The organism is Nostoc sp. DedQUE09 (assembly GCF_034530915.1).
In the GTDB taxonomy this organism is placed as follows: Bacteria; Cyanobacteriota; Cyanobacteriia; order Cyanobacteriales; family Nostocaceae; genus Nostoc.
On sequence record NZ_JAVRCE010000063.1, the window covers coordinates 1 to 47,533 of the forward strand.

Here is a 47,533-nt window from a genome sequence, read left to right on the forward strand (position 1 = left end):
TATGACTTTATTCTTGAAGCTCTTTTCTATGCAGCTTCAATGTAAATTGATATTAGGTAACTTGGATGCGGATGCGATCGCCAAAGCATCAAAGTAGTCCATTAGCAAACAGTGGTAGCTATACAGTACTTTGCCAAAGAGTTTCTTCACACTCATCTGCAAATAATAGAAGAGAGAAGTTAATCAAATGAAAGCGATTCAGTTTCATGAGTACGGTGACGCAGATGTTCTGCGCTTGGAAAATCTCCCTGTTCCAGAGCTAAAACCAGGGGAAGTTTTAATCCGAGTCGAAGCCACGGGAATTAACTTCGCTGACATTTTACAGCGTCGCAACATCTACGTTTATACTCCTCAACTACCGTTTACACCCGGTTTTGAAGTGGCGGGCACAATTGAGAAACTGGGAGCAGAGGTTTCATCCTCTTTGCTAGGGCAGCGAGTAGTTGCTTTAGTACAGAATGGTGGCTACGCCGAATACGTGGTTGCACCTCACTATCTAACAAAGTTTCTGCCAAAGGACATTGACTTTGATCTAGGATCTGCAATTCTTTTACAGGGGTTAACAGCATTTCATATGCTAAAAACGGTAGCCCATATAAATTCAAAACAGATCGTACTAGTTCACTCAGGTGCTGGAGGTGTGGGAACTTTAGCCGTACAGTTAGCAAAACTCTTAGGTGCAAAGCATGTAATTGCGACAGCAGGTTCACTAGAAAAGTTAGAAATAGCCAAGTCTTTAGGGGCCGATTCACTCTTGAATTATCGAGATCCAGACTGGCAGGAGCAAGTATTGCGTGCAACCGATGGTAAAGGTGTTGACGTAATTCTCGAAGCGGTCGGAGGCGAGGTCTTTCACAAAAGCTTAGAGTGTCTTGCTACTGGTGGACAGTTAATTGTTTATGGTCGCTCAAGCGGTAGTACCGTTTTCGACCCCACTGTTTTGATCAATAAAAATCAGACCGTCACTGGCTTTTGGCTTAACTGGTTTCTGGAAAAGCCCCTACAGTACACCGAATCTTTAAACACACTGTTTGAATATATCAAACAAGGGCAACTGAAAGTGAATATAGGAGGCGTATTTCCACTTGAACAGGCGACAAAGGCGCATCAGTTGTTGGAAAGTCGCAGTACTCAAGGCAAATTAATTTTGAAGCCTTAAACAGATTCTCTTGGGTAATGCCAGCTAGAAAGCTTTACTTACACTGAAAACTTAAAAATTGAGCATTTTGGTTTTTAGAAAAATATAAAGATATACGAGTGATTGGAGATGAACTAACCCGACTTAAGCTTCGCTTATTAGAAGCCAAAAGTCGGGTTTTGTTATAGGTTAAAAAACAAATTGCATTCGTAAGTAACCCACGTAGATAGTCGGATTATCAGAAAAATTATTTGGGTTCCAGATTACATAAGCAGATGGGTTAATTGCGATATTGTTGGAGAGGGGTAGGAAGTAGGTGGCTTCTAACTCATATTGGTTTCCACCATCACCACCAGTAGAAACAAGGTATTCTCGACCTTCAGTAACAGAATAGGGAACTGTATAAGAAAGGACGCCTATTGCTCCTTCACTACCCAGGTCTGGGAAAGCAAGTCCTATTTGATAGGATTGAGCATTTACATTACCATTAGACACACCTGGAGTTGCTGGTTCTAAATCGATCCTAGAGTAAGAATAACGTCCAAAGACCCCAAATTTTTGATTTAACAACCAGTCAGCACTTACACTAAAGGCGTTAGAACTCCCTCCCCTGAGAGGACCACCACGCCCATCATCAGCTAGTCCTATAATAGGTCTTTCAAAAATTTGTCCTATTTGGTTAGTTCCTTGATTGCCCTTGACATAGGTAAACCTGATGTTGGCATTCCGGGTAGGAGAGTAAGTCAACATAGCTGTTAAGGAGTTAGTGCGGTTAGACCCAAACAACCCTCTAGCTGGGTCAGATGCAGCATTAGTAGGTAAAAATTCGTTACTCTCCGCTAAATATCCAGAAGATAATGTAAATTGGTCATTTAATTTCCATGACACGACTGCACCTGCACCCCGTACAGTAGTAATAAGTGTAGGACTATTTACGGCGTTGAAGCTTCCTGCTCCCCCTGCGTAAGGGTTGGTAAATCTATTAATGTCGAAGAGGGTTAGCCAATTAATGCGTGGACCAACTGTTACCTGAAATGATTCTGTAATAGGAAAGGAGTAGTATAAATCAAAGACTGTTAAGGTATCAAGTTGGGTACCAGCAAGAAAATCTCCTAAAGGCAATCCTAAAGTACTAATTCCACCAGAGCCGTACTCGGTAGTGACAGGGGTTCTAGAATTACCAGCAGCAAGTTGCAGTACTAGAGAGTCTTTACCAGTAAAAGATGTGTTAAGTCCCAGAACTGTTTGATAACTGAAAGTAATATTAGGTTTACTGTTAACTAGTTCTACCTCAGGTATGCCACCCACACGACGCCCAGTTTCTCTTTTCACAGAACCATTGGTGGTGGCTCCAACAATATTAAACGAAACCAAACCATTCAGTTTAGTTGTTGTGGAAAACTCATTTGCCTCTAGTTCAGCAGTATGAGCTTCTAAAGTATCAACTCGACCCCGTAGTGTAGTTAATTCAGCAGCAAACTCCTCTTGCAGTCTTCGCAGAGTTTCTAAATCTTCTGTTGTAATTTTGTCAGGTGTACCAGCAGCAATAAATTCCTTAATACGATCAAGCACTGTATTTAGACTAGCAGCAAATTCATAGCGTGTTAGCGCCTGATTACCTCTAAAGGTGTTATCGGAATATCCAGCGATTCCGCCGTAGCGTTCAATCAAAGACTGTAGGGCAGTGTATGCCCAGTCACTGGGTTGTACATCAGATAGTTCAGAGACGTCAGTTATCTGAGTCATTAAAGCATGAATATTTCCTTGCTGTTTGGATTGAATTGAACGCTCCAGACTCAAATCATAATCACCAATTTTAGATTTTGCTGCCGATGTTGTTGTCAGCTCTTGAGTATCTAGTTTTTCTGGAATTAGAGTCGTAGCGTTTGCTGATGATTTATTTACTTTTGGTGCTGCTAGAACAGAGGGAAAACCTCTTACAATCCAACTGAAATTACCAAAAAGCAAGGTTAAAAGTATTATCTGCTTAAAAGGCAAACGTGATTTCACTGCTCTCTCCTTGATCGCACCACTCATATAGCCAAAAACAGGTGTTTTACCCCAATTTACATACCTAAATTTTTGTCAAGATATATTAGTGGCTGGCTCTCTAGCAGCCCAGTACTCATTAGTAACAAAGCGAAAAATATATTTAGGTTCAACAAAGTTTTCCATATCCGGCATAACTTTATCTTGATACTCCGGCGACTTCATCATTTTTTCAATTGCCTCCGTATCGTCAAACCAAATTTGTTCAACACCGTCAAAACTTGATTCACCAATTACATAAAAATAATCTTGTACATGGCATTGAACATAACGTCGTATACCAGGTAGATTTAGTACAAAGGAACTATGAGTTTCCAGCCAGTATTGGCGAAAATCAGCCAATGACATACCAGGTTTGCGCTTTAACAGAATGAACATTTTGACTAAGCTAGATTCTTGTTTGAGCGCATCTTTTTCCTTTAAGACATAATCTTCTGTATCCAAAACGAAGATTTGCCAAAATGCAACAAAGTTAGGTTCATCGAGTCTAGCTCCTTGTATATACTCTTTAGACTGAATCGCCTCTAGCATTGCATTCTCATTTTCAAACCAACTTTCACTTACTCCACCACCAAAAAGATCATTTTCTTGATCTTGTAAAAAGGGAATTTTAAAAGAGATAAGGTAAGGCTTTAGGTGAGGCATTTTTATTGCTAGAGGTACATGATTTTCCTTCCAGTGACGTTGAAATTCTTCTTCGGTTATTCCTGGCTTAGGAGGAACAAAAATCATTCGATGAATCATAATATGGTTTCCTTATTAAGTAAATTGTTGCTATTTCAGAGAAATTGATGATGCCAGTAGATACTCATTTCAAGTCAAAAATGATGCATTTATGCGTCTTAATGCGGATTTTTGGCTTTTGGAATTTGTTTGATATTCTTTTAAAAGGATCAACAAAGATAAAAATGCTTAGACTTAAGTAAGGTTTGTATTTTTGTTATTAAAAATCACAAACAATCTTGATAATTCAATCTAAGTTAGTAAAAACACTTTAGTAATTTTTCTAAAATGACGCATAATTTTACTCTGAATGTTTTAAAGTTTAGAGAGCAAAAAGCACCGCTACAAGGGTAAATATTTAGGGTCAAGTTTGGATTTTTTCGATATTAAAATTCTATTGATTACACGCCGTAGTAAAAAAACTATAAAATATATTGAAGATATATTTGCTTGCAATACGTCTCATTGTGTTGTAATTAGCTTACCAGTGACAAAGGCTACTAGGAAAATTTAGATTAAGAGACTATTAGCAAAAGAATACAAACTATTTATGAAATATCCACCCTTGTTACAATGCAAGGCAATTCTTAAACTTATAGTGTTTCCTTCTTTTATCAAAGTGGGAAAACCCAATCGCTAAAAGCTTTTCGCAGCTTTACTTTTCACTTTTTGGCTATAAATTTTAATTTATATTAGAAAATAAAGCCTCAAACCTTTGTGAAAGAAAAGTTCCAGAGCCTGATTTAGATTATTGTTTTCCGAAAGTGACAGAAGCTGTTTACGAGCGATCGCCCGTAATGGATGTAAAGAAACAAAAATATTTATTAGGAGAAAAATATTCATCAATAATCGGTCTTTAGAGCTTTGTCTATCCTCAGAAAAGCTGCCAAAAAAGTTAGAAAATTAGTCAGTTGGAGGTAAATGCGTGAATATTGGCATTATCGGTTCAGGAAATGTGGGAGGCAGTCTAGGTAATATCTGGGCTAAGAAAGGTCACAAAGTTATGTTTAGTGGCTTGCGCGATCAGCAGAAACTGCAAGAGGCAGCCAAGTCTGCCGGTGAAAATGCCAGCATAGGTAGTGTGGCAGAAGCGGCACAGTTTGGCGAAGTAATTCTTCTTGCTGTACCCTGGCTCGCAGTCGAAGACGCTCTTGCTTGTGCCGGGACAATTGAAGGGAAAATCCTGATCGACAGCACGAACCCAATTAAGCCAGATTCTAGCGGTCTTTTAGTGGGATGGACAAATTCTGGTGGCGAAGAGGTTGCCAAGCACGTAAAAGGTGCTCAGGTTGTCAAAGCTTTCAACATTATTGCAGCCAGCATATTCCAGAGTGAATCACGACTGTTTGGCTCGGAGCGAGCAGTCCTTTTCTACTGCGGTGACGACAAAGTAGCTAAGATCGTAGTCGCTTCTTTGATTGAGGACGTTGGGTTTGAGCCGATGGATGTAGGACCACTGAGCAGTGCACGATTTTTAGAACCAATGGAACAATTGTATGAGCAAATTATAAAGTCAGGTATCACGAAGGAATTCGCGTTCACCTTAGCCCGTCGTTGAGCAGCAGAGAGCCGAGGCATTGGCGATCGCTAATTTCTAAAATTATATGAAATCTTTGGATCACAAGACTCCATTCAAACGAGGTTCGCCCAAAATTTGAACTTCTCTAAGCCTAAAACCTGGTTATGTTTTGGCGAACCTCAGCTTTGTATAAGGCTACAATCACATTAGTAAATTCTTGAACTTTATTAATTATTAAATGGTAAATTTCAGTTTGATAAAGCAGGTTTATAACACTCATTTTTTCCGATAAGGTGTGTATTGATTTGGGATTTTTAAAAAATATTATTACAACGCAATACTAAATTATACCGAAAAAATACAACCTTGTTCTAAAATAACCACCCTTGTGAATTTGCTTGATACATTTTAATATTAATCATGAAAAATAAACAAAAAATTTTTATTTTAGCTTGAAATTAATCTGTTACTAGCTGAGTAAGTATGGATAAATAATTTTCTTTCTTGAGTAGTTGAACTACAAATATGATTATTAGTCCAAATTCAGCATCTTGCTGATAGCACTCATTGACTCTATTTTGGAAAACTTCTCTAATCTGTGTAAATGAAAACAAGATTAAGATTTTTTCTTTTTCCTAGAGGCAATTTTTTGCGATTGGACAATTCTTAACTAGACCTCTTGCAAAAGTGCTTTTTGCAAGAGTGGGAAAAGGGTAAAGGTTAAAGGGAAAGGGGACAATACAGAACCTTTCCCCTTTCCCCCTTTCCCTTTTCCCGACAAATGCCAAGAAGTCTACTGTTAACATCGGTTTCACCACTTACTAGCAAGACAGCCTAAAAATACAAAATACTGACAGCATCTTGAAGGAGATAACTTATGAAGGCATATGTAATTAAAGATACGTTTGGCATAGATTCTCTTATCCTTACAGAGCGACCTGAGCCAATTCCTGGCCCTAATCAATTGCTCATCAAGTTGCGGGCAGTTTCGCTCAACGCCCGTGACCTCATGGTTGTGAAAGGCGTATACACTCCTATTAAACCCTTACCTCTAATTCCTGTCTCTGATGGCGTTGGAGAAGTGATTGCAGTTGGAGAAGGTGTTACGCGTGTGAAGGTCAAAGACCGGGTGGCTAGCATCTTCATGCAGAAATGGCTTGCTGGTAAACTGACAGCAGAAAAGGCTCAGTCGGACTTAGGCGGATCGCAAGATGGGATGCTAGTGGAGTATGCGGTACTGCATGAGGATGGTGTTGTGCATGTACCTGAACATCTGTCAGATGAGGAAGCTGCTACACTACCTTGTGCAGGAGTTACAGCTTGGCACGCCCTGATTACAGAGGGTGACGTGAAAGCAGGAGAAACTGTACTCTTGCAAGGCACAGGAGGCGTCTCTATGTTCGCCTTGCAGTTTGCCAAAATTGCAGGTGCACGTGTAATTGTGACATCAAGTAGCGACGAAAAGTTAGAGCGAGTACGTCAGTTGGGAGCTTCCGATGAGATTAACTACAAGCGGACACCGAACTGGGATGAAAAAGCACGGGAACTTACTGGAGGCATCGGTCTAGACCACATCATGGAAGTAGGCGGTGCTGGAACTTTAGCAAAGTCCCTGCGTGCAGTTCGTCTTGGCGGTCAGATTAGCTTGATCGGTGTTCTCACGGGTATGGCGGCAGATTTCAATATCGTCCCAATTGTTCAGCAGAACGTGCGAGTTCAGGGAATACACGTCGGTCATCGTGATATGTTCGAGGATATGAATCGGGCGATCGCACAGCATCAGTTACGACCGATAGTCGATCGGGTGTTTTCCTTTGATGAGACACCTGAAGCATTTGAGTATATGGAAAAAGGTGCACACTTCGGCAAAATTTGTATCCGCTTTTAATGTCTTTAAGGAGTGTCGTTGTAGCGGTGGGTGAGGGTGCAATGGCGGTTCCATCTATCTATTTTAGCAAGATTAAAGCATGATAGACTTACAAAGTTTACGCCAGGTGTCCCTCTTCGCCCAGTTAAACGATCGCGATCTCCACTGGTTAGCAGAACACGGTAGCGACCTATGGCTAGAACCAGGCAAGAAATTCCCAAAAGAAGGAGAGCGTGCTGATTATTTTTACGTGCTTTTAGAAGGCAAGCTTCGGATCACGAAAAATTTCGGCGGTCATGAGATGTATTTGGCTACTTACGAACCCGGAACCCCCTTTGGTGAGGTTCCTTTGTTTACAAACCAGCCTTATCTTGCTAGTGCTTGTGCTTTGAAGGAAAGCCATCTTTTTCGATTGAACAAAGACGCTTTCTGGGAAATGCTCACCAATCTTCCTTCGATTACCCGTAATCTTCTGAACATCATGGGGCAACGAATGCAAGTCCTAGAGTCAACCTCACAACAACGTGAAAAACTTGTTGCACTTGGCACTTTGGCAGCTGGTCTTGCCCATGAAATGAATAATCCTGCTGCTGCTAGTTGTCGAGCTGCCGAACAATTACAAGAAACCCTTGAAAGGTTGTTATCATTCGCACTCAAGCTCAGTCAACAGCCAATAACTAAAGAGCAAATGTCGTATATTGTTAATTTACAGCGCGACACGATCAAGCGCACTACACCAGCGCCTTACATCGATTCACTAATACAGAACGACCTAGAAAACGAGGTTGCAGACTGGCTAAAGATGCACAGTGTAGATGATGTATGGAAACTTACTCCAGCTTTAGTACAAGCTGGGCTAGACACTAAATGGCTAGACACTTTTGTAGAACATGTAACTGCCGACTTGTTAAGCGATGTCCTGAAATGGCTTGAAGCAACACTAACAGGAGTTGAACTTTTAAACGAAATCGAGCAAAGCACGACACGCATTTCCAAGCTAATCAAGGCGGTTAAGGATTACTCGTATATGGATCAGGCTCCACTACAGGAAGTGAATGTGCATCAAGGGCTGCAAAGTACGCTGGCAATTCTCGGTTACAAGCTCAAAGGCAGCGTGATTGTAACCCGCGAGTACGATCTAAGCTTGCCAAGCATTTATGCTTATGGCAGTCAACTCAACCAAGTATGGACTAACCTAATTGACAATGCCATCAATGCCATCAAAGGAAATGGGCAGATTTCGATACGCACATCAAGGGAAAATGACAACTTGCTAGTGGAGATTACCGATAATGGAACCGGAATTCCACCTGAGATTCATTCACGCATTTTCGAGCCATTTTTCACCACTAAGGGAGTAGGAGAAGGTACAGGTTTGGGTCTCCATATCGCCTACCGGATTGTTGTTGTACACCATGAAGGTGACATCAGCTTCATCTCCCAACCTGGATGTACTTGTTTTCAGGTTCGCCTACCCATAGAACAATCACACTAGTAGTCTGCCAACCCAAAAATGTGCTTGTGAGGACTGAGGAAAGGGAAAAGGGTAAGGGATTTAAACCCTTTCCCCCCGCCCCTTATCCCCAGAGGGGACCCCACCTTCCCCTTTACCCTTTACCCCGCCAAGTGAACTTGGCGAACTACTAGAACCACTGGCGCGATCGCTTATCAAATATCCAAAGTTTTATACTTCTGGAATAGCACAACAAAATACAACCTTGTCCCAAAAAATTGTCCCTTGTAACTATGTTTCATAACTTGTAGACTAAACCCATAGTCATTGCAAACGGATCTTAACTTAGAAACGTCCAATCATTAAGGATTGTATACCTCCAAATATTTATCCTCATCTACCAATGTTTGAAGGGAGCAGTCTGAGCATTGCGATGGTTACTGCCAGTTTCCAAATTTAAGGCCGTGTTCAATATGTCATAAACTTCCATCAAAAAAGAAGGGTTTGCCAGCAGGGTTGAACGCTTCTTTTTGGCTAATAACAGCATAAAGGAAGTTTTTGGTGGAAGCTTATAGCAGTTAGTATTCAGCCTTAAACAAGCTGTTTGTCAGGTTGGAATGTATTTTTTTGAACTACGAAGAAAATTTCTGACATACAAAAAGGAGCAAGTTGAAGATGAAAGCATACGAAGTTCAAAATGTCGCTGGAGTGAATCAATTTCAGCAGACTGAACTACCACAACCAAGCCCCGGTTTTAGACAAGTCCTAATTAAAGTAAAGGCAACTTCTATTAATGACCGAGATCGGATGATTGCCAAAGGTGTATATCCGTTCGCTTTAAGTTTGCCATTAATTCCTCTAAGCGATGGAGTGGGAGAAATCGTAGCCTTGGGCGATGGTGTGACACGGGTAAAACTAGGCGATCGCGTCTGTGGAAACTTTGTCCAAAAATGGGTTTCTGGAGAACTAAGCGAGTGGATGACTAAGTTTACCCTCGGTTCAATATTACCGGGCTTGTTGGCAGAATATGCTGTTTTAGATGAAGAATCACTAGTGCAAGTACCAGAACATCTCACCGACGAAGAAGCTGCTACGCTACCCTCTGCTGCTCTCACCGCGTGGCACTCACTCTTGACAGAAGGGGGTCTACAAGCTGGTGATACAGTTCTGTTGCAAGGCACATCTGCTGTTTCACTCTTTGCTTTGCAATTTGCCCATTTTGCAGGCGCACGAGTCATCATCACCTCCAGTAGTGACGCCAAACTGTCACGTGTCAAGGAGTTGGGCGCATCAGATGTAATCAACTACAAACAAACCCCTGATTGGGAGCAGGAGGTATTGCAGTTAACTCAAGGACGTGGTGTTGATTACGTAGTTGAAATGAGTGGTGGTGCTTCTTTAGCTAAGTCAATGCAAGTGGTACGTTTAGGTGGAACGATTCTCATGGTAGGAGCACAAGCGGTTTCAGATACCGGAATTAATGCATTACAATTTATCCTCGGCCGCATCCGATTACGTGGCATTTTGACTCCCGGACATCGTGAATCTTTTGAAGCTATGAACCGTGCTATTAGCATCGCTAAACTCCATCCTATCGTCGATCGCGTCTTTGAGTTTGAGCAAGCCCAAGAAGCGTTTGATTACATGAATCAAGGTAAGTACTTTGGCAAGATTAGCATTAGAGTGTAGCAAGTATAGTGGTTACTTCGGACTACTACAAAAAACTGGGATGCTTCTGTGTTACCTAACTTTTTCATAAAAACCAGATTGGCATTAAGTTGATAATAACCTCTGCACTGTTTTCTAATCATTTAATTGGTTATTGATATATTATTCTAGTCTAAAAAGCAGAAATAAACTCATGAATGCTTTCAAAAATTGGAAAACCCTTAACTGGTCTGAATATGGTGCAGAGTTAGTGGGAACTGCTTTTAATCTCTTGATTGGATTCAGTATCATCACCTTCAATTTTGGTAAAGGTTTGCCTATGGAGCATCTCATCCCGGCAGTAAGTCCTCGTTTATTAATTAATGGTCTGATCTTTGCTGGAAGTGGTGCATTATTTAGTATTTCACCTTTAGGTAAACTTAGTGGGGCGCACCTCAACCCATGTTTATCATTAGCATTTTGGTTGCAAGGCAAAATGCATAAACATGACTTAATTGGATATATTTTTGGTCAATTTTTTGGCGCTATTCTTGGCACATCTTTAGCATTAGCTCTGTGGAGAAATTATTTTGTCAGTGTCAATTATTGTATAACTTCACCTGGAATAGTTTATCCGTTGTGGTATGTATTTCTAGCTGAAGTTTTCATGACATTTCTGTTAGTGCTGTCTATCTTTATCTTCTTGAGTCATCATCATTTATTGCGCTGGACACCTTTAATGGTATGGCTTCTAGTGGCAACTATGGTGTGGCTGGGAGCGCCCATTTCTGGTACTAGTTTAAATACAGCACGCAGCATTGGCCCTGCTTTATTAGCATGGTCTTGGCAAAATCAATGGCTTTATTGTATTGCATCCCCATTAGGAGCATTAGTTGCCGTAAAAGTTTTTGACCTGATAGCTATGGGTGAACGCGAAGTCCTGACAGGGAAAATTTTTCATGTTCCCAACTATCGTTGTATTTTTAAAAATGTTAAAGTACCACATCTACCAAAGCATGGGTAAATTTAACCTAGAAACAACAATTGGTGTCAAGGCTTGACTAGCAAAAAATGTAGCAGATATCCCTCTTTTATTACCTTCAACAGAGAATAATCTATAAGCTTGATTCGTTTCTACTTTCGTAACAAATAAGTCAAAATTATGCGATGGTGCAAAGCAGCTACTGCGATCGCACAATTCCTCACTATATCTGATGTTCACTAAAAGTAGGTATTTTTTTATCCTTCAACTGACAAAAGAGGGATATAGAAGAATTCAGTAGTCAAAAGTCAAAATTTGTAAAGAGTCTAAAAAATATATTCATTCAGCAAATATTTTCTTGATTCTTGAACTATTTTGACTTTTGAATTCTGACAAATATTCTTTTAGTTGAAAGTCATTTATAAACCCTAGAAAACATCAAAATACTCTAGAAGGAGAAAGTCAATGAAGAAACTAGAAAGTAAGGTAGCTTTAGTAACAGGTAGTAGCGGAGGAATTGGTCAAGCTATTGCTGTACATCTTGCTCAACAAGGTGCAGATGTTGTGATTGATTACCGCTCTCATCCTGAAGGCGCTCAAGAAACTCTGTCGAAAGTAGAAGCAGCTGGTAGCAAAGGTTTAACTGTTAAAGCTGATTTAAGTGTAATTAGCGATATTCGTCAACTTATAGACCAGGGTATTCAATACTTTGGCAAGTTAGACATTCTTGTGAACAATGCTGGTATTGATGGTCGAAATGCTGATTTCTGGAACATCACCGAAGCCGACTATGATGCAGTCATCGATCTCAACCTCAAAGGTACATTTTTCGCCACTCAAGCGATAGTGCAGCACTTCATAGAAACCAAGCGAACTGGCAAAATCATCAATATTAGCTCCACTCATGAGGAAATAGCATTTCCCCACTTCACCGGCTACTGTGCCAGTAAGGGTGGTGTAAAAATGATGATGCGTAACCTAGCAGTTGAGCTTGGGCCTTTAGGAATTACAATTAACAACGTGGCTCCTGGAGCAATTGAGACACCAATCAATAGTAAGCTGTTAAATGACCCCGAAAAATTAGCAGCACTGTTAAAAAACATTCCCTTGGGTCGCTTAGGTAAGCCAGAAGATATCGCGCCTATAGTTAGCTTTTTAGCCTCAGCCGATGCTGATTACATCACAGGCGCAACCTTCTATGTAGATGGAGGATTGAGCCGGAACTATCATGAGCAATAGGTAAGCTAGAACACTAGCCTTTCAAGGTGACTCCTAAAATTTGTTTTTTTCTCTCTGCTCTCTCTGTACCTCTGCGGTTTAAAAATAATTTATTTAACCTCAGAGGCGCAGATAACACAGAGTAAAGAGATTAAATATGCAACCTTTATGTAGAACAGCTTAGTTTATGTTGGCTCTGCCGTTCTAGAGTTTTTGTGATTTGGAGTACAGAACGTACTATCACTTATGAGTATCAACTTTGGACGCGAAATTTGTGGTGTTCTCGATTTGGCAGCAGGGCGAGAATGGTTGGTAACTAATGGCATTGGTGGTTATGCTTCAGGCACAGTATCAGGTATACTTACACGTCGCTATCACGGATTACTTGTGGCAGCACTAAAGCCGCCACTGATGAGAACTCTGTTACTAGCTAAGTTAGATGAAACGGTTCTGTATGACGGACGCAATTATTTCCTTGGAGCCAACCGTTGGACTGGTGAAGCTGTCAATCCTGATGGCTATCGGCACATTGAATCCTTCGAGTTAGAAGGCACAATCCCAACGTGGCGATTTGCTTGTGCAGATGCTTTATTGGAAAAACGTATATGGATGCAACCCGGCAGCAATACCACTTATGTCCAATATTACCTGCATCGTGCTACTCAACCATTGGTGCTAAAGCTGAAAGCACTAGTGAATTATCGAGATTATCACGGTAGCACACATGCACAAGGCTGGCAGATGAACATTGATGCTATTGAACGTGGCATCCGTGTTACCGCTTTTGGGGAAGCAACGCCGTTTTATTTATTAAGCGATGGCGGTCATGCTTCACCCGCTCATGAGTGGTACTATGAATTTGACTTAGCCGGAGAACGCGATCGCGGACTGAGCGATCGCGAAGATCATCTGTATGCAGCAACCTTTGACGCTACCCTCCAGCCTGGTGAATCACTCACCTTTATTGCCAGCACCGAGATGCATCCAGAGTTAAATGGCAAGGCAGCCTTAGACTTACGTCGCTCTTATGACCAAAAGCTACTCGGACTCTGGAAAGAAAACTATATCAATGCTAAAGCAGCTCCAGAGTGGATACATCAGTTAGTTCTAGCTGCCGACCAATTTATCGTCAGTCGCCCAGTCCCAGATGAACCAAATGGTAAAACAATCATTGCTGGTTATCATTGGTTTGGTGACTGGGGGCGCGATACAATGATTAGCCTACCTGGTTTGACAATCTCGGTTGGTCGTCCAGAACTTGCACGCCCTATTTTGCGTACTTTTGCCCGCTACGTAGACCAAGGTATGTTGCCTAACCGCTTTCCAGATGCAGGTGAAGCACCAGAATATAATACAGTAGATGCAACCCTTTGGTATTTTGAAGCGATTCGCGCTTACTATGCGGCGACAAAAGACGACCAATTGCTAAGTGAATTATTTCCTGTACTAGCAGACATTATTGATTGGCACTGTCAAGGAACGCGCTACAACATCCACCTAGACCAGAATGATGGTCTACTTTATGCAGGTGAAACAGGCGTGCAACTCACCTGGATGGATGCCAAAATTGGTGATTGGGTAGTTACGCCACGCATTGGCAAACCCATAGAAGTCAATGCCCTGTGGTGTAATGCTCTGGGAACTATGGCCAACTTCGCACGCAAGCTAGGTAAGCCGCACCAAGAATATGAGCAACTGCAAGAGCGTGCAAATACAGGATTCCAGCGCTTTTGGAATGATGCAGTTGGTTACTGCTACGACGTTCTAGACGGCCCTGAGGGAGACGACGATTCATTGCGACCAAACCAAATATTCGCTGTATCCTTACCACAAAGCCCCCTAACTAAAGTTCAACAACGGGGTGTGGTTGAATCTTGTGGGCGATCGCTTCTCACCTCCCACGGTATACGCAGTCTTGACCCCAATCACCTACAATATCAAGGTCACTACGGTGGAGATCAACTTCAGCGAGATAGTGTTTATCACCAGGGAACGGTTTGGGGCTGGCTGATTGGGCCGTTTGTTTTAGCCCACCTACGTGTTTTCAACGATCCAGTACAAGCTCGGAGTCTACTTGAACCAATGGCTAATCATCTTGGCGCTCACGGCGTCGGTAGTCTCAGTGAGATTTTTGATGGCGATGAGCCACTCACTCCACGAGGTTGTATTGCTCAAGCCTGGACGGTGGCGGAAGTTCTTCGCGCGTGGATAGCAACAGAACCTACCACAGAGAATTTTGAGTTTTAAGTTTTGCATTCATAGAATCAGTATTATTTAAGACATTCAAAACATCCTTGTGCTAAAGATTTTTAATCCAAAATCCAAAATCCCTATGACTCAAGAAGAAGCAAGATTAGCAGCAGACCGCGATCGCACCGCTTATTGGAAACGATGGGGTTCCTACCTGAGTGAACGGCAGTGGGGAACAGTGCGCGAAGACTATAGCCCTGATGGTACCGCCTGGGAATTCTTTCCCCACGACCATGCCCGCTCCCGTGCCTATCGCTGGGGAGAAGATGGGATTGCAGGAATTTCCGATAATCATCAGCGACTATGTTTTGCGATCGCTCTCTGGAATGGTGAGGATGAAATTCTCAAAGAGAGGCTTTTCGGCCTGACAGGGAACCAGGGGAATCACGGGGAAGATGTTAAAGAATACTACTTCTACCTGGATAACACCCCTACTCACTCCTATATGAAATATCTTTATAAATATCCCCAAGCAGCTTTCCCATACAGTCAGCTCATAGAAGAAAATCAGCGCAGAGGTCGCCAAAACTCGGAGTTTGAATTAATTGACACAGGTATATTTGACCAAGACCGCTATTTTGATGTATTCGTTGAATACGCTAAGGCTTCACCCGACGACATTTTGATTCAAATCACTGCAATTAACCGAGGATCAGAAGCAAAAACGCTGCATTTATTACCAACGCTTTGGTTTCGCAACACCTGGTCTTGGACTGGTAATCAACAAGAGAAGCCGTGGTTAAAAATTAGCCAATCTAACTCTGACCTCAGCACCATCGAAGCTTATCACCCCTCTTTAAAAACCCGATGGCTGTATTGTAATGAAACTCCAGAACTATTATTTACAGAAAATGAGACTAATAATCAAAGATTATTTGGGGTCAACAATGCTTCACCATACGTTAAAGATGGAATAAATAATTATGTAGTGAATGGGCAAAAAACAGGGGTTAATCCCAATCGGATCGGTACTAAATTTGCAGCTCGTTACCAATTAGAAATCGGTGCAGGCGAAACCAAGACAGTGCGATTGCGATTAAGTGACGCGCAAAATTTAATTGCACCATTCGGGACGGAATTTGATACAGTTTGGCAAGAGCGCCAGCGCGAGGCGGATGAGTTTTATCAGCGAATTTGTCCGTTGCCGATGTTAGAAGACAGGCGGAATGTGCAGCGGCAAGCATTTGCTGGAATGTTATGGAGCAAACAATTTTACTACTATGTAGCCGACCAATGGCTAAAAGGCGATCCGGCTGGGCCGACGCCGCCAGCATCACGGCTCAATGGCAGAAACCATGAATGGTTTCATGTATTTAACGACGATGTACTTTCCATGCCCGACAAATGGGAATATCCTTGGTTTGCGGCTTGGGATTTAGCTTTTCATGTAATTCCGCTCTCGATGATTGATCCTGACTTTGCCAAGCTGCAACTGAGTCGCTTGACACGAGAGTGGTATATGCATCCTAACGGCCAGCTACCGGCCTATGAATGGGCTTTTGGTGATGTCAATCCGCCCGTTCATGCTTGGGCAGCATGGCAGGTTTATCAGATTGAGCAAAAAATCTATGGTCGTGCGGATAAAAAATTTCTGGAGAGTGTCTTCCAGAAATTACTGCTAAACTTTACTTGGTGGGTTAACCGGAAAGATTTTGAGGGCAAGAATATCTTTCAGGGTGGCTTTCTAGGCATGGATAATATTGGTGTCTTTGATCGCAGTGTTCAACTACCAACTGGTGGATATCTGCAACAAGCAGATGGTACAAGTTGGATGGCGATGTATTCTCTGAATATGCTAACGATCGCTTTAGAATTAGCAAAAGAAAATTCTACCTATGAAGATATCGCCAGCAAGTTTTTCGAGCATTTCTTGTACATTGCTGATGCTATGAACGGTGTTGGTGATGCCGAAATAGCGCTATGGGATGAAACTGATGGCTTTTACTACGATGCTCTACATTTACCAGATAGTCATCAATTCCCGATGAAAGTGCGATCGCTTGTGGGGTTAATTCCATTATGTGCCGTGAGCATTTTAGAATCAGAAACCTTAGATCAGCTCCCAGGCTTTAGAGAGCGAACGCAATGGTTTCTGAAAAATCGCCCCGATCTGACTCGAAATATTGCTTGTATGCAGAAAGAAGGTATCGGTGAGCGCCGACTGCTAGCGGTTGCCTATCCAGATAAACTCCGTCGCATCCTAGAAAAGATGTTAGATGCAACAGAATTTTTCGGGACTTATGGTATTCGCTCTGTGTCTAAAGTTCATGCATCCGATCCTTACGTTTTAAAGGTAGATGGTCGGGAGTATCGAGTCGATTATGAACCTGCGGAGTCTAGTACAGGGATGTTTGGCGGTAATTCCAACTGGCGTGGGCCAATTTGGTTTCCCATTAATTATTTACTCCTAGAATCACTACAAAAGTTCTATCGCTACTTTGGAGACGATTTCAAAGTTGAGTGTCCTATCGGTTCAGGTCAAATGATGACGCTCAAGGAAGTATCAATTGAATTAGCTCAAAGACTAATCCAAATTTTTCTTACAGATGCTTCTGGTAAACGACCTTTTTATGGTGGAACAGACAAATTTCAAACTGACCCAAATTGGCGCGATCTGATTCTGTTCAATGAATACTTTCATGGCGATAATGGCGCTGGTATTGGTGCTAGCCATCAAACTGGTTGGACAGGTTTAATCGCCAAATTAATCCAGCAATGTGCAGAACAGGTTTTGTCAGAATAAAACTTCGTTGTAACTCAATACAATTCAGATACAGCACTTTGCAACTAAATGAAGTACACCCCTCCCTAACCCTCTCCTTGCCAAGGGGAGGGTTAGGGAGCAATACAGTTCATATCATGTCCGCATAATTAGTTATGATTCCCACAGTCATTGCACCCCACACGCCAGTCGCTCATGGGGGAAACCCCCAAGACCGCGCTGGCTCCCCTTAATCCCCTCCCCGCTTGCGGGGAGGGGAGACGAAGCGTAGCTTTGGCGGGGTGGGGTTCTTCGGGTTTAGTAAGTAATCAAGCGGACATGATATCAGTTAAAAAAATAATCTGTTGAGGCAGGCAGGGGAAGCAGGGGGAGAGAAAAATGCTTAACTGAACCATATTGGGTTAGGGAGGGGTATTTTTGTACTGAAATCTGCTGTAAGCCTAAGACCCTGACGTAGAGGCACGATTTATCGTGTGAGGTTAAGCTGTACTTCACCCCGATAAAGCTGTGCTTTATCTCCCATCTCCGAACTCACGCAGAGGGTTGAGGGTAAGGTTTTGAGATGTATTTCATGCTTATTAGAAAACACTATAGACATCTATTAAATAATTAGAAATAATAGTCTTTATTACTTATTTATTATCAAAATAATACAAACATGTTCCGAAACTTAAACCCTTGTAACTATACTATATACTCATTAATATTAATTCTTATAAACTACTTAATAGGTAATTAAATTGCCGTAATTGGTAGATTGATATTTTCAATTTTTCTTGCGGTAGCTTGACTCAACAATTACTCAAAACTAATCAAAACAAAGATGGAAAAGTAGATACTACAAACAATAACCCTTGTTGAAGGCAATATTGTAATGAGAAACTCATGAGTAATTTAACATCAACCTAGCCATTAATAAATTGCTAAGAATATCCTTATAAAACCCCGTAAAGAATTTGTTAGTGGCTAAAAGAATGCTAAATGACTCACCAGTAAAATCCTGTCAGGACAGAAAGAAAAATGACTTTAACTACAGATAGATATCAGGTTGAACTAGCAATACCTGATTACCACTTAGAATCGGGATGTTCACATCCTTTCGGTGCAGTACCAGACAAAGATGGAGTAAACTTTTCCCTCTTTTCAGAACATGCTACCTCTGTGGAACTCTTATTGTTTGATCGGGATGATGCTCCGCAGCCAACAAAAGTTATTCAGTTAAACCCAAAGATCAATAAAACCTTCCACTTTTGGCATATCTATGTTAGAGGGTTAAAAGCAGGCGCTCACTACGCTTATCGAGTTAACGGTAATCCTGATTTACACCGAGCAGGACATCGCTTTAATAAGAATAAGGTACTGCTTGACCCTTATGCTAGAGGAAACACTAACACTCTTTGGCAGCGCAACGATGCTTTAGGGACAAAAGATAACGTGACTACATCTATGCGTAGTGTAGTTATTGATATATCTGATTATGACTGGGAAGGCGATCGCCCGCTCAATCGCTCAATGAGTGACACCATCATTTATGAGGTACATGTTGGCGGATTTACCAAATCATCCTCTTCCGGCTGCAAACACCCCGGCACTTTTTCTGGGATCATAGAGAAAATCCCTTACCTCAAAGAGTTAGGAATTACAGCCGTTGAACTCCTGCCAATATTTGACTTTGACGAAAAGAACATTCTTCGAGAAGTCAATGGTAAGGAACTAAAAGACTACTGGGGATACAACCCCCACAGTTACTTTGCTCCGGAAGCTTCATATTGTGCTTTTCCTGATGTTGGAAATCATATCAGAGAGTTTCGAGATTTGGTCAAAGCTTTACACAAAGAAGGAATTGAAGTCATTCTAGATGTAGTCTTTAACCACACCGACGAAGGTAACCATGAAGGCCCAACCATCAGTTTCAAAGGACTTTTTAATGATATCTTTTATCACCTAGTGCCTTGGGATAAGCAGTACTACATGGACTACTCCGGGTGTGGCAATACCGTCAATTGCAACCATCCCATAGTAGAAAAGTTAATTGTAGATTGCCTGGAATTTTGGGTGAAAGAAATGCATGTTGATGGTTTCCGCTTTGATGAAGCCTCCATCCTATCTCGCAGCCAAGACGGAGTACCAATGATCCATCCGCCAGTGATTTGGCACATTGAAACATCAGAAACACTAGCTGACACCAAAATTATTGCCGAGGCTTGGGATGCCGGTGGCCTTTATCAAATTGGCGACTTCCCTGGATATCGTTGGGCAGAATGGAACGGACGTTTTCGAGATGATATCCGGCGCTTTGTCAAAGGAGATCCTGGAATAGTTGGAGCAGTTGCTTGGCGGCTAGCTGGAAGTGCTGACTTATATCAATCAAGCAAACATTTACCCATTAACAGCATCAACTTTATTACTTGTCATGATGGGTTCACACTTAATGATTTAGTTTCGTACAACCACAAGCACAATGAAGCCAATGGTGAAAACAATCGGGATGGTGCCAATGACAATTTGAGTTGGAATTGTGGGGTTGAAGGAGAAACTGACAATCCAGAAATTGATGCATTACGTCGGCGACAGATTAAGAATTTTGCAGCCATTCTCATGCTCTCTCTAGGTGTACCCATGCTTGTGGCTGGTGATGAAGTCAGACGTACCCAAAAAGGTAACAATAACGCTTACTGTCAAGATAACGAAATTAGTTGGTTAGATTGGAATCTTGCTGAGAAGAATGCTGATATTTTCAGGTTCTTCAAAGGGATGATTAATTTACGCAAATCCTACTGCCATTCTGCCTTACGTCGGAGTTATTTTTTCACTGGTGAAGTTAACGAACGTGGGTTGGCAGACATTGCTTGGCATGGTTGTAAGTTGTTTGAACCAGGTTGGCACGACTCTCATGCTAGAGTTCTCGCATTGACTGTTGGCGGCTTTGAAGGAGAAGCAGATATTCATATCATGCTCAACATGTATTGGGAGGATCTCGACTTTGAAATTCCTTCTATTAAAGGAAGAAGATGGTGCAGAGTCGTAGATACTGCTCTTCCTTCTCCAATGGATATTGCAGAGCCAGGAGAAGAAACTGTAGTTTCAGGTAACGTCTATCGTGTTAAAGAGCGTAGCGTTGTTGTTTTGATTTCTAAATGGTTTCCAGTTAATGAATTTCCAATTCGGAGTGAATTCAATGACTAATATAGGCTTTTCGTTTTCGGATTTGATTGCTGGGTATGTTATCGGTTTTGATTCAGGTAAAGGAGATTTTGGCACTTTTGAACTTAAAACCTCAGATGGCAGGAAATTTAAAGTAGCATTGACATCAATGACCTATGCTGAACTAGTACGCAATTTAGATGAGCCTTTCTTTGATTGTACTAGCCAAATAAGTTCAATGCTCGTTCCAAATTGCTATCTTTTTGCCTACGGTATTTTTTATCCTGAAGCAGGTGAACATAAGTTTGAAGCTAAACACATAGTTTTTCTGGGTAGAACAGAAAATGAGTATCTTTTTGAAAGACCAGATTGGTGGGTCAAGCAGATACGAAGCCTTGGCGATTTTTACCTCAAAGCTCAGTTTGAAGATGGCGAAATTGATTATCGAAAATATCGCACAGGTATCGGTTTAGTTGGTTCCAAAGAAGATAGTAATCGTCAAGAAACTGACACCATTTCTCGCCTAGTTTACGGTTTTGCCACAGCCTACATGATGACTGGGGACGATCGCTATCTTGAAGCTGCGGAAAAAGGTACTGAATATCTGCGCCAACACATGCGTTTTCTCGATGAAGGCGAAGGAATTTGCTATTGGTATCATGCTGTTGATGTGAATCCAGGTGGTAGCGAACAGAAAATATTCTCCTCAGAATTTGGGGATGATTATGACGCTATTCCAGCTTATGAGCAAATTTATGCCCTGGCTGGCCCCACCCAAACCTATCGGATAACGGGCGATCCCCGCATCATTAAAGATATCGAGTTGACGATTAATCTGTTTGACAAGTATTTCTTGGACAAGACAGAGAAAGGAGGATTTTTCTCTCACATCGATCCGATTACTCTCAGCCCCCATTCTCAAACTCTAGGCCACAATCGTGCCAAGAAGAACTGGAACTCCGTAGGCGATCATGCTCCAGCTTATTTGATCAATCTTTGGCTAGCGACTGGCAAAGAAGAATACGCAAACTTCTTGGAGTACACCTTCGACACCATTGAAAAGCGGTTCCCAGATTATGACAATAGCCCATTTGTTCAAGAACGTTTTTATGAGGACTGGACTCACGATACAACTTGGGGATGGCAGCAGAATCGAGCAGTTGTAGGTCATAACCTGAAAATTGCTTGGAACCTAATGCGGATGAACCACCTGAAACCAAAAGAAAACTATGTGGCTCTGGCAGAAAAGATTGCAGAAATCATGCCAGCAGTCGGTAGCGACCAACAGCGTGGGGGATGGTACGATGTGGTGGAACGTACCTTAAAACCAGGGCAAGAGGAACACCGTTTTGTCTGGCATAATCGGAAAGCTTGGTGGCAACAGGAACAAGCTATCTTAGCCTACCTGATCTTGAATGGCTCACTTGATAAACCTGAGTATCAACGCCAAGCCCGTGAAGCGGCAGCTTTCTATAATGCTTGGTTCCTCGATTACGTGGCTGGGGGTATCTACTTCAATGTTCTGTCAAATGGGATTCCCTACTTGTTAGGAACGGAACGGGGCAAGGGGAGCCACTCAATGAGCGGTTATCACTCGTTTGAGTTGGCCTACTTAGCTTGCGTTTATACAAATTTGCTGATTAATAAACAGCCAATGGATTTGTACTTCAAACCAAAGCCAGGTGGCTTTAAGGACAACATTCTGCGAGTTGCACCAGATATCCTACCACCAGGCAGTGTGCGGATTGGCGATGTCTGGATCAATGGGCAAAGGTATGCCGATTTTGATGCTGCAAACCTGACGGTTAAACTGCCGATTACTCAAGACGATCTCAAAGTTAGAGTCAGGCTTCTCCCGACTCAAGTATCTTTCGACGCAACGCTGTTAGAAGTGAGTAATGGTACTGCCAAAATCGCCTTAACTGGGTTATTGGATGCTAATGGTGTGGTACATTTTCAGGAAGCGATCGCCAAAGCTACAGAACAGCCAATCAATCGTCTAGTCTTACTACTACAAGAATTGGAATGTATTACTACTGCTGGTCTGCGATCTTTGATTTTCACTAAGCAAAAACTGGGTTCTCATGTTGAACTCTATATAGTTGGCGCACCAGAGAACGTGAAACAATTCCTGATGATGAGTGCATTTTGCGACAGTGTAACTGTTTTGGATCGGTATGAAACTGCTGAGATGGCTAGTGTGTAGATTGCGTTGAAAGACCTTTTAGTAGCCCTAAAAATTGGATAGCAAATACATACTTTCAATCAGGAAAGTAGGGTTTATCCAAAGCTATTAGGACTAGGCTCAATACAGTTCGGTTAAGGAAAGTTATTTGTTAAAATGAGTAAAGGGAGCAGGGAGAGCGGGGGGCTGGGGAAGTTTTTTTTCCCTGCACTCCTAGCCTCCCTTACTTATTCAAAGAGTATTGGGACTATGCTTTATCTTTGACATCACTGCAACCAAATTCTGTATAAAAATACTAAATTTTTTAGTGGTATTCATCTCAAAGCCTTGTACAGAATGGATTTTGCATTTTAGGGAAAATTTAAAGGAAGGAGTAAAACTTAGACTTTCTTTTTTCGTGGCAAAGATATTGTCCATCAAAAGCGACTCAGGACTCTTGACTGTATTGTTGTTATATAACAACCGATTTTAAAGCCTGAACCCTAACAATAGTGTTAGTCAATAGTTGTAAATATAGTGATAAGACACTCAAGGCTTAGGACTAGGCAAATAATTACAAATATCATCCCCAGAAAGGAGCTATTTTGGTTAATCCTGTACTACTTACTGTTGACGATGACCCCGGAGTTCTACGAGTAATAGAGCGAGACCTCCGACATGAGTATGGCGATCGCTTTCGGGTACTACGAGCCGACTCAGGTGCAAATGCTTTAAGAGTATTGCAACAAGTAAAATTACGTAACGAAACAGTTGCGCTCTGTGTGGTAGACCAACGGATGCCACAAATGTCGGGTGTGCAGTTCCTTGAACAGGCTATGGAAATTTTCCCGTCTGCAAAACGAGTTTTACTAACAGCTTATGCGGACACTGATGCTGCTATCTCTGCGATAAATACAGCAAAGATTGATTATTATCTTCTCAAACCTTGGGAGCCGCCACAAGACCTTCTGTACCCAGTTCTGAGCGATTTATTAGACGATTGGATTTCGTCATACCGCCCACCCTTTGAAGGTATTCGCGTTATTGGCTCCCGTTGGTCGCCCAAGAGTCATCACATTAAGGACTTCTTGGCCCGCAATTATATGCCTTATCAGTGGTTGGACATTGAGGTAGAAGAAGAAGCGCGTCAGTGGGTTAGTTATGCTCAATGTAATACCGCGCATTTACCACTAGTAGTTTGCCCTGACGGTTCATATCTCACACAGCCAACGCACGCCGAAATTGCTAAAAAAATTGGGTTGAAGATGCAGGCCCAAATGCCCTTTTACGACTTGGCGATCGTGGGGGCTGGCCCATCTGGTTTAGCAGCAGCAGTCTATGGAGCTTCTGAAGGTCTACGCACAGTATTGATTGAAAAAGAGGCTCCAGGGGGTCAAGCAGGGACGAGTTCCCGGATCGAGAACTATTTAGGCTTTCCCCAAGGAATTGCTGGATCGGAATTAGCTCGCCGCGCCGTTACTCAAGCTAAACGATTCGGAGTAGAGATTCTCTCGCCTCAAGAGGTAATTGACATTCGCTTGCAAGATTGTTATCGGATCATCAAGCTGAAAGATGGGACAGAATTAAGCTGTTACGCATTGCTGATTGCGACAGGTGTCTCATATCGTAAGCTTAATGTGCCTGGGATTGAGAATGTGACTGGGGCTGGTGTATACTACGGTGCGGCAATGACCGAAGCACTCTCCTGCCAAAATGAAGATGTTTATGTAGTTGGCGGAGCTAACTCAGCTGGGCAGGCTGCGGTGTACATCTCTAAGTATGCTCGCCATGTGACTATATTGGTACGCGGCAACTCACTGGCTACAAGTATGTCAAAGTACTTGATAGACCAAATCTTAGCAACAGACAATATCACGGTAAGGTTTCACTCCCACATTGTCGAGGTTCATGGCCAGACTAACCTAGAGGCAATTACGATCGCTGACACTAAAACCCACGAAAAGGAAACTATTCCCACAAAGTTACTGTTCATTTTAATTGGCGCAAACCCACACACTGATTGGCTGGCTGGGATTGTGGACAGAGACGAACAAGGGTTTATCTTAACTGGGCCAAGCTTGATACCCGATAAACGATGTTCAAAGGCATGGAAACTAGAGCGCCAACCCTTCCTGCTGGAATCCAGTGTCCCAGGTATCTTTGTGGCTGGAGATGTGCGTAATGGGTCTGTTAAGCGAGTAGCTTCTGGCGTTGGAGAGGGTGCGATCGCTATTCAGTTCATCCATCAATACCTAAGTAAGGTGTAATTATGTTAGATGCTTTGCGTCAAGTGTCACTTTTTGCACAATTGACAGATGAGCAATTGCAATGGTTATCTGAACACGGCTGCGAACTATGTCTGGTTTCGGGAGAATACATAGCCATTGAGGGAGAACCACTAGACTATTTCTATGTGCTGATCGAAGGCGAAATTGAGTTTACCAAAAAGGTCGGCAATGCAGAAAAACACGTCATGAGTTTTGGTGCTGGAACATATACAGGTCATGAGTTGATTTTATTAGATGTTCCTCACTATCTCCTCAACGTGCGTGCCGTGAAACCGAGCTATATGTTGAAATGGCACACAGATACTTTCTGGGAAATGCTGACAACCTGTCCGTCGATTACACGTGACCTTTTAATCATCACGGCACAACGGGTGCAAATGTTGGAATCTATGTCACAACACCACCAAAAGCTAATTGCACTGGGTACTTTAGCTGCTGGATTGGCCCACGAGTTGAACAACCCAGCAACAGCCGTTGTTCGAGGTGGGAAGCACTTGCAGAAAATCTTTCAACAATTGCCATACCTTGGACTCCAACTCAATCACAGGCAGATGACAAAAGAACAACTGTTGTTTCTTGACAACTTGTTGCACTCAGTAATTGTACGTGCCAAAACCCCCTGCGACTTACAAGATTTACTAGCGCAAAGCGATCGCGAACAAGAAGTGACAGCCTGGCTGGATTTACACAACGTGCCTGATGGCTGGAAAATTGTTTCTTCCTTAGTCCGGGGAGGACTAGATACTCAATCCCTGGATACTATTGTGGAACATTTGCCCCCAGGCTCACTCGCTGAAGTTCTAGCTTGGCTCGAGGCCACACTCACAGGAATTGAGTTGTTGGACGAAATCGACCAAAGTTCGGGGCGCATTTCCGAACTGGTCAAAGCTATTAAAGAGTACTCCTATATGGATCAGGCTCCGATGCAGGAGGTGGATATACACCAGGGAGTTGAAAGTACGCTGACTATTCTCGGTCATAAGCTCAAGGGTGGCATTAGTCTAACGCGCGATTATGACCGGAGCCTACCACTAATCTTGGTGTATGGTAGCGAACTCAACCAGGTATGGACGAACTTGATTGACAATGCGATCGATGCAATGAGTGGACAAGGACAAATCAGGATTCGCACAGCACGAGAAAATAAGTGTGTGCTAGTAGAAATTGCCAACAACGGTCCAGCCATTCCGCCAGAGATTCAAGAGCGGATATTCGAGCCTTTCTTTACCACCAAGGGGGTGGGTCAGGGAACAGGTTTAGGTCTAGTAATTAGTTACCAAATTGTTGAAAAGCATAAAGGCGAGATCCGCTTGTTCTCCGAACCAGGAAACACCCGTTTTCAGGTTATTCTGCCCATATCTTTGGTTGAAACAACATCTGAATGCCATCAGTGCCAATTTATACCATCTGATGATACAAATATGCAATTTATACACAGTTGATTAAGGAGTGTGTGGGATGAATAAATGGTTGAAATCTCCTGAGTTACGTATTAGTGAAGATAAGGAAGAAGAACGGCACGCGACGTGGTTGGAACTCTTTTTTGATCTATTTTTCGTGGTTGCGATTTCGGAGCTTGCTCACAATCTCAATCGGGATGTATCACTATCGGGCTTTCTTGGCTTTCTGATGCTCTTTGTGCCGATTTGGTGGTCTTGGATTGGTGCTACATTCTACGCCAATCTATTTGATACTGATGATTTGGGACACCGACTCCTGACCGCTTTACAAATGCTTGCAGTGGCGGCACTAGCCGTGAACGTACACGATGGGTTGGGTAAAAGTTCAGTTGGTTTCGCCCTTTCCTACGGTGTTGCTCGGGTGTTGCTTGTCCTCGAGTTCTTACGTGCTGGAAAGCATATAGTTACAGCACGACCACTAACAACGCGAATCGTGAGCGGTTCTGGACTAGGGGCATTGCTTTGGCTGGTGTCGGCATTTGTACCGATGCCACTGCGATTTGGGTTTTGGATCTTAGCGCTGACAGTAGAATTTGGAATAGTATTGACAGCAGGAAAGGCTGTGCATGTGGAACTGGCTCCCCACGCTTCACACTTGCCTGAGCGTTTTGGCTTATTTACCTTAATTGTGCTAGGTGAGGCAGTCTTAGCGGTAGTTAATGGGGCCGCACAACAGCAGTGGAATTTCTCATCAGCATATACTGCCGTGTTTGGCTTGAGTATTGCTTTTAGTTTGTGGTGGCTGTATTTTGACAACCTTGGTGGTTCAGCAATCCAGGCTGCTCGTGCTTGCCGCCACATAAGAGCTTATCAGACTTGGGTCTATATGCACTTACCTTTGGTGATTGGTATTGCCGCTACCGGAGTTGGGGTGGAGCACGCCCTAGCAAGTGATACAGGCCTGGTACTGGCGTCTGCTGAACGCTGGCTTATTTGCGCTAGCTTGGCGCTGTGCTTCTTTACCCTTGGAATCATCTATCTTACAGGTGTAAGCACTGACACCAGACTACGCTGCAAAGTTCGGGCGGGGTATCGCTTTGCGGCAGCAACTGTTATTCTGATTCTCGCTGTAGCTGGCGCAGGTTTGTCAGCTATGGAGTTGATTGGGCTTATAGCTGTGGTTGGTGCTGTTCAAATTATCCTCGAACTGCGTCAGGTTACTAGTTCTTTATAGAACCCATTTGATATCTTTTTTCTAGGTAGTGGTTAGTCTTTTGAGCATCAATCTGATAAAACAAAGCTTGAGCTTGGCATTGGCACGAGCGAGTGTCCGGTCAAAATTTTTAACTAAACTTTTACATCGCTCCACCCAAGCGTTTGACCTCTCAATTACCCATCTAGCGGCAACAGGCACAAATCCAGATTTCCCACTAGCTTCTTTTTCGGCAATAGTAGGCTTGGCTGAAAGTTGAAATTGGATTTTGCTCATGATTTGAGGATAAATCTGCTCTAACGCTTGGGTAAGTTTCTCTTTCCTGATAGCCGTAATCTATTTGGATTTAAAATAATCAATGTTAATTGAGAGCATCTCAATTAACCCAAGGTGATCAGAGATGCTGGCTTTGGTGCAATGCGTAAAGAAGGGGAAGCCCAGTATATCAACTGCTAGATGTCTTTTGATGCCATTTGTTGCTTTGTAAAAACAAAACCCCTTGGACTTAACGCTGGCATAAAAGCGTGTTTTTTACCAGCAATTCTCATTTTGAAATAAATAGAGTCTTAACCCCCATCTAGAAATTCAAAATCTAGTACAAAATAACTATTTTTCTGGGAGAGGCGATGCGTGTAGCGAGGGAAGCGATCGCTAAAAAAACAATTTGACCGATCAATTAAGTATAAATACTCAGTTTATTTGCGGGAATTGGCTGACAACCAAAAGGGGCAATCCAGGAAAAAAGTTCTGTTTTGAGAAAAGAGAACTCAAGCAAAATAAAAATTTATAACTGTTGTCATCTCAGGTAAAATTAGGAAGTTAAAAATCCACTTCTCGCGTCAAATTAATCCAAGATGGCTCAAAAAGCGGCGACCCTAGAAATTCATGAATTAATGCAATTTTTACGGTCATTATTACATGACTTACCTGATGAAAGGAAACCCGGTAATAATACGAAATATCAGGTAGAAGATGCAGTGATGGCTGCGTTTTCAGTCTTTTTTACTCAGTCACCATCTTTTTTAGAGCATCAACGTTTAATGAACAGCAATAAGGGGAAAGATAACGCTGAAAGTTTATTTTCAATTAAGGCAATTCCTAGCGATAACCAAATAAGAAATTTATTAGATCCGGTTCCAGCGACTACTATTTTTATGGGCTTTCAAAAAGTCTATCAATGGTTAGAGTCAAAGGGAGTTTTGAAAAAGTTTCTTTATTTAGATGGAGAAATTTTAGTAGCTTTAGATGGCACAGAATATTTTTCATCTAAGAAAATTAATTGCCCTGACTGTAATTGTCGTAATCATCGAAACGGAACTACAACTTATTTTCATGGCTGTGTCACACCTGTGATAGTTTCTCCTAATCAAAAACAAGTGATTAATTTAGAACCAGAATTTATTAAAAAGCAAGATGGACATCAGAAACAAAATTGCGAAAATGCGGCTGTTAAAAGATGGTTAAATAAGAATCATCAAAATAAGTATGGTTATCCTGTAACTCTTTTGGGGGATGACTTATACGCTCACCAGCCTCTTTGTGAATTAGCTCTAAAAACAGGGTATAATTTTATTTTTGTTTGTCTAGAAAATTCTCATAAAACTTTATATGAATGGCTAGAATTTTTAGATAGAAGTGGAGAAGTTGCCACCGTTGAAAAGAAACAATGGGATGGACGAAAAAACCTAATTTATCGTTATCGTTATGTTTCTAGAGTTCCCTTACGAGATGGAGAATCAAGTCTCGAAGTTAATTGGTGTGAAGTGACTGTTGTTAATGAGAAAACACAAAAAATTATCTACAGGAATAATTGGATTACTAATCATAAAATTACTGAAAATAATGTTGAAGGGATTGTCAAAGCTGGACGCAGTAGATGGAAAGTTGAGAATGAAGGCAATAACGTTCTGAAAAATCACGGTTATAATTTGGAGCATAACTTTGGTCATGGTGAAAATCATTTGTGCGAGTTCTTATTATCTTTAAATCTCCTAGCTTTTTTATTTCATACTGTTTTAGATTTAGTTAATTCCACCTATCAAAATATTCGTGAGCTATTAGTAACTCGGACTTCTTTCTTTAATGATATTCGCACTCTGTTAAAATTTCTCTGGTTTAAAGATTGGTCGGATTTTTTCTCCTTTATACTTAGAGAATATGTTCCATTAAAAAAATTAAATTCTAGTTGATAGATGTCGCTCTCCTGAAGTAAAGAAAGGAAGAAAGTTATTTATCAATAAAAACGCAAACCTGGTGAGAATTTCAGCTAGATTTATGAGTTAAAATCTATTTTTCATGGACAGATTTTTAAAAAGAAAGTCTATCTCCAGCATCGGATGATTAATGTCTGTCAAAAAATGATGCTTCAGCACAAGCTCTCTATTTAAATCAGAGAATTTTGTCTAATTCTTTTCAAAATGAGAATTGCTGTACCCTTGGGACAAGAATCTGTCGCTAGAACCAGGAAAATAGTTCACGTAGACATGGATGCCTTTTACGCATCGGTGGAACAGCGAGACAACCCTAGCTACCGAGGTAAACCGTTAGTAGTCGGTGGCAGCCCGAATCAGCGAGGTGTGGTTGCAGCAGCCAGTTATGAAGCTCGTAAGTTTAGCATTCACTCTGCGATGGCCTCAGTAACAGCAATTGCCAAATGTCCCGCCCTTATCTTTGTCAGACCGACATTCGACGTTTACCGAGATATTTCCACTTCAATCCACGCTATCTTTAAACGCTACAGTGATTTAGTGGAAGGAGTTGCGCTAGATGAGGCATACCTTGATGTTACTGAGAACAAGCAAAACATCCCCTACGCTTCTACTATCGCAAGACACATTAAAACTGCGATTTTCCAGGAAACCCAGTTGACGGCAACCGCAGGTGTGTCGATTAACAAGTTTCTTGCAAAAAGGGCATCAGGGCAGAACAAGCCGAATGGACTAACGGTTATTTTACCGGAGGATGCGATGTCTACGACAAGCCGCAAGCGTCTACGCCTTTGTAGAACAGCTAGCGATTGAGAAGTTCCACGGCATTGGAGAAGTGACTAAGTTATGTTGAGGCGAATCGGGTTCGTAAGTCCATCGGTGCAGAAACTTCATTTGCTAGAGACTTAACTGACCATCGTGAAATGTTGCAGGAACTCGAACAGATTGCCCAGATTGTCGAGCAACGGTTAGACCAGTACGAAACGCGAGGCCGCACATCAACTCTGAAAGTCAAGTTATCTGACTATCATCAGATAACCTGCAGTAAGACAATGCTTGCTCCTATCAGTGAACTCTCTACGATTTTTGAGCGATTGATCTGGAAAAGCGCAGTATTAGGTTGCTGGGCATTTCCCTTTCCACTCTAATTGAGAGCTTCTTGTTTCACGCCAATCACAGAACCTCTACCACCAAATTTAGTCCCCGTCTCACCCCTATCCAAGCGACCACTGGCTGCTTCTAAAGCGATGCTGGGTAGGGGTACATCACCAACTTGGAGGATTAAATTGGCGTTCTGTGGTGAGAGATAGAAATTGCTGAAAGCTTTAACTTCAGGACGTTTTGCAGCCGATTTATTGACGTAAATAAATACGGGGCGAGCAAGTGGTTGGTAACGAGAATCAGCGATCGTTTGGGGACTGGGCTGTAGACAACCACTACCACTATCAACAGCCACAAGTTTCAGTTTGTCTCGATTTGCTAAGTAGTAGGCATAGCCAAAATAGCCTAATCCATTAGGATTAGCCGCAATTCCTTCCACCAAAGCTGTATCAGTTTTGCTCTTAGAATAGTCACTGCGGCTTTTTCCTTCCTCACCTACAACTGCAAGTGTGAAATAGTCATAAGTACCAGACTCAGTATCAGGCCCATAAAGACTTAAGGGTTGATTGGGAAAGTTAGAACGAATTTGGTTCCAATTCGTTACTTTGCCTTGGGCGGCTGGCTCCCACATCTTTTTCAATTCATCCAATTTCAAGCAGCTGGCAAAATTGTTTTGGGAGTTGACCACAACTGCCAGCCCATCAAAGGCAATGGGTAGCTCAACAAACTCTACATTATTTTGCTTACAAAGCTGCATTTCTTCAGCATTGATCGGGCGAGATGCGCCACTAATATCAGTTTCATTGGCACAGAATTTTTTAAATCCTCCGCCTGTTCCTGACACTCCTACTGTGAATTGCACACCAGGATTTGACTTCTGGAATGCTTCTGTCATCACCTTTGAAATCGGAAATACTGTACTAGAGCCGTCAATCTTAATCGACCCTGATAAATTTCCCGAAGGGCTTACTTCCTCTGCTTGAGTTACAGCTTGAGGAAAGGAAACTGTTGTATCCTCTGTTTGATTATTACCGCAAGCTGCCAATCCCAAAGTTGCCAACGAGATTAAAAATGCCAATCGAGTTTGAGAAACCATGATCGTTTTACCTACTTTAAGCATTAGCACCGACTTGTTCAGACGTTTTCTGCTTCTCTTGTTGGCGACGTTGCCGTTCTAAATCAGCTTGACTATCAGGAACGAGCCTTTCTAACAGGCGAACGACTATAGGCAGAAAGCCAATTAAAAGCACAACACCTAAGATGTTAAAGATCATCTGAGCATTAGCAACTTGTCGCCCTACGCCACCTCCACCAGAGATTGCTTGAGCTAGTTGGACGAGTTGAGGTGCAAAAATAATCCCCACAGTGGCACTGACCAGGTTAAACAGGAAATGAAAAACGCCTGTTCTTAGAGCCGCGCTACCCCGACCAATGGTAGACAATAGTGTATCAGCGCAAGTACCAACCTCTGCACCTAACATAATTGCGATTCCCGCAGGCAGAGCAATGATGCCAGAACTTGCCAAAGTAATCACGATCGCCACTGTTGCAGAAGAAGATTGAATGATCACGGTAAAAATGGCTCCGACTACAGCACCCAAGAAAGGATTACTACCTAAGGTTTCCATCCAAGTGATGAATGGTTTGTATGTGCGGAAGGGCTTCATCGCTTCGTCAATTGCTTCTAGCCCATAGAACATTAAGCCAAATCCCAGTATAATAATGCCGATGGTTTTCTGCCGTTCTGTTTTTCCCAGAAATAACAGCAATAACCCGGCAAACATTAATAGGGGAACATATAGTTTAATGTCGAGAGAGATGATCTGTGCCCCGACTGCTGTACCAATATTAGATCCGAGTACCACACCGAGGGATTGTACGAAGGTCAATACACCAGCACTCACCATTGCAATTACCATGATAATTGTCACTGAGGAGGACTCTAATAGCGTCGTTGCTACCGCTCCAGTGAGTACACCAGCAAAGCGATTGGTGGTACATTTACTTAAGAAATTTTTCATCCGCTCTGTCCCCAGGTTTTCTAGCCCTTCAGACAGACGGGTGACACCAAAGATAAACAGCACTAAACCTGCTAACGCACCCATCGCCATTTTGAAGAAGTCAAGGACAGGATCTTTCTTGTCGGCTTTTGCTTCTGAACCTTCAGATGCAAAAGCACCTTGACTAGTATCAAATTGAATGGTTGCTGGTGCATTTTCAGGAGCGATACTCCCTTGGAGTGGCTTTGCCAACGCCTGGATAATGCTAACTTCTGATGAAAGTGAGCTGACTAACGGTACACGTCCCAAAAGAGAAGGGTATAAAACTAACGTCAGCACGAAGAAAGCAACACTTATAAATTTCAGAAACTTCTTATTAAGTTTTTTCAAAAAAAACACAGCTACTCCTTGCAATTGCTACATTTTTCTTCATGAAAGTCATGTGTTCTGCTTAACAAAAATAGTTACACTCAAATATCTTATTGCTCTGGCTTGTACACGCATTTTTACTACAAATGCTGCTCCAAAAAAGTTAAAAATTGATTAATTTAAGGTTATAAGACTTACGCATTCATAAAAAGAGAAGTCCTAAGAATTCAGTGGTGGGGTATTGACAAAAGGGACATAAAGTTAAGGGCAAACGCATCATGTCAACAAAAGGATTGTATTATCAATAAGCTCAAAAATAGTCGCATTAGTAGCAGCTTATTGACATAGGTTTAGCGTAGGCGCAGCCCGTCGTAGACATCGCTTTGAGTTTGAGAAACTAAACTAAACGAGAAATGCTGATTTTTTCGTTGGTTTTTAAGCTTGGTTGTGATCAAGAGTAATTTAGATGCGTTTGTCCTGGCTGTTTCTCTCTAATATTTTTATTTCCAAAAACAATTATTGAATTTGCCTAACTTCAGGTATATCAATAAAAATTGATTTAATCTATAGTTATTCATGTGTCTGCTTTTGGCAGGGCTTTAACAACTGCTAAATCTTAATTCTCTTTTGTGACAGCAGTCTCAAGATTTTTGGTTATTTTTGCAGAAAGCACAAAACTCTAGCTTAAGAGTATTACATAACAAGCTTTTATATAAACCAAGGGACAACGCTTAAAAGTTCCGTATTTTATTTTTCGCAGTCGTAAGTTATAGCCGCTCCTGCGTTTTTGATACCTAGAAGACCGCTTTGAACATCCATGACATCAAAACCTTTTGCTTTGAGTTTTTGGATGTAAAGATCCCTTGTAACACGATCATCTTCAATAACCAAAATTCTTTTTAACGGTTTGATATCATTTTTAGCTAACATAACTTGTAGTGGAAAAAATTACTGAGATTTGTATCGGCTTTTCAGTAGTGACAAGAAAAAGTGCCTCTGCTTTAATAAAAGTTTTGAATAGAGGCGATCGCTAATAAGCTCTTACGTATGCGCTAAACATTTAATACAATGAACTGGGTAATATTTGTTAGAAGACACAACCTGTGCTAAAAACGAGGTTTCTGTACATTGTTGCGACTATAAAAAAGGTAAAATTTCCTTTCAAAAATAGTTTTGAAATAGGAAGTATCTACTTTTATGGAGAAAAACATATATGCAAATCTAAATTTTGCCGATTCATTATCAGATTTTAAAGAGGATGTGACGAAACTTTTGGATTTGAAAAATATCGAAGAATGGTCTGGAAGAATAGTTAAAGAAAGAGAAGAAACAATTAGACAGGCTGCGTTAGTTTTAGCGGGTCAATGTATCGCCATATTATTGCATAAGCTTTCTCAATCAGAGCTGGCTCATCAAACAGCAATTAATCAAACTCTCTTGATGGTGGCATACCGACACGCAAAGACATTCTATCTTTAATTCCTTTATTAAACCCCAAATTGCTTGATTAATTTTATACTTGAGTCGTCATCTTTAGCTACTGCTTGCTTTAATTGACACTAAGTATTAAAGGCTTAGTATAGATATTTTGGAAAATAATCGTCAAATGACTTACTAGCAATCTTTTTGAGATATATCATCAAGATAAATTCTCGTGCAAAGCAGTATTTAATTTGTAAATAAAATAACTCCGTACTTAAATATAATTTTTAGCGATCGCACTTTTTTTGTCCGACCTCACAAAATCGCATTGCTCCCTTTTTCTGAGCCTGAGCTTTTAGTCCAAACTCCAGGAATAAACAAGGACAAGGAAAGAATTTTGACCATCAAGACTTACGCGGAGTTAATCTTAAAGGAGCAAATCTAGTAGATGCCAGCTTCATCGGTACAGACCTTAGCGAAGCCAACTTACAAGACGCAGACTTAACCAGAGCCAAGTTAGCACTACTATGCGCCCTTATTAGTCAAAACCTTGATTGATAATTTATTATTTTTGTCTTCTGGTACTAATAGCTTTCCATCTTTAGTTAGGTTCAGTTGTTGTCCCCGCCACTCTATAGTGTTGCCAATAAAGCCAAAACACCAAATAAAAAAGCTTAACAAGTCACACCCAGGAACCAGCCACAGAAACTTTTTGACTATTGGATCTCTCAAACTGATAGTACCAACAACCCAAGCCATCATCAATCTTGCTACCCAACAAATACATAGTCCTAGCCATCCTAGTATTGAACCATTCGTGGCAATCAGCAGTAGCAAGCTAGTGACAACACCATAGGTAAAAATTAGACCTAGATAACCCCAAGGACGAGAAACTCGTTTACAAAATGCCCAACGAATCTGGCGCTTGATGACATCAATTAAGGTGTTGCTTTTATGTAGATGTTCAACTATGTAATCGGAAAGCACAACTTTGTAACCTGCTTGGACAGGTAGATAGCCAAGTTGGAAATCATCTGCCAGATAATCTGCAATTGCTTCAAATCCACCGATGGCTTCTAATACTTTTTTAGGGATGGCAATGGTGCAACCAAAGGCATATTTTATACCATTTTCCTTGATGTTGCTGACTAAAACCGCAGCATGAAACTCAGTAGTAGTATTAATAGCCTCTAATATCGACATCCATCCTTGAGTTAAGGATCGATACATACAAGTAACTACACCCACGCTTTCGTCTTGCAACGGCTGGATAACTCTTTGTAAATAGTCTGTTCCAACTCGGATGTCACTATCAGCAAGGACTAAAATTTCGTATTTAGCTTTGGTTGCAGCATTAGCCAAATTGCTAACTTTTAGGTTTGTACCGATGACGCGATCACTTACAATCAACAAAATATCTAAATTTGAAAAATTCTGAATGATTTTCTCTACAACCTCTATGCAAGGATCTTGAGAATTTCGCACAGCAAAGATAATTTGATATTTTGGATAGTCCTGTTGGCAAAATGAGGCTAGGTTTTCATAAGCATCCCTATCAAGCCCACAAATGGGTTTGAGAATACTAACAGGTGGATGAAACTCTTGATTAACTGCCTGGGGAGCAGCAAAAAAAGTTATTGCTGCATAAATTGCATAGCAATTAAAAAAAACAGATGGTATGCACAAAAATAAGAAAAAATAACTGGTGATTGCGTGAATATTTGTTAATAAGATAGATACAAACATAGCCATTTATTACCAGGCAATTAGTATTAGCATTTTCTAGATTCACTGCCGAGAAATTTAGGATTTTTGTATGTACGTTAAATGAGATTTGGATGACAAAGTTATTACTTTGGATTATGGAAAATAAAATTTAGGTAGTACGTTGGGATAGGAAATGATGGTTAATAATTTCAAAGCCGTTACTCAAAAGCGCTTCGCGTACCTGACGACTTAACAATGCAGCCAGTTCTATTTCACCTGTCTCTAGTTCTGCATTTGCGATCGCTGGATAACAGTAAATCTCAACCAAGTTTGCTTGAATCTGAGGTATCAAACCAAGTAAATATTCTTCTGTAATGCCTCCAGTTTGTAATAAACCGTAAATATTTGGGGAAAACTAATCCCTTGGGATTCTAGCAGTTTCTCATCATAGCGGCGTAGTTTGCCAAATACTCCTGACCAAACTAGCTTTGTCAGTAGATGACTGCGATTAACTAAAAATAATTAATAACTAACCAACAACTACTGATTCTGTTTTTACTGTCCCTTGAGCGCGACGGTCTTTTAAGTAAGAGAAAAATTCCCGCCCTTCACGCAAACGGCGCACTAACATTTGGGGATCAGTGAGCATTTCACCAACAATTGGAATAATCGCTCTGGGACGGAAGTAAAACTTACGATACATCCTTTCAACTGCATCCTCAATTTCAGCACCGGAGAGATTTGGATATTGCAGTGTAGACATTTGAATTCCAGAACTAGCAACTAAAGAAGTGTTGCTAAACCAATTATTTTCTTGTGCTTGACGATAAAGTTCTGTTCCAGGATAGGGAGCTGCTATAGAAACCTGAATTGTATGCGGACTAATCTCGCAAGCAAACCGGACTGTTTCTTCAATTGTTCTTTGGGTTTCGTCGGGTAAACCAATAATAAATGTGCCGTGTACGGTAATGCCAAGTTTATGACAATTTTCCATAAACTTCCGCGCTACTTCCAGCTTGATTCCTTTTTTAATTCCATCTAAAATTTGCTGATTTCCAGATTCAAATCCTACCAAAAGTAGGCGTAAGCCGTTATTACGTAGTTGTTTTAGGGTATCATAATCTAGATTTGCACGGGCGTTGCAACTCCAAGTTAGTTTGAGCCGTCGCAGATGTTCGCTAATTGTGATCGCTCGATGTTTGTCTATAGTAAATGTGTCATCATCAAACATATATTCCCGTACTTTGTCGCCGAAGATAGCTTTCGCTTCTTCCATCTCGCGCCCAACAGCTTCGGGGCTTTTTGTGCGGTATAAGTGTCCGCCAATTGTTTGCGGCCAAAGACAGAAGGTACATTTTGCCGGACAGCCCCGCCCAGTATAAAAGGAAATGTATGGATGCAATAAGTAGCCAATAAAGTATTTGGTAATATCTAGATTGCGGTGATAAATGGGCAATACACTGGGCATCGAATCCCAATCGTGAATTAAGGGACGATCTTGATTATGATGGATATTCCCCTGGCGATCGCGGTAGCTTAAACCTGTGATTTCTTCCCAAGATTTACCTTCGGCTATCTCTTTGCAGGTATAGTCAAATTCGTGACGACACACAAAGTCAATGATTGGGTTTTCAACCAACGTCTGTTCTGGTAATACTGCTACGTGCGCTCCAATTAAGCCAATTTTGACATCAGAGTTTTGAGCTTTGATTGTCTCGGCACACTTGACATCATTAGCCAGCGAAGGCGTGCTGGTGTGCATGATAATTAGCTCGTAATCTTGAGCAATTTCGATGATATCTTCTACTGTTTGACCGTGCGGAGGTGCATCAATAAGCTTGCTACCAGGCACAAGGGCTGCGGGTTGCGCTAGCCATGTAGGATACCAGAAGGAAGTAATTTCGCGCTTGGCTTGGTATCGGGAACCTGCTCCACCATCAAACCCATCGAAGGAAGGAGGACTGAGAAACAAAGTTTTTTTCACAGATAGATTTCCTTTTGCAGGTTTTAGCTAACACTTTTTTAGGATAAAACCTAAAGGGCAGCAGATGCGATCGCAGTTCTAAATCATTCGTTAAGTTTTTTATTTCTCTCTCTTTAGCGAAAAATATTTTTGAATCGTAGACGCATTCGCGGAGCGTCTCGTAGAGAAGCGGCTTGCCGCCAGGCTAACGCAGAGGCGCAGAGAACACAGAGAGGGGGGAAATAGAGCTTTTCACGAATGATTTAGGATTGTTACCCCTCTTTCAAGAAACAAGGCAGGAGGCAGAAGGGAAGAGGATTTGACTTGTTTCTTCCATCCATAACGGAAGTGAGCGCGTCCGTAAACAGCTCCTAAGAAAATAGAATGGTTTCTTTCATCCATAGTGGGCGATCGCTCATGAACAGCTTCTGTCACTCTTGAAAAACTTTTGCCATTCCTGAATTCTAGAGCTTTTGTATATGAAGCGATGGCTCCGTCCGCCGCAGGCATGGCAAGATTTTTTCCTAATAACAAATACAATAACCAAGCTTTTGTAGCTTCTATTGGTTGATTGATAAAGCTTATAGAGATAGTACTAGGAATTACGATTTAACCCCCTTCTAAGTAATAAACAGAAATATTTCTTACTTAGAAGAAGGTTAATGCAATAGCTAGGGATGGGTAGCCGAGGATTTGCCTCCACAGTTTGATTTGTCACTTGTGGACTGTTATACCCCAAAACACTATCTCTTATTTTGTGTTGTAGTCTTGTATTACGATGTCACTTAAAGCATAATGTGAGCAAAGTCTAGATTTAAAGGATTTATGTGCTGGAGTCGATAGTTAGTACCAAATTGAGATAAATGTTTAAATGTTTTACTGGCGAATGACACTACTAACGGTGTTGAGCAGTATTAAGGTTAGTGTGGCTTTGGTGTAAACTATGGCTCGTGATTTATTCCATAATATTGTGAGGTCTGCATTAGAAAAAGAGGGTTGGGTAATTACAGATGATCCGCTTAATATTAGGTGTGGCGGGGTTGATGTTCAAATTGATTTAGGTGCAGAGCGACTTCTAGCTGCCGAAAAAGCAGGAGAAAAAATAGCAGTTGAAATCAAAAATTTTGTGAGTGCCTCAAAAATTTCTGAATTTCACATGGCGCTAGGACAATTTATTAATTACCGTACAGCATTGCGTGTTGAGGAGCCAAATAGAACCTTATATTTAGCTGTACCGTTGGTAACTTATAACGACTTTTTTAACTTATTTTTTATTCAAACTGTAGTTAATGAAAACAAATTAAAGCTAATTATTTACAATCTGGAAACTGAGTCAATAGAACAATGGACAAATTAAATGAATACCGGACAAAAGTTAGGCAACTGTTAACTAAATATCTTCAGTACAAGCCTAGTTACGGAGATGTAGAAGTCGAACAGATTTTTGATACAGAACATGACCATTATCAAATTATTAGTGTTGGATGGAATAATCAAAAGCGGATTTATGGGCCAATAATGCATTTAGATATCAAAAATAACAAAATTTGGATTCAACAAAATACAACGGAAGCAGATATTGCTTTAGAATTAATGGAAATGGGTATAAATAAACAAGATATTGTCATCGGTTTTCATACCCCAAAAATGCGTCAACTCTCAGGATTTGGTGTAGAATAAAAGCGAAATAATCCGACATAAATATATTTTTTAATAATAAAAGTTAACTAGTTTAGAATGAATTACAGTGCAGATTTTTTACCACTCATTAAATTAATTTCGATTGAAGATGCCGCACTCACTACTGGACTTTAGACTAAAGCAAGCGATCGGCAAAGAACAGGTATGCAGAAAAATAAAGGGATGCCTGTAAGAACAAGCACCCCAATAACGGAAGATGAAAAAAGCACAACCAATCTTCATCTACCGCTATGGATGTTTTTGCACAGCTGAGGGAATTCCGTCAAGCAGCATACCAAAGTTTATGCCGGGCAAAAGATGCAACATTTGAAATGATGGATGCAATATTGCTGACACGTAACGCCTACAGTCTGGCAGATTTATCAATGTGTCCCGTATTCCGTCGTCAGTGGTCAAGTATTTATGAGACAACACAGGATACCAGACCGCAGCGTAATAAATTGATGGGGCTGTACAGTCAAAAAAATACCCAAACAAGGACGTATTATCCTGGCAGGAGACCATACAGTATGGTCAAGACCAGATGCACCAACCCTTAAAGAGAGAATCTACGAGCATTATGCTAAAGGAGGAAGAGGAGGTCGTCCCGTCACCCCTGGATATGGATACAGTACCATAGCCTGGATACCAGAAACTGAAGGGAGTTGGGCATTACCACTTAGACATGAGCGAATATAAGGATATGTTTGAGATTGCCTCAAGCTACTGCCCAGTGCGGCCTTGCCCCTTGCATCCACAATCTTAGAGATGACCACATACCGCCAATTAACAATTTGGGATGTATAGCTAAGTGCTGAGTGCTGAGTGCTGAGTGCTGAGTAAAAATCCAGTTTTTTCAAGACTTTGAGCAATCAACACTGTCCTAATCTCTGTGACTACGGCTATATTAGATGAGTTGTCAGAATCTCCAGCGACATCAACACTAGCACCCATGTGGGAATGTTTAGATGCCGAGTTAGAAAAATTACCCTTGGAGGCACAGTTATTAACCGCAGGTATTGCTTTCAGTCAAATTGCGGATATTCTGAAGTCTCGTGCCGAAGTGCTGTTGCAAGATACCCACGATCGCAATAGTCTTTTGGGGCCTATTGTTAGCACCGATCTCTTTGCTGGTCTAGTGCGGACAACAATGCACGTAGATTTAGATGATTTGATTGAACCGCAAACACCACAAACCTTTAAACCACATGGCCCACACCAATTTTCATCTCCTACTGAGGAGGACAATTCTGTAGCAGCACCTGTGGAAAAAGCGAATGTTTTGGCAATGCTTGATGAGGTAACAACTTTAGAAGATGTCCGCAATTTGGCATCAGATGAGGATGTCGAAAAATGGTAAAGTGCGATCGCTAACTACCTGATAAATGTCAAAGATGAGATTTCTTTAGTTAAACTGCAACGTGTGTTGCAAATGCCGATGGTAGAAGTCTGGTTGGGATTATTGCTGGGTGGGTTTACACTAGAACACCGTGGTGATTTTTATCACAACCATAATGTCTGGGTGAAAAGCTCTCCATTATGACCAGCAACATCCTTGAGGGATGACGGTCAAAGAGTCCAATGGTTTAGACAGACTCAAACAACTTTTTAGAATGAAATAGCCCTGCCCCTTCCCCTTTCATGGAACCATTATTAAACTTGGATTAATCATCCCTGCTTTTTGAATTGTTGAAAAAGCAGTTTCCCCGATGATCCGATGAGCCGCAGCCGTCGGATGAATGCCATCCCAGAACAAAAACTGGTCTGGGTTACTACAGATACGATGCCTGCGGCTGGCATCGCCTACGCCAGACAGACATGGACTGACAACATTGGTAAAGTTAAAGGCTGCCGGATTTGCGATCGCATCTCGATACAGTGTATTGGCATCTAATACCACAATCTCCAGATCGGAATGCTGTTGACTTAGAATTTTAAGCGATCGCCTCAAGCCTTGATTATGTGCTTGTGTTAATGCACTAAGATTCACAGAATTCGCACTGTTTCTAGTGGCAGGTAACTGTCCTAAATCGGGTAAATTTGCTACCAAAATCTTTTTAGCACCCACATCAGTTAGAGAATTGATTGCCGTTGTGACATTTTTAACAGGAATAGTTGCACTGCTTATCCCTTGCAAATAATCATTTGCTCCTGCCCACAGCACATACAAAGCATCTGAATTCGTCTTTTGATGTGTCTGCGTAAACGACTGCACTTGATTTAGCAAGCTAGGTACATAGCTGTTGCCAATACTGCCAGTAGTCGATCCTCCATAAGCAAAGTTATTAGTTTGCTTAGAGGATAGATGCAGAGATTCGGCAAGATACTCAATCCAAACCCGACCATTCGAGTAACGCCCTTGAAAGTAAGCTGGGTTAGGCGGGTACATTCCTCCTGTCGCCCGGAATACCATCCCTGTATCCGAAAGACTATCCCCAAATACATACAGTTCTGTAATCAGATGAGTTTTATCCATAAATTTTGCCGCTACAACCATGATAAAAATTAAGAAGACTTGTCCTGTTCTTAAAAGCCACTTTTTTCTTTGCATTAAACTTTTTCTGCAAACCCTAAAGACTATAGTTGTTGATGATTGTTGTGAGTAAATATTGAGCAAGCAATTGAACACTTCTTTAAGTTAACAAGCTAGCTTGAGGGCTAGTGAGCAAAACCGGATACTTTCAGGTGTGGATTTTGCCAATTGTCTTAATGGAGTTATTCAAATCAATAGGCCACACGCAGACCTTGCTTCTATTCCTCTCTCTTTCTAGTAGTTCACTTTCGTGACAAAGCGGGGGAAAGGGTTTAAACCCCAAACCCAGTACCCCTGCCCCTTATCCCCACTTCGTGGGGGTCCCACCTTCCCCCTTCCCTAGCCCTCACTTAGCATCACTGTGCCCGTTCAGGTTTTTTGTACGCTTAGAAATTTTTAAGTGCCTGGAACGACGCTTTTTCTCTTTGTTTCAGAGGTGCTGAGTTTGGGACGCTGTTAGCTCACGTAGCCAAATGTGTAGGGGCTCGCGATCATAACGCTCATGTCAAATCTGTAGAAAATTGTAGTTACCAAGTTACTAGCTGTCTCGTCACTTCTGCTGCTGATAAACAAGGTTGTATTCTCTTTCAACAAACGCCAGCAGCTTTGACTGCAAGGATGACAAATAAGGTTTGGCTGGTTTCTCCAATTCTTGCAACTGCAAAATGCTTGAAACTTGATTTATCGTTACAATAGTATTAGTAGTTAACAACCCCCAGAGGATTAGTCTCAGCGCTATTGAGCTTACTCGTTGTCAGAAGATTCCTTATCTTCTTCGTCATTCTTGTCAAGTCGCAACTCTTGGAGACGCTGCGCGAACGCTCCAATTCAAAATTCAAAATTAAAGACAATTAGTGGAGGCAATGACCTTGAAGGATAATTAATTAAAAATTATTCTTATTATTCCTAACAGAATTTTGAATTTTGCATTTTGAATTTCATTAAAGGTCAACATTTGTATTTCTGAGGGGGACTTATGGGTGAATCGAAACGCCGAAAGGCAATATTAGGCAATCACTATGGCTTGCCTAATATTTTCAATGAAGTTCAATTAATGTGGACGCAGATTAATTTCTCGATCAAGCGAGTCAAAGATTCTGATAATGGATGTTTACTTGTTCAGTGTTCCAACAACGACCGAGGATTCCATCAAGACACTATTGCCCAACTTCAAAAATAAATAGAAAATTGGAAATGTGATTTGGATATTCCTATCTTGATCCAAGTTCTCCCAAGGGGAGTTAAAAATTCAGAAACTAAACTTTTTGATGGGTTCGTTACCCTTTGGTGCAATTGTCCAGAATTTGAATTGTGGCGAGAAATATTTGAAAGTGAACTCGTTAAGTAAACTTTGTTGCATTAAATTATTGTTTCCTCGCTGCACCATCATTTCTGTTGCCTCCACTCGATTTTGTACTCCCTTTCCACAGTCGCCAGCAATTTTGCCTGCAACGAAGATAAATAAGGTTTAGCTTGTTTCCCCAACCCCTGCAACAGCCAATCCACAGAAGAGTCACGGTTGGTTACTTGATGCAACTGCCGTAATCTCATACATAACTGTTGCATAAAAAAGCAATCTTCATCAAGCAATTCCAGTAACTTCAGGTGTTCGATTTTTACAGTATAGTCGCCGTCCCAAGCCTGGAGTGTACAGCTATATTCCCCAACGTGACTTACCACGCCCCAATAACTCGCTTTCCCTCTCAAGTCTGGGTTATCCTTTGGCAAAAGAATGCATATTTCCCCAATGTGGTAAGGATTGGGTACTTTCGTGCTTTCGCGTATCCTATCCACAATATCTCTCACTATACGACCAGATGGAATTTTATTGCCAGCTTGCTCTACTGCCTGTTGCCAGACATCCGCTTGCACAGCTGGTTCCAACTCTGCTTTCGCCAAAAAACGCAATTGTCGTTCGTTGGTCGGCATTGGAATTTGCCGACCATTGGTCGGCAAAAACTTTTGAAGATTTTCATAAACCACAGTCGCCGAAATCTTCAAGTAAGCCGCGTCACGACTATAATTAAAGCGATCGCGGCAGTATTCTTCAAAAGTACGGTGCGTGGAACGGTACAGCCGTCTGTCCCTCAACTCCATCAGCGCCTGACCTGCTGACAAAAATGCCCTTTCTACCTGACGTTCCAATTGCAAGCGTAAGCTTTGTTCTTCTTCGGTCAACTCTGTAACTTCAACAGCAGTAACCGTAATCGTTGCTGAGGCTGGGTTATCTTGCTCAAAAGTATTTTCCTTTACAGAGTCAGCGGCTAGCTTTGGTTCCTCAGATGTCACAGGGGTAACTTTCTTACGTCTGGATGGTGGTTTGTTCATTATTCCACCTCCAGGCTGACAGCAGTTGAACAAATATTGAATTGTGTCATCATGGAATATAGAGTTTTTATTTATGCCCCCATCCTTTAAACAGGTTGGGGTTTTTCATTGCTTTTTATATTTTGCACTGATGAAAGAATACTTTGACGAAAATCAGTCTAATACCACAGTTAACAAGAAATACTTCAGTTGTCAGGAGCCTGAATTCAATTCTGACTTCTGACTTGTGCCCACTGAATTCAATTTCAGCTTATTCTAGAAAATACCCTCTTCAACACACGGGTAAAACAACGGCTAATGCTTGATTATTTGACCGCGAGTATTGCATTTTGAATGACTTTATTTGGAGTACAAGAGTCGTTGTTAGAATTTCGCCTGGATTATCTCGGTCGCTACTGGTTTCTTGCCATTAGTGCAGTGCTAGCTTACTTGAGCTTTTTGCTCTGTGCCCCGATTACTATCACGCTAATCATCAAATTTGCAGTATATCCGTTTCCGTTCACTTGGACAGGTAATGTTATTCTTTGTGCGTAGCTTGCCGCCGTAGACATCGCAACGGTAATCTTTGGTGTGATTCTTACCTTGGCGCAGTGGTTGATACTTCGTCAATCCGAGATGACACCAAGAGTGTTTGTTGGTACGGCTTCCGTCTCTACACTCTATTCATCAATACTAACACTATTAACACTTATAAAGGACAACCAAAAGTCCCCATCAATCATCTGATTTTTTTCTCTCAACAATTTTACAAAAGTTTTTATTTCCTGGAATAAAAAGCTCTGCAATGTGGTATTAATATGCTAATACACTGATACGCCTGTTTAAAGTTCCCTGTCAGATTTAGCCTGGTGTTGACTTGGCTTTCTTTTGCTTTATGAAAAAAATATATGATGTTGTAATTCTTGGTGCTGGCCCCGTTGGATTAGCAACTGCTATTGGCTTACACAAGCATGGTATAGAAAATGTTCTTGTCATCGACCAAACTCGCACCTTCCGTCAGGTTGGTCATGGGTTGGATCTTCTCCCAAATGGATTAAAAGCTCTCAAATGTTTAGATTCTAACGCTTACGAAGAGGTCAGAAAAACTAGTGTTAGGCTCTTTAATCCTCAACAATCTAATAACGAAAAAACTGTTAAAACCAATCAGGAACAAAAACCTCCAAACACTTCTCCTAGATGGGTTTACAAAAATTTGCAGGGCGGCATCGCAATGCTCATCCCAAATAAAGCATTGAACCCTGCCACAACCACTGGTGCTGACAACACAACTGTAAATTCTGGAAATAAGGCTAATACACCACTAAGATCAGATTCACCGTCCACGATAATTCCGTGGAGTTTGCCCTGTCCATCGTTTAAAAGCACGATGAAAGGCACTAGGTTCAGAGAATCCTAACAAAAATGCTACATCGGAAATTGAACTATCTGGATTTTTCAAATGTCGTAAGGCTAGCTGTTTACGAGTTTCATCTAGTAGTTGCTGGTAGGATGTACCTTCAGCTTGTAACTCGCGTTGCAATTGCCGAACGCTAATTGCTAAACTGCGAGCAAACACTTCTTGAGACGGAAGTTCTCCTTTCAATTGTTGTGTGAGTGCCTGTACTACTTGTCGGGTGTAATTAGACTCTCGATTTATAGCATCAAGCATTGCTTGTGCATGTTGCTCAAAGACCGGAAGTAGGTTGGAATTTGCTGATAGCACTGGCCAATTTAGACAATTAGCATTGAAAATGATTCGATTCTTTGGCATCGAGAACCGAACACCTATACCAAAAATACGTGCATGGTCAGAAATGTCAGCAGGAGGCGAGTGTTGAAACCAGACAGCTTGGGGAGCAAGTGACTTTCCTGTCAACATCTGCGTTGCTGTGAGCAATGATGCAAAGGTGCTTTCAATCGCCTGCCGAGGTTCTTTTAACAAGTAGTTTTTTAAATCGCCTACAATATCACAGTCGCAAAGCACAAATCCTTGGGAAACGCTGAAGTGAATATAAGCTCCCTGGCTGAACAAATGAGTATAGCGAGAGAGTTTTTCCAGCACTTGCTCGAATGTTTGACAATTGACCAACACATAACCAACTATACCGAAAGTCGCTGGGTTAAAGGCTTCACCCATGTGTAATCCAAGGTTTTGATCACCTGTTTGTTGAACAGCCTCACACCAGACTGCACTATGAAGCTCTCCTGTAATCCTCTGATCGGGCATCTTTAGTAACGCAGGCTCAATTCCAACAGCAGCACATAGGCTATCAGCATCAACTCCGTACTTTGCTGCTGCATATTGAACAATGCCTCGCGTAATATAAACGGAGAAAGTCGCTTCTTTCATGAGTTGGTGAGTATTTCTCGAAAGGCGTAAACAGTCAATTTTTTGGCAGGGAAAGTCAATTTCTGGAGTTTAGACTAAGCCATACAAAATGACCCAGCAGGGCTGAGTTAATTAGAG

Annotated in this window: 38 protein-coding genes and 2 pseudogenes; 26 read left to right on the forward strand and 14 right to left on the reverse strand. The window is 41.5% G+C overall.

Features of this window, described 5'->3' with window-relative positions:
• Positions 1 to 187 precede the first annotated feature (187 nt).
• Positions 188 to 1,159, forward strand: a complete 972-nt coding sequence (locus RMY27_RS28360) for a quinone oxidoreductase (protein ID WP_322668181.1) — start codon at positions 188 to 190, stop codon at positions 1,157 to 1,159.
• A 168-nt stretch (positions 1,160 to 1,327) separates the two neighbouring features.
• Here RMY27_RS28360 and RMY27_RS28365 read toward each other — a convergent pair whose 3' ends face one another.
• Complete coding sequence (locus RMY27_RS28365; protein ID WP_322668182.1) at positions 1,328 to 3,148, reverse strand: iron uptake porin; 1,821 nt, start codon at positions 3,146 to 3,148, stop codon at positions 1,328 to 1,330.
• A 75-nt stretch (positions 3,149 to 3,223) separates the two neighbouring features.
• Positions 3,224 to 3,931 carry an EthD domain-containing protein gene (locus RMY27_RS28370; RefSeq protein ID WP_322668183.1) on the reverse strand — a complete coding sequence of 236 codons (708 nt, stop codon included), beginning with the start codon at positions 3,929 to 3,931 and terminating at the stop codon, positions 3,224 to 3,226.
• Between the two features lie 904 nt (positions 3,932 to 4,835).
• On the opposite strand from RMY27_RS28370, the gene RMY27_RS28375 reads away from it, so the two are divergent.
• The 5 genes from RMY27_RS28375 (at position 4,836) to RMY27_RS28395 (ending at position 11,420) form a co-directional block, all read left to right on the forward strand.
• A complete protein-coding gene (locus RMY27_RS28375) occupies positions 4,836 to 5,468 on the forward strand; it encodes an NADPH-dependent F420 reductase (protein WP_322668184.1) in 633 nt (210 codons plus the stop codon).
• Positions 5,469 to 6,306: 838 nt separating this feature from the next.
• Entirely contained in the window at positions 6,307 to 7,317 is a 1,011-nt protein-coding gene (locus RMY27_RS28380; RefSeq protein WP_322668185.1) for an NAD(P)-dependent alcohol dehydrogenase, read from the forward strand.
• Between the two features lie 79 nt (positions 7,318 to 7,396).
• A complete protein-coding gene (locus RMY27_RS28385) occupies positions 7,397 to 8,791 on the forward strand; it encodes an ATP-binding protein (protein WP_322668186.1) in 1,395 nt (464 codons plus the stop codon).
• 633 nt (positions 8,792 to 9,424) lie between these two features.
• On the forward strand, positions 9,425 to 10,438 hold the full coding sequence (locus RMY27_RS28390; RefSeq protein WP_322668187.1) for an NAD(P)-dependent alcohol dehydrogenase: 1,014 nt from the start codon (positions 9,425 to 9,427) through the stop codon (positions 10,436 to 10,438).
• A gap of 172 nt (positions 10,439 to 10,610) precedes the next feature.
• The gene (locus RMY27_RS28395) at positions 10,611 to 11,420 is read left to right on the forward strand and encodes an MIP/aquaporin family protein (RefSeq protein ID WP_322668188.1); all 810 of its coding nucleotides are present in this window, start codon (positions 10,611 to 10,613) and stop codon (positions 11,418 to 11,420) included.
• Here RMY27_RS28395 and RMY27_RS28400 read toward each other — a convergent pair.
• Positions 11,403 to 11,618 carry a hypothetical protein gene (locus RMY27_RS28400; RefSeq protein WP_322668189.1) on the reverse strand — a complete coding sequence of 72 codons (216 nt, stop codon included), beginning with the start codon at positions 11,616 to 11,618 and terminating at the stop codon, positions 11,403 to 11,405. The genes RMY27_RS28395 and RMY27_RS28400 overlap by 18 nt on opposite strands.
• A gap of 225 nt (positions 11,619 to 11,843) precedes the next feature.
• Between RMY27_RS28400 and RMY27_RS28405 the strand changes: the two genes are divergently transcribed.
• From RMY27_RS28405 to RMY27_RS28440, 8 genes are all read left to right on the forward strand, one after another.
• Positions 11,844 to 12,617, forward strand: coding sequence for a glucose 1-dehydrogenase (locus RMY27_RS28405; protein WP_322668190.1), 774 nt, complete (start codon positions 11,844 to 11,846; stop codon positions 12,615 to 12,617).
• A gap of 225 nt (positions 12,618 to 12,842) precedes the next feature.
• Positions 12,843 to 14,843, forward strand: coding sequence for an amylo-alpha-1,6-glucosidase (locus RMY27_RS28410; RefSeq protein WP_322668191.1), 2,001 nt, complete (start codon positions 12,843 to 12,845; stop codon positions 14,841 to 14,843).
• Between the two features lie 85 nt (positions 14,844 to 14,928).
• The gene (locus RMY27_RS28415) at positions 14,929 to 17,589 is read left to right on the forward strand and encodes an MGH1-like glycoside hydrolase domain-containing protein (RefSeq protein ID WP_322668192.1); all 2,661 of its coding nucleotides are present in this window, start codon (positions 14,929 to 14,931) and stop codon (positions 17,587 to 17,589) included.
• A gap of 999 nt (positions 17,590 to 18,588) precedes the next feature.
• Positions 18,589 to 20,754 (forward strand): glycogen debranching protein GlgX, encoded by a 2,166-nt coding sequence (gene glgX / locus RMY27_RS28420; protein ID WP_322668193.1) that lies wholly within the window; start codon positions 18,589 to 18,591, stop codon positions 20,752 to 20,754.
• Positions 20,747 to 22,918, forward strand: a complete 2,172-nt coding sequence (locus RMY27_RS28425; protein WP_322668194.1) for an AGE family epimerase/isomerase — start codon at positions 20,747 to 20,749, stop codon at positions 22,916 to 22,918. The genes glgX and RMY27_RS28425 overlap by 8 nt, the downstream gene beginning before the upstream one ends.
• A gap of 563 nt (positions 22,919 to 23,481) precedes the next feature.
• Positions 23,482 to 25,143, forward strand: coding sequence for an FAD-dependent oxidoreductase (locus RMY27_RS28430; protein WP_322668195.1), 1,662 nt, complete (start codon positions 23,482 to 23,484; stop codon positions 25,141 to 25,143).
• A 2-nt stretch (positions 25,144 to 25,145) separates the two neighbouring features.
• Positions 25,146 to 26,606: an ATP-binding protein gene (locus RMY27_RS28435; protein WP_322668196.1), complete on the forward strand. Its 1,461-nt coding sequence runs from the start codon at positions 25,146 to 25,148 to the stop codon at positions 26,604 to 26,606.
• 16 nt (positions 26,607 to 26,622) lie between these two features.
• Complete coding sequence (locus tag RMY27_RS28440) at positions 26,623 to 27,798, forward strand: low temperature requirement protein A (RefSeq protein ID WP_322668197.1); 1,176 nt, start codon at positions 26,623 to 26,625, stop codon at positions 27,796 to 27,798.
• Between the two features lie 21 nt (positions 27,799 to 27,819).
• Here RMY27_RS28440 and RMY27_RS28445 read toward each other — a convergent pair whose 3' ends face one another.
• Positions 27,820 to 28,053: an IS5/IS1182 family transposase gene (locus RMY27_RS28445; RefSeq protein WP_416212374.1), complete on the reverse strand. Its 234-nt coding sequence runs from the start codon at positions 28,051 to 28,053 to the stop codon at positions 27,820 to 27,822.
• A 578-nt stretch (positions 28,054 to 28,631) separates the two neighbouring features.
• Here RMY27_RS28445 and RMY27_RS28450 point away from each other — a divergent pair.
• The 3 genes from RMY27_RS28450 to RMY27_RS28460 all read left to right on the forward strand — a co-directional run bounded on the left by RMY27_RS28450 (position 28,632) and on the right by RMY27_RS28460 (position 31,132).
• A complete protein-coding gene (locus tag RMY27_RS28450) occupies positions 28,632 to 29,966 on the forward strand; it encodes an ISNCY family transposase (RefSeq protein WP_322668198.1) in 1,335 nt (444 codons plus the stop codon).
• Positions 29,967 to 30,194: 228 nt separating this feature from the next.
• Positions 30,195 to 30,797, forward strand: coding sequence for a DNA polymerase IV (gene dinB, locus RMY27_RS28455; RefSeq protein WP_322668199.1), 603 nt, complete (start codon positions 30,195 to 30,197; stop codon positions 30,795 to 30,797).
• A gap of 110 nt (positions 30,798 to 30,907) precedes the next feature.
• Positions 30,908 to 31,132, forward strand: a complete 225-nt coding sequence (locus tag RMY27_RS28460; RefSeq protein ID WP_322668200.1) for a hypothetical protein — start codon at positions 30,908 to 30,910, stop codon at positions 31,130 to 31,132.
• Here the strand turns inward: RMY27_RS28460 and RMY27_RS28465 are convergent.
• The 3 genes from RMY27_RS28465 to RMY27_RS28475 form a co-directional block, all read right to left on the reverse strand.
• On the reverse strand, positions 31,129 to 32,181 hold the full coding sequence (locus RMY27_RS28465) for a PstS family phosphate ABC transporter substrate-binding protein (protein ID WP_322668201.1): 1,053 nt from the start codon (positions 32,179 to 32,181) through the stop codon (positions 31,129 to 31,131). The genes RMY27_RS28460 and RMY27_RS28465 overlap by 4 nt on opposite strands.
• Positions 32,182 to 32,197: 16 nt before the next feature.
• Complete coding sequence (locus RMY27_RS28470; protein ID WP_322668202.1) at positions 32,198 to 33,484, reverse strand: Na/Pi symporter; 1,287 nt, start codon at positions 33,482 to 33,484, stop codon at positions 32,198 to 32,200.
• Positions 33,485 to 34,201: 717 nt separating this feature from the next.
• Positions 34,202 to 34,384, reverse strand: a complete 183-nt coding sequence (locus tag RMY27_RS28475) for a hypothetical protein (RefSeq protein ID WP_322668203.1) — start codon at positions 34,382 to 34,384, stop codon at positions 34,202 to 34,204.
• A 267-nt stretch (positions 34,385 to 34,651) separates the two neighbouring features.
• Here RMY27_RS28475 and RMY27_RS28480 point away from each other — a divergent pair, with 267 nt between their 5' ends.
• Both RMY27_RS28480 and RMY27_RS28485 read left to right on the forward strand, forming a co-directional pair.
• The gene (locus RMY27_RS28480) at positions 34,652 to 34,933 is read left to right on the forward strand and encodes a hypothetical protein (RefSeq protein ID WP_322668204.1); all 282 of its coding nucleotides are present in this window, start codon (positions 34,652 to 34,654) and stop codon (positions 34,931 to 34,933) included.
• 363 nt (positions 34,934 to 35,296) lie between these two features.
• Positions 35,297 to 35,434: pseudogene (locus tag RMY27_RS28485) on the forward strand (pentapeptide repeat-containing protein); the annotation flags it as partial.
• Here the strand turns inward: RMY27_RS28485 and hpnI are convergent.
• The 4 genes from hpnI to RMY27_RS28505 form a co-directional block, all read right to left on the reverse strand.
• Positions 35,402 to 36,622 carry a bacteriohopanetetrol glucosamine biosynthesis glycosyltransferase HpnI gene (gene hpnI / locus RMY27_RS28490; RefSeq protein WP_322668205.1) on the reverse strand — a complete coding sequence of 407 codons (1,221 nt, stop codon included), beginning with the start codon at positions 36,620 to 36,622 and terminating at the stop codon, positions 35,402 to 35,404. The pseudogene RMY27_RS28485 and the gene hpnI overlap by 33 nt on opposite strands.
• 130 nt (positions 36,623 to 36,752) lie before the next feature.
• The gene (locus RMY27_RS28495) at positions 36,753 to 36,935 is read right to left on the reverse strand and encodes a hypothetical protein (RefSeq protein WP_322668206.1); all 183 of its coding nucleotides are present in this window, start codon (positions 36,933 to 36,935) and stop codon (positions 36,753 to 36,755) included.
• A 177-nt stretch (positions 36,936 to 37,112) separates the two neighbouring features.
• Positions 37,113 to 38,567, reverse strand: a complete 1,455-nt coding sequence (gene hpnJ, locus RMY27_RS28500) for a hopanoid biosynthesis associated radical SAM protein HpnJ (protein ID WP_322668207.1) — start codon at positions 38,565 to 38,567, stop codon at positions 37,113 to 37,115.
• 231 nt (positions 38,568 to 38,798) lie between these two features.
• Positions 38,799 to 39,056, reverse strand: a complete 258-nt coding sequence (locus RMY27_RS28505) for a hypothetical protein (RefSeq protein ID WP_322668208.1) — start codon at positions 39,054 to 39,056, stop codon at positions 38,799 to 38,801.
• A 433-nt stretch (positions 39,057 to 39,489) separates the two neighbouring features.
• Between RMY27_RS28505 and RMY27_RS28510 the strand changes: the two genes are divergently transcribed.
• From RMY27_RS28510 to RMY27_RS28525, 4 genes are all read left to right on the forward strand, one after another.
• Positions 39,490 to 39,903 (forward strand): element excision factor XisH family protein, encoded by a 414-nt coding sequence (locus RMY27_RS28510; RefSeq protein ID WP_292865532.1) that lies wholly within the window; start codon positions 39,490 to 39,492, stop codon positions 39,901 to 39,903.
• Positions 39,891 to 40,226 (forward strand): XisI protein, encoded by a 336-nt coding sequence (locus tag RMY27_RS28515; RefSeq protein ID WP_292865534.1) that lies wholly within the window; start codon positions 39,891 to 39,893, stop codon positions 40,224 to 40,226. The genes RMY27_RS28510 and RMY27_RS28515 overlap by 13 nt, the downstream gene beginning before the upstream one ends.
• Positions 40,227 to 40,736: 510 nt before the next feature.
• A complete protein-coding gene (locus RMY27_RS35635; protein WP_416212375.1) occupies positions 40,737 to 40,925 on the forward strand; it encodes a hypothetical protein in 189 nt (62 codons plus the stop codon).
• Between the two features lie 193 nt (positions 40,926 to 41,118).
• Complete coding sequence (locus RMY27_RS28525) at positions 41,119 to 41,586, forward strand: hypothetical protein (RefSeq protein WP_322668210.1); 468 nt, start codon at positions 41,119 to 41,121, stop codon at positions 41,584 to 41,586.
• 279 nt (positions 41,587 to 41,865) lie between these two features.
• Here the strand turns inward: RMY27_RS28525 and RMY27_RS28530 are convergent, their stop codons facing one another.
• Entirely contained in the window at positions 41,866 to 42,702 is an 837-nt protein-coding gene (locus RMY27_RS28530) for an SGNH/GDSL hydrolase family protein (RefSeq protein WP_322668211.1), read from the reverse strand.
• 1,033 nt (positions 42,703 to 43,735) lie between these two features.
• Here RMY27_RS28530 and RMY27_RS28535 point away from each other — a divergent pair.
• On the forward strand, positions 43,736 to 43,939 hold the full coding sequence (locus RMY27_RS28535) for a hypothetical protein (protein ID WP_322668212.1): 204 nt from the start codon (positions 43,736 to 43,738) through the stop codon (positions 43,937 to 43,939).
• Positions 43,940 to 44,145: 206 nt separating this feature from the next.
• On the opposite strand, the gene RMY27_RS28540 is transcribed toward RMY27_RS28535, so the two are convergent.
• Positions 44,146 to 45,087, reverse strand: a complete 942-nt coding sequence (locus RMY27_RS28540) for a hypothetical protein (RefSeq protein WP_322668213.1) — start codon at positions 45,085 to 45,087, stop codon at positions 44,146 to 44,148.
• A 333-nt stretch (positions 45,088 to 45,420) separates the two neighbouring features.
• On the opposite strand from RMY27_RS28540, the gene RMY27_RS28545 reads away from it, so the two are divergent.
• Both RMY27_RS28545 and RMY27_RS35640 read left to right on the forward strand, forming a co-directional pair.
• Positions 45,421 to 45,621 (forward strand): hypothetical protein, encoded by a 201-nt coding sequence (locus RMY27_RS28545; protein ID WP_322668214.1) that lies wholly within the window; start codon positions 45,421 to 45,423, stop codon positions 45,619 to 45,621.
• Between the two features lie 340 nt (positions 45,622 to 45,961).
• Positions 45,962 to 46,288, forward strand: a pseudogene (locus RMY27_RS35640) (FAD-dependent oxidoreductase); the annotation flags it as partial.
• A gap of 111 nt (positions 46,289 to 46,399) precedes the next feature.
• On the opposite strand, the gene RMY27_RS28555 reads toward RMY27_RS35640, so the two are convergent.
• The gene (locus tag RMY27_RS28555; protein WP_322668216.1) at positions 46,400 to 47,416 is read right to left on the reverse strand and encodes an AraC family transcriptional regulator; all 1,017 of its coding nucleotides are present in this window, start codon (positions 47,414 to 47,416) and stop codon (positions 46,400 to 46,402) included.
• Positions 47,417 to 47,533 lie beyond the last annotated feature (117 nt).

What these genes read in the sequence shown, in the direction of transcription:
- RMY27_RS28410 (WP_322668191.1), top strand. Translation starts at nt 12,843, where the DNA reads ATGAGTATCAACTTTGGACGCGAAATTTGTGGTGTTCTCGATTTGGCA.
- hpnI (WP_322668205.1), bottom strand. Translation starts at nt 36,622, where the DNA reads ATGTTTGTATCTATCTTATTAACAAATATTCACGCAATCACCAGTTAT.
- RMY27_RS28505 (WP_322668208.1), bottom strand. Translation starts at nt 39,056, where the DNA reads ATGCCTGCGGCGGACGGAGCCATCGCTTCATATACAAAAGCTCTAGAA.
- RMY27_RS28515 (WP_292865534.1), top strand. Translation starts at nt 39,891, where the DNA reads ATGGACAAATTAAATGAATACCGGACAAAAGTTAGGCAACTGTTAACT.
- RMY27_RS28440 (WP_322668197.1), top strand. Translation starts at nt 26,623, where the DNA reads ATGAATAAATGGTTGAAATCTCCTGAGTTACGTATTAGTGAAGATAAG.
- RMY27_RS28385 (WP_322668186.1), top strand. Translation starts at nt 7,397, where the DNA reads ATGATAGACTTACAAAGTTTACGCCAGGTGTCCCTCTTCGCCCAGTTA.
- RMY27_RS28545 (WP_322668214.1), top strand. Translation starts at nt 45,421, where the DNA reads ATGACTTTATTTGGAGTACAAGAGTCGTTGTTAGAATTTCGCCTGGAT.
- RMY27_RS28480 (WP_322668204.1), top strand. Translation starts at nt 34,652, where the DNA reads ATGGAGAAAAACATATATGCAAATCTAAATTTTGCCGATTCATTATCA.
- RMY27_RS28445 (WP_416212374.1), bottom strand. Translation starts at nt 28,053, where the DNA reads ATGAGCAAAATCCAATTTCAACTTTCAGCCAAGCCTACTATTGCCGAA.
- RMY27_RS28380 (WP_322668185.1), top strand. Translation starts at nt 6,307, where the DNA reads ATGAAGGCATATGTAATTAAAGATACGTTTGGCATAGATTCTCTTATC.
- RMY27_RS28450 (WP_322668198.1), top strand. Translation starts at nt 28,632, where the DNA reads ATGGCTCAAAAAGCGGCGACCCTAGAAATTCATGAATTAATGCAATTT.
- RMY27_RS28435 (WP_322668196.1), top strand. Translation starts at nt 25,146, where the DNA reads ATGTTAGATGCTTTGCGTCAAGTGTCACTTTTTGCACAATTGACAGAT.
- RMY27_RS28390 (WP_322668187.1), top strand. Translation starts at nt 9,425, where the DNA reads ATGAAAGCATACGAAGTTCAAAATGTCGCTGGAGTGAATCAATTTCAG.
- RMY27_RS28535 (WP_322668212.1), top strand. Translation starts at nt 43,736, where the DNA reads ATGGGTGAATCGAAACGCCGAAAGGCAATATTAGGCAATCACTATGGC.
- RMY27_RS28425 (WP_322668194.1), top strand. Translation starts at nt 20,747, where the DNA reads ATGACTAATATAGGCTTTTCGTTTTCGGATTTGATTGCTGGGTATGTT.
- RMY27_RS28395 (WP_322668188.1), top strand. Translation starts at nt 10,611, where the DNA reads ATGAATGCTTTCAAAAATTGGAAAACCCTTAACTGGTCTGAATATGGT.
- RMY27_RS28530 (WP_322668211.1), bottom strand. Translation starts at nt 42,702, where the DNA reads ATGGATAAAACTCATCTGATTACAGAACTGTATGTATTTGGGGATAGT.
- RMY27_RS28510 (WP_292865532.1), top strand. Translation starts at nt 39,490, where the DNA reads ATGGCTCGTGATTTATTCCATAATATTGTGAGGTCTGCATTAGAAAAA.
- RMY27_RS28555 (WP_322668216.1), bottom strand. Translation starts at nt 47,416, where the DNA reads ATGAAAGAAGCGACTTTCTCCGTTTATATTACGCGAGGCATTGTTCAA.
- RMY27_RS28475 (WP_322668203.1), bottom strand. Translation starts at nt 34,384, where the DNA reads ATGTTAGCTAAAAATGATATCAAACCGTTAAAAAGAATTTTGGTTATT.
- dinB (WP_322668199.1), top strand. Translation starts at nt 30,195, where the DNA reads ATGAGAATTGCTGTACCCTTGGGACAAGAATCTGTCGCTAGAACCAGG.
- RMY27_RS28415 (WP_322668192.1), top strand. Translation starts at nt 14,929, where the DNA reads ATGACTCAAGAAGAAGCAAGATTAGCAGCAGACCGCGATCGCACCGCT.
- glgX (WP_322668193.1), top strand. Translation starts at nt 18,589, where the DNA reads ATGACTTTAACTACAGATAGATATCAGGTTGAACTAGCAATACCTGAT.
- RMY27_RS28465 (WP_322668201.1), bottom strand. Translation starts at nt 32,181, where the DNA reads ATGGTTTCTCAAACTCGATTGGCATTTTTAATCTCGTTGGCAACTTTG.
- RMY27_RS28405 (WP_322668190.1), top strand. Translation starts at nt 11,844, where the DNA reads ATGAAGAAACTAGAAAGTAAGGTAGCTTTAGTAACAGGTAGTAGCGGA.
- RMY27_RS28460 (WP_322668200.1), top strand. Translation starts at nt 30,908, where the DNA reads ATGTTGCAGGAACTCGAACAGATTGCCCAGATTGTCGAGCAACGGTTA.
- RMY27_RS28370 (WP_322668183.1), bottom strand. Translation starts at nt 3,931, where the DNA reads ATGATTCATCGAATGATTTTTGTTCCTCCTAAGCCAGGAATAACCGAA.
- RMY27_RS28540 (WP_322668213.1), bottom strand. Translation starts at nt 45,087, where the DNA reads ATGAACAAACCACCATCCAGACGTAAGAAAGTTACCCCTGTGACATCT.
- RMY27_RS28360 (WP_322668181.1), top strand. Translation starts at nt 188, where the DNA reads ATGAAAGCGATTCAGTTTCATGAGTACGGTGACGCAGATGTTCTGCGC.